Source organism: Nostoc sp. (genome assembly GCF_041747015.1).
GTDB lineage: Bacteria > Cyanobacteriota > Cyanobacteriia > Cyanobacteriales > Nostocaceae > Nostoc.
In genome coordinates, this window is record NZ_JBGTFY010000427.1 from 1 (window position 1) to 46,227 (window position 46,227).

The window sequence follows — 46,227 nt, forward strand, 5'->3', positions numbered from 1 at the left end:
TAAATCTTACACCTGAGAAGGACTCTGACAGTAAAAACCGCCTTGACAATTGTACAAGTTTTATTAGACACAAATCGTTATCAGCAATGCCAAAATTGAGCAATACTTGCCTTCATTTACTGATAAAGTTTATATTACAAAAAAGTATTTAGCTAAACCAAAGCGGGAAAAATTCAGTGAACTTTCCCCGCTATCTGCAAAATACTGCCAAAGCAGTATAAATAATGATCTCACTTTTTCCTATTCCACCCGTTGCAGGTTAGCAACAGTAACCTACGTTTCTTGATTGCTATATTAGTTTCTGTTTAAGAACTAAAGTTGAGCCTAGTACACCTAATAGAGCTAGAAAACCATTAATAGAAGTGGGTTCAGGAACTGGTGCAGCAATAGGAGTTTGACGAATTGTAAAAGAATTGTAGAAATCGTTTCCGCCTAAATCATCAGGGACATCAACAGAAAATGTGAAATCGACAGATTCACCAGGAGTGATAGATCCCCCAGACCAATCCAAATTGAAAGAGCCATCTTGGATAAGTTGCGTAAACTTGGACGAGGTTGGTTGAGGGTCGGAGCTTGAACCGTTGAAGTCAAAATCTGGAATTGCAAAGCCAGAGGGGACAAGAATTAACTCAGGTGGTGCAAAGTTATCATTGACACCAAAACCAATCTTGAAGTTAAAGCCATTCCAGATAGAGTTTGTATTATTCACAACTGTTTCGCTAAATAAATACTCGGTTGTTCCTCCTGAAGGTTGAACGAAAAGTTGGGTATCAATGGGGGCTATAGCTTGAAAAGTTTTAGGAGTACAAGATAAGCCGGGAAAGTTCAGGATTTGATTCGGGCTGGAGGCGATGCTGTTATCATTATTAGGAAATGGTGTTGTAACAGGAGTTTGAACCTGTGGACAAAATACATCACCTAAACCTGATCCTGTAGGTGGACTTATATCAGTAATGGTGCGAGCTTGTGAGGCTCCACTTAAGTATAAAGAAATTGTTAAAGTAGTGGCGAGGGTTTTACTTATTCCTGTGATTCTGTGATACATTTTTAAGTTGTTGGAAATAATGACAACCACATTTTACCAGAATCTACGCATCAGACAGACTTTTAATAGTCTCCAATGAACAATACTTCCACGCCAGTTAATAAGCCGACAACTGAACCAAATAAATACTACTTTTGCAGTAACAAAATCTTTAAAAACTAAGACTATTGAAAGAATATATAGGACTTCGGTTTAATTAATGAAAACTTTTTAATTAATGAAACCTTTTTAAGATAAAAACCTTGCTGGATGAAGATTTTAGTCTCAGTATATTTTCAAAATTAAAATCGGATTTTTATATAGCAATCCTAGATGAGTTATGAACAAAAAGATCCCCAATTTATTCGAGAAGTCGGGGATCTAAGCCTTTCGATGTTTACAAATCAAATAGGATTGCTATAGTAGGTTGGTGATATCTTAAAAACATAAATAGGCATCCCAAACCGTATTGGATAATAGGGCGGCTTAGTTTAACTCAAGGTGTTGTATAATGGCAAAGATTTAGATTCAGGCAAGAATATCGAAAATCCTTCTGATGTTAGCTAATCTACTAAATCTTGCGCTAAGATTTGCTTTTCATGTAAACTGTTATAAAAGTCAATGATAGAAACTTTCCTATTAAATTATTTATTGTTACTTTCTCAAGTACCTACCCCTGAACGACAATTCTCAAATTTAAAAAATCAATTAGAAAAATTTGGGTTTCAGGTAATAATTGATTTACCACCAAAGCGAGGTGCTTATGGGTTATTAGAAGAGTCCAGCAAAAAAATTTGGATTAATCCAGTAGTTTTTGAGCTACACATTGGTACTCAGACTCTAATTCACGAAGCTGTTCATGCCGCGCAAGTATGTGCGGGAAAAGGGAAATTAAAAACTTTAGGTTTAAATGTTCAGCCAATCAATTATGCTCGACCGTTTTTTATGCGGTATACCAATGTCCACAGGCAAGATTTAGAAAGAGAAGCTTATGCAGTACAAACTCAACCTAATAGTTTTGAACTGGCTATATCTCTTCTTCAAAAACACTGTAAATAATGTATAAGTATAGATATTTTAGCAGCTTAGGTATAGTTTAATTTGTACAAGTACTTATTTAACGAATTATAACAATATTATCTTTGGCAACTTGGGATCAGCGATAGACTAAGAAAAATTCCTTAAGGAAGCATTGATGCCACGAGCAAACGGGATTAAAAGTGAAATATCTGCACAGGAATTGCCTACAGTTTCAGATGAAGATACGGAAACAATCGAAGAAGAGCTTGAACCAACAGTTTCAGATGAAGATACCGAAACAATTAAAGAAGAGCTTGAACCAGTAGAAGATACCCAGAATATTGACGACATCTTAAACTCATTAAAAACCTTACTGAGTTCCGTAGAAAAGCTCCAAAAAGTCCGCCAAGAAGTGGGCGAAATCAAACCTTTGATTGGGCGGATGCTCGATGGGGAACTGGTTGCTGGTGAAGAACTTGAGCAACTCAAAACAGGTGTGAGCGGTCTTTCTCGACTTGTTCGTGCTTATAGTGACCATCAAGCAGCGCTGGCTAAAGCACAACCTGCGAGAAACTTACTAGATCAAGTGTTGAAAGAGCGTAAAACTAATTAAAATAAGATGCGATCGCCTCTTTTAAAAAAATGCGATCGCACCCTAATTATCCAAATGCGATTATCTTGAAAAAATGCTCGTAAACTGAAGGTGTAACTTAAACTTCAGTCCATCCAATGAAGTCTTTACAAGATTATACCTAGAGTAAAAAAACTAATTTGTGCCTTGTCTATCAACAGATTTTTCAGGAGGTTTACCTGCATTACGAACGTTGACAATCTTGCCAAGCAATTCAAACCAGAAGGGCGCACCCATCATGATCGCAAAACCACTGATAATCCAACCCAAAAAACTCCTAAGTGGCGGACAGAACCATCCTTTACTCTCTTCTACCTGCTGCTTCAGATTAGTCTCGTCCCGACCGAGGGGTAATGAAATAGACGAATTGACCTTTTGACGAACACATTCCAAATACTGAGTGTTCGCACCTGTATTATCTTTAATAGACAAACAATCTTTTGTCACCAATTCTGCATTCGCATTAAGCGCTTCCCGTAGGGCTGAGTCTGTCGTTAGCCGACTTATGATATGAAAGCTGTCTGCGTTCACAGCAATGGCAAGTAAGAAACCAATCAGAAAGGCAATTCCTTTAGCATTACGTTTGTAAACTCCTGATGCTCGGTCCATTGAGCTATCAAACCATACTTGAACTTCAGTTTTGAATTGATAGATTTCATCCTCCACAGATTTCACTTGAGTTTTAGCATATCTGAGATTAATCTCAGCACGTTTTGCTAAAACAGCCAAGCTTTTTCGAGTTGAATCAGGCAGGCGGTTTCCTATTTCTTCAATCTCTTTCTTAATATCTTCGTAAGCTTTATAAATCTCATCATTCTTATCAAGATTCCCAAACTCATCTTGAAAAGCCTTGTAAGTCTTACTCAACTCCACTATTTCCTGCCCTTTAACTTTTACTTCTCCAATTACCAGATCCAAAATATGAGCAGGACTGGGTTGTAGTCGGCGTATTAATTCATCAGTGTTGTTGTAGTTTGCATTGTTATACTTAGAATCACCTTGGTAGAAAATCCCATTTTTTAAAGACTTTAACTGAGCAATGAATTTTGTAACCTCAGTGTCTCCGTTTGGTTCATTTAGAGTCTGATTTTGTGAACCTAACGGATTATTTTCTTGCTCTTCTGAATCCTGCTTTTGAGAAGATGGGGAAATACTAGGAGTAAATAGCTTGGATGTTTCAATCAAGGAATCAATTTCATCCCTGATCCGATTTATGCTAGTTAAGAGAGTTGTTCTTCCATTATATAAATCAACACTAATAGCTTTAAGTTTACTTTGGAAACTCTTAAATTCGCTTTCTAAACTTTGACGAGTTTCATCCATAATATTTAAATTTTTATCCTTAACGTAACCCTCAACTTTCACAAGAATTTCATCTTTAATCATCCTTTGCAGGTTAAATACTGTGATCTTTTGAGAAATATCAGAGAGATTAAGCTTCTCCATTAATGTCGATGCAAAGGTTTCTGAAGGCATATACGAAGGCTCATTGCCGTTCAGCGTAATATTAATATTATCTTTTCTTCCCAATGTGACAACAAATCGAGATGCCTGACGTAGCCATGCTTCGATACCTTCTTTAGATTCTTGACTAATATTTTTAATGAGAGGGTTATCATATAACTGTTCAACGATCTTTTTCACCTTTTCATCATTTGCTGTTCCCTCACCACCCGTCAAAAGAATTTCAATTGATTTTTTTAGGTGGGCAGCACGCCACTGCAAAAGTGTGGTTAATATCTCCTGAATTTCTGAGGCAATTAAACTTAATATTAGGTAAATGAAAATTAAACCGATTACCAGATTTAAGAGAAATGGCAAGCTCATTTATTATGTTCACTTGATTTTAAGTGCTTTTAACATAAAGGCAATTTATCCAAAAAGCAATAATATTAATAAAAAATTTTATAAAAATTAATATAGTGTCTCATTTGTAATATATTTACTCGGCACTGATACCTGTACCTTATCTATTGGCTTAATAGTAGCCAGTCATGGAAAAACTTTTAAACAATAAGCTTTTATGCGTCTACGCCATCTTTAGCGCTATATTTATTAGAGGAACATCTTATAAATGATTCTTATGATTCCACAAACGCTAGATAAAATTACCACAGTTCAAGAACAACGGTTTCTCTTACCTGGACATTACACTTGGGAAGAATTTGAGAAAATTGAAGCCTTAACCGCAGATGCGCCAGGTTTGCGAATAACTTATCTTGATGGGTGTGTGGAATTTATGACTCTTGGTGAACAACACGAAGCTATTAAAAGTGTGATTGCTATATTTCTAGCGCTTTACTTCTTTGAAAAAGGCATTAACTTTTTTCCTGTAGGTAGCGCTACACGTCGAGCCAAAGAAAAAGGTGCTTCCTTTGAACCTGATGAATCTTATTATATAGAGGAAAAGAAAGAAAATCCTGACTTAGCAATTGAAATAAATATTACTAGCGGTAGCATAGATAAATTAGAAAAGTACAAGCGGTTTAAAATTACTGAAGTCTGGTTTTGGGAAAATAATCAGTTATCTATATATCACCTCACTAATGATAACTATGAGCAAATTACTCAAAGTCAGTTACTACCAGAATTAGATATAGATTTGTTAGCACGTTGCGTTTTAATGCCCTTAATACTTGAAGCTAGAACAGAGTTTATCAAAGGAATTCGGCAGTAATATTTTAAGGTAATGAAAAATGACTGCACAAGCAAAAACCCAACGCATTCAAATAAATTTAGATTTATCGCCAGAACTTTATGAGACACTAAATAATCTGGCACAACAGATTAATGGAGATAATGCCAAGGTTCTTATAAAAGCGATTACACTCCTAGAAGTAGCAGTAGATGCCAAGCAAAAAGGCAAATATATCTGGATTACAGATGATAACCAAAATCTTGAAACTGAAATTGTTGGTATCTAAACAGTATGACAGACATAACAGATTTATCAAAAATAATTGCCAGTAAAGGCGATAATCCACTAATTCTGTCAACTGTAAACTTGCAGTCACAAGAAGACGCAGAACTTGAGCGAAAGCTACGAGAACTCAAATTTAAACAAGAACTTAGGAAAGATTGGATTTTATTTATTGTCAGGGATGTAGTAATTTTTCCTACCGCCATCCTTTTCATTTTTGCTGTCAGCGGTTATTCCTTATTCACCCAAATTCATAGGTAGCTTATTTGGTAATATATAACAATTATGCACTATACTTTTTAATCAACCATAGAGGCGCAGAGTATGCAGAGAAAAGAGAGAGGATAGAGTTAACAAATAATTTGGAATTGTTATAAATTATTTCTAGTGTCTCTGTTACAAGTATCTAAATATTAAGGACACTGTAAGTTCTCTCCTGTTTTTGAATCAGAATCAGTTTTTTGCTTCTGGGTAGTAGAATAAGCTGTATTTGTCTGTCTTGAAAAATCAGGTAAGTCGCTTGTAGATGTATTACTATTAGAATTAGTTGTATTAGAAGGGTTTGAAACAGAAGAATTGTTTTTTGGATATCGTTCAAATAACGTGATCACGACGGCATAGCCTGCGAAAACCGTCCCTAAAAGTTAATTAGCGAATAAAATAGAATAGGTGGACAATGCTCACCTTACTACAAATTAGTATCGGTACAATCTACCAAAAAAATACGCTTCTCGTTTTAACTAACGACAAAAACCTGATCTTTAACAATAAAATCAAAGGTATTTTCACAAAAATAGGATTCACCTTTCTTATTTTTTAACAATAGTATAGGCAGTGTTATCTTTGAACACTAAATTGTCAAACAGACTACTAGTACTAGTTATGAGATGCTCTCTTATTATTTATCGTGGCTGCAAGCAGCAGTTTGTAATAAAGTATCATATTGTATAATAAATTCTTTCGTTCCCTAGAAGTAATTAATTTGCTTGAAAAAGTTTGGACAAAATGCCAGCATTCTAGAAATTTGATTGCTATATTATATTAAATAACTATTCTGGCAAGGATTTGAAAGCTGTGCGGTATGATTTACAGGGCTTGGAAATTAATCAGAATGAATTGCAATATCTGACTAATTTACCTGTTAATGATGAACTTTTAATTATTATAAAGCCTCTGCTTAAACTAGGGAAATTATATATAAATAAAATCAAAGGTTCTGAAGGAGCAACTGTAGTTTTTATTGGATTTTCTACATTTGTTTTTAGCTATCTTTTATTTGATATAATTATTAAGGTATTTGTCACCTGGATAACAATTCCATCCTGGTTATTGTTAATTATCTTAGGTTTTGGGGTTAGTGGTCTTACGCAAACTGTTTTATATTTAATCTGGAGAAGCCGAAGTAAACTTGTTAAGCTAAAAATGACAAATTCCCTACAAATCCTGTTAACTGATGTTGATAGATATAATACTGTTATTAGAGCAATAGATATTAATGATCAAATAGAAGAAGCTGGTAATCCAGAAGTGATTATCAAGGAAAGAGAGCGGGTTATCGAAGCGCTTAAACTCACAAAAGCTGATTTAGTTCGGGCTTTGAAAACAGAAAGGATTTTGAGGGAGAATAAGAGCTTTATCCTTAGTAACACAGAACTATTCGTTAACAATTTAGCAACTTTAACAGCCATGCAAGTAACTGAACAAGCTACTGAGCATGGAAGATTACTCAACGAAGCATTACAAATTGCATTAGATGTACAACACGAAATGAAAAAATTACAGAATCAGCGTTAAACTAATTCATAACCCGTAATTCAGTTTTGCAATGTGGATTTAAAAAGCACTCCGTAATTCACTCGGTACTTAGCATTTTTTGAGTGAGTTAGAGAAAGCGTGGATGTTCCCGATAAGCCTATAAACGCTGCTGAATCGGTTAGTTTCCAACCTAGTCGCTAGATATTATCAATGGCTTTTTCCCATAATCCTTCTCACAGTTGCGATCGCCGGTCTAACATAAAGAATATTCGTAAAACGATCGCTTATCCGCATGGACTGGAAAGAAGTTAGAGGCAACTGGGTAATCATTCCCCGAAATCCCATAGGTATCGTTCATTTTTTAGGAGGTGCATTTGTCGCCACTGCACCGCACATTACTTATCGCTGGTTACTCGAACAACTGGCAAGTAAAGGATATGTTGTAATTGCCACGCCTTTCGTCAATACATTGGATCATACTGCGATCGCCAAATCCGTGCTGTTAAACTTTGACCGCACCCTCGAACGCTTACACGACTCTGGGGCATTACGCAAGCTTTACTTCCCCATCTACGGCATTGGACACAGTATGGGCTGTAAGCTTCACCTGCTAATTGGTAGCCTCTTTAAAGTAGAGCGCGCAGGCAATATTTTAATCTCATTCAACAACTACGCCGCTAAAGAAGCTATCCCCCTAGTAGAACAGTTTAATTCTACTTTTGCCATCGAGTTTACCCCCTCACCCTTGGAAACCAACCAGCTTGTCCAAGAGCGCTACAATATTCGGCGCAATTTATTAATAAAATTTAGCAATGACACCATTGACCAATCGGCAGCTTTAACCAAAATCTTACAAGAACGCTTTGATGCGATGGTCACAGCACAAACATTACCAGGAACTCACACAACACCTCTAGGTCAAGACATCAAATGGCAAACTGGAACATCTTTCACCGCCTTTGACGCCTTAGGGCAATGGTTTAAGCAAGAAGCATACCGCGACTTGAACCAGCTAAAAAGCACCATCTCCTTGTGGCTAAATCCTCTGGAAGCGCCATAATATTTTATGACTGTTAAAAGCCATGAATTCGACGAAAAAAGGAAGATGAGTTAGTAGTATCATATAGACATACTACTAACTTATCAACCCATACTGTATTTTTATTTTCCATTTTTGCAGCAAATTATTAATTAGTGGTTCCTGCAATTTTTTATGTTTCAAATACTAATAATTGATGACGACTATTCAATAAAAACACTCCTGAAAAGGATGTTGGAAAAACAGGGTTATGAAGTAGTTGCTGTTAGTAGCGGCGAGGAAGGAATAGAAAAGGCATTAGCTTATCGTCCAGCACTAATTATTTGTGATTGGATCATGCCGGGATTGAGTGGTCTGGAAGTCTGCCACCGCATTAAAACTGACCCTAATTTTTCCACCACATTCTTTATTTTATTAACATCCTTAGATTCAGTCGCCGATTGCGTCAAAGGGCTAGATGCTGGTGCTGATGATTTTATCTCCAAACCCATTGAACACAATGAATTACAAGCACGGGTAAGAGCGGGATTACGTCAGCATCAGTTAAGTAGAGATTTGCAAACCCAAAAGTTGCTTTTAGAAACAGAAATGTCAGAAGCCGCAGAATATGTGCGATCGCTTCTACCTCTTCCCATGACCGAACCCTTCAATATAAATTTTCGATTCATTCCCTCGCGGCAACTCGGCGGTGACTGTTTCGATTACTACTGGCTCGATCCCAATTATTTGGCAATTTACTTGCTTGATACTGCCGGACATGGACTAAAAGCTACTCTTCCCTCTGTTTCAGTGCTGAATCTGCTTCGTTCTCGTGCGCTCAAAGGTTTAAATTACTATCAACCTAGTGATGTATTAAAGGCTTTGAATGATGCCTTCCAGATGAATTATCAAAATGACAAATACTTTACAATCTGGTACGGAGTTTACAACCGAATTGAACGCCAATTAATTTATGCTAGTGGAGGTCATCCACCAGCAATTCTAGTAACCGGCATAGAGCCAAGAAAGTCTGAAGTGAAACTCTTGAAAACCACTGGTATGCCGGTTGGGATGTTTCCAGAAGCAAAATATGTTGATGGATTTTGCAATATTGACAAATTCACCACACTTTATATTTTTAGTGATGGCGCTTATGAAATCACTAAATCAGATGGCACACTTTGGAGTTTAGATGCTTTTATTCAGCTACTAGTTAGCTTACAACATCCTCTTGATTGCCAACTTGATCAGGTACTGAGTTATTTAATCGCCCTAAATTCCAAAGATGCTTTTGATGATGATTTATCTATCTTGCAAATTAAGTTTGATGAATTAAATTTTGGAGACTAAAACCTGATTAAACTCTTCTTGGCTGGGAAATATTTCAAATACCTTATCCATATTAGTCAGTTCAAATAATATTCTGACTTGCTCATTAATCGAGCAGAGAACAAGCTGAGTATCAGCTGCCCGCAATGTTTTGAAAGCTAACACCAAAGCTCCTAAACCCGAACTATCCATAAAGGTTACATCTTGAAAATCAATCAATACAATTTTTGCACCCCTTTCTAGAATATCAGTAATATTTTGCCGAAATTCTTGTGAAGTTGTAGCGGTCAAATTACCACTGAGCTTAATAACTTTTACTTGTTCTCTCATAATTATTTCAGACTGATTTGTGTAAATGATGTTCTGATTTTGCTATTATATATCATTTAAAAAATGCTTACAAGATAAAAATTAGAATTCGCTGTTGAGTAATTATTGATAAATAATCACTAAAAATTAAATATAAATTATCAATATTCTAATCTGATTTTTTCCTTAAAAAGCAAAACTTGCTTTTTAAATATTGCTTAATTACTAGCAATTTACCAATGTAAAAATAGTTTATATACATTTGGTTTTGGTAGTTCAACATTCAATGCGGTTCGGTTAAGGTGCATAGTCCTTAAAGATCCCCCTTATCCTTCAAGTCGGGAAACTGCAAGGGCGGACAGGCTCCCCTTAAAAAGGGGGAAATAGATCTATTCTTAGCCCCCATTTTTTAAGGGGGGTTGGGGGGATCAAGTCTTATCCAAACCGTATTGGTTCAACATTATCTACAATGCGAATTAACTACTTTTCGGATTAATTACCAAATATTTTTGCAAATCAGTAAATTATTAAAATAGTCGTCATTGCAGGATGAAAATTTTTCATCTCAAGCATTTACAAAGAGGCATAGACTAGGCATAGGCGTCTCTGGGAGACGCTACGCGAACAGCGACGAGAATTCCTCAAACATTAGAAAGTTTCTCATCATAATCACTAATGAATTCAATTGACTACTTGTGATGGTAGCCAGCATATAAATTTATTTATGTCCGATTACTTACATAATTGCAATAATTTCCATCTGGATTTAGAAACTCGACCAAAAAAGTTTGGTTTCAGCAGAGCCAAGCTCAAATCTACAGATTCAGCAGGAAACATTAAGGTAGTAATTTATTCTTGGCTAAGGGGAATAATAATCACAAACTCAGATTCACTTCCTGACTGAGAAAGTTGCATTTGAGTCCGTTGAAGTTCCTGGAGGGCTGTTTCTAAATCTTCTGTCTGCTGCTTGATTTTGGTAGTGGTTTTGCTTCCGATAGCTGGAGGTTACATACACCACCACTTTCTGAGGTTCTCTCAGCTTATTGTCTTTGCTGCTTTAGTATTCGCAATATCTGTACGACTAACTCCCTCAAACAGGACTTACTTTAGCTCGATAAAGCAGTTTGTCACCTTGAAGATAACCAGTGTAGCGTACTTTGACTGTTTCACCTGGTTGTACATGTCCCTCCATCAATTGGTGTAACTGGGGATCATAGGGTATTTCGACTCCCACGGGTGCGATCGCTTCCACTCCCCACGCCTGTAAAAGTTTTTCTAGGGGTTTCTGCACCAACGGCACTATTTTGACTGCTGCTAGCTGGGGATTTTCCTGCGCTTTCTGTGCTGCTGTTGGCCATTGCAATAATAAAGATTCCAGCAGTTGTAAAGTTGACTGCTGGAGTTCTTGTAGTAATATATCTCGCTGCTGTTCTAGTTGAAGTTGTGATCGCTCGTACTCTTTTCTTAAATCTGCTATTTCTTGTAATAATTCCTGAGTAGGCGTTGCTTTCTCTTGGATCAACTCTCCGGTTGAAAAAGTTGCGATTAACTCACTCAAGGGTATCTGTAGCACTAGCGACAGCTTGAGCAGCACATCTACCCGCATCTGCTCTAGCTGCGATCGCCGTAACCGCAAAATTTGGCGATCTGAGACGCCAGCAGCGCGACTCAGCGCTTTAAAACTAGAAATACCCACCGATTGCATTAAATCTTGCAAGTTTTGGGTGAAATCAATATTGGGCATAGGGCATAGGACATGGGGCATGGGGCATGGGGCATTAAGCTTCTTCCCTATGCCCCATGTCCTATTCTTCCAGCAAACTTCTCAACATCCAAGCTGTCTTTTCGTGTACTTGCATCCGCTGAGTCAATAAATCGCCTGTAGGTTCGTCGTGAACTTCCTCTACCACGGGGAAAATAGAGCGTGCGGTTCTGACTACAGCTTCTTGTCCTTCCACAAGTTCGCTGATCATTTCCACAGCTTTCGGAACTCCCGGAGTTTCTGGAATCGAACTCAATTTTGCATATTCGCTGTAGGTTCCGGGTGCGGGATAGCCAAGCGCTCTAATTCTTTCGGCAATTAGATCAACTGCTAAAGCTAATTCTGTATACTGTGTCTCAAACATCAGATGTAACGTTTGGAACATCGGACCTGTTACATTCCAGTGGAAGTTATGAGTTTTCAGATACAGTGTATAAGTGTCAGCCAACAGGCGAGATAAACCCTCGGCAATTTTAGCCCTACTTGCCTCGTCAATGCCGATATTTACATTTTTGACTGTTACTTGCGATGACATAATTTTCTCCTAATTAGGTTATATGTAATTGAGTATTGGGCATTGGGCATTGGGTATTGGGCATTGGGCATGGGTTATTCTCCTTGTCTCCCTCATCTCCTTTATCCCCCCACTCTCCATTCTCTATGCCAAGTGCATCTGCAAAACGCTGCGGTTAGCTTTACGGACTCTAGCTAAAATGGTTTCTTTGCCTAAACGCTGGCAAGCTTCATACCGATGGCAACCAGAAAAGCCATAATATTGTCCATCTACTTCTAGGACATCAATGGGTTCTTGCTGCCCAATCTCCGCAATCGATTCTATTAAAGCTTGCACTTTATTTGGATCGTTTGCACGGGGCAATGGCCGTTTAATTTGGTTTAATGGAATTTCTTGGACTCTGACCATAAAAAGTTTATCCAACTATTTCTGTTTTGTGTCTCTAAATAAATCATAGTCATTATGACTTCATTTTGCAACTGAATGTTTAAGGCAAAATTGGTAATGGTATCATTGGAGCATTCATGCGACAAAAACACCGAGCTACAAAGCAATTAGAAAATCAGCTCCAACGCCGCATTAAGGGGCAGAATCAGATAGCCATGAAATTTTCTTTTTGGCGTTTTTCCTACACTGTGCTGACAACATTTTGCCTATTGGGACTGACTGCTGCATCAGGGCCTAAGAGCAACATCCAGGATGTAGAACTGAAAATTGGGATTGTGCAGCGATTTGGCGAACAACCTACAGCCAAGTTGCAACTGGAACCCACAAAAGGCGATCGCTTAAAGCTAAAATTTAAAACGGGTAACAAGCTGCAAATCCTGGTAACAAAAAATCCTGTAAAGCTGGAAACTATCATGCAAGCTTTACCCGATGCAGCAGTTGAGGAAGTGGTAGTTTTAGGCACATACCGCACCTTTGAAACTGCGGAAGACAGTGCTAACAAATGGCGTTCTCAAGGAATGAAGGTAGAAATAGCCCAGCCAGAACGCTGGCAGGTTTGGGCAAAACGGGATGTTTATAGCACTCCTTTATTGCGACGCTTGTTATTGCAGAACATCCAAGCTGCTACTAAAGAAAAAGTATATCTTGATACTAAGATTTTAAAACAAGTGCCGCGCGTGAGTTGGGTAGTGGATGGTAAGCGCTACAGCCCAAATGATTTGGAAATCAGCACCGATAAAAACTTGATTCGGGTGAATAAAAGTAATAAACCGGAGAATGCTCGTCTTTATGCAGGGCGACTGAATTTGCAGCCAAATGCCTACAGCACATACACTCTAGTTAACCAAGTACCCTTAGAAACTTATTTGCGTGGAGTTGTACCTTACGAAATTGGTACGAATGCACCAACAGCAGCGCTAGAAGCCCAAGCAATTCTCGCTCGCACTTATGCCTTGAGAAATTTACGTAGATTTGCCGCAGATAACTATCAGTTGTGTGCTGACACTCACTGTCAAGTTTATTATGGACTGAACGGAGCCGCAGCCAAAACAGATCAAGCGATCGCCTCAACTAAAGGTAAGGTACTAACTTATCAAAACCAGTTAGTGGATGCCCTGTATTCTTCTACTACTGGTGGCGTTACCGCCTCCTTCAGCGATGTCTGGAATGGTGAAGATCGTCCCTATCTACGCCCTGTACTGGATGCTGAGACTAATTTTTGGAACTTGTCTAAGCAGAGTTTAGCTGATGAAAAGAACTTCCAGAAGTTTATTAATACAAAACAAGGATTTAATGAAAGCAAGTGGGATATGTTTCGTTGGCACAAGGAAACCCCTTTAGAGGATATTACCAAGGACTTGCAGAAATTTTTGCAGGTGAAAAATAGTCCATATGCCAAATTTAAAACAATTCAGGCTATGGCAGTAGTTAAGCGAAGCCAAAGCGGACGTATCCTCGAACTTGCGGTTAAAACAGATAACAGCACCTTTATTCTCCACAAAGATGAAGTTCGCAGTGCCTTTGCCGCTCCTACAAGTACGCTTTTTTACATAGAACCACTGAATAAAGGCAAATCAGAACTCTGGGGATACGCCTTTATTGGTGGTGGATTAGGGCACGGAGTCGGCTTAAGTCAAACTGGCGCTCAAAATTTAGCTAAACTAGGTTGGTCGAGTCCGAAAATTCTGCAATTCTACTATCCTGGTACTCAGATTCAAGTTCTCAGTCAGGAGATTAAGCTTTAAGCTACTCACTGTATCTTTAGTTATGAATCGGAGTCATAAGACTTTTATTTGTGGCTTCCGACTCATCTAGTTGGGTCGGAAGCCTGTGCTAGGACTTCTCTTTGGGTCTTACGCCTAGATGCGCTGCTTCTATTTTTTCAACATCAGTAACTCTTGCAAGAGGTTTATTGTTAAGGCGCCTAACTCTTAGTAGAGTTCTTCTTCTTTGTGAGTTTCGATTGTTACATCAGAGGTTGGGTAGGCGACACAGGTCAGCACATATCCAGCTTCTATTTGATCGTCATCTAAGAAAGACTGGTCACTCTGATCAACAGTACCTGATACGAGTTTCCCGGCACAGGTCGAGCAAGCGCCAGCACGACAAGAGTAGGGTAGATCAAGACCAGCTTCTTCAGCGGCGTCTAAAATATAAGTATCGTCATCAACTTCAATGGTTTGGTTTGTGCCTTCAGCTTCGTTCTTCAATGTAACTTTAAAAGTTGGCATTAAGTAATCCTCTCTTTTTCAAATGGCAGTATAAGTTATCCTCAAGCAAAGGTTACGGCTGCCCTATGTGATTAGCAGCTGATTGAAATTTGCTTCAATTCTGATACTACGAGAAAAATTAAACAATATAACTGGAAATTGAACGCGATTAGTAATGAAATTTAGTTACTTAATCCAGATAAGTTTTATTTATATATTTACCGCCCTAATGAGACTGTGATTAGAAAATACTATGGAATTGATACTACCTGAGTTCAAATCAAGTCTCATGCCTCCTTGAGAGGTAGGACGAAGTTGTAGAGTCTAGACTGGTAAAGTAGTTTGATTCTCTATGAAGAAAAATCCCCATAGAAGCGTGGGAGGATCAAAAGCAAAAGTAGTGAGGATCATGTATAATCTAGGATCAGCTTTGGAAAAAGCAAAAGTGCATATAGGTTTGGTAGGTACTGGGTATGCGGCGAAGTTTCGGGCTGAGGCATTACAGCATGATGAGCGATCGCATCTAGTAGCAGTTGTTGGTCATACTCCAGAAAAAACAGAAACTTTTGCCAAAGAGTACCAGATTGAAGCATTGAGTTCTTGGCAGGAGCTAGTAGAGCGCGAAGATGTAGATTTGGTGATGATCTGTACTGTTAATCGAGATCATGGTGCGATCGCTCGTGCAGCCCTTACTAACGGCAAACACGTAATAGTAGAGTATCCCCTTTCTTTAGATGTGGTCGAAGCTGAGGAACTGATTGCCTTAGCCAAAGCCCAACAAAAACTCCTGCACGTTGAACACCTGGAACTTTTGGGTGGTTTACATCAAGCCTTGAAGCAAAACTTAGCCAAAATTGGTGAAGTGTTTTATGTTCGCTACAGCACCATCAATCCCCAGAATCCTGCACCCCGCAAATGGACTTATAACCATGAACTTTTCGGTTTTCCCTTAATTGGTGCACTCTCCCGCCTACATCGTCTCACCGATTTATTTGGTAAAGTATTTACTGTTAATTGTCACCAGCGATATTGGGAAATAGAACCCGAATACTATCAAACCTGTTTCTGCACTAGTCAACTGTGCTTTACTAGCGGACTTTTAGCCCAAGTAGTTTATGGCAAAGGCGAAACTATTTGGCAATCAGAACGCAAGTTTGAAGTTCACGGTGAAAAAGGTGGTTTAATTTTTGATGGTGACAGAGGATTGCTGATCCAGCCTGGGGAAACAACACCTATAGAGGTTGGTTCTCGCCGGGGTTTGTTCGCCAAAGACACGAGTATGGTGTTAGACCATCTTTTTGATGGCACTCCTTTGTACGTTACCCCAGAGGAGAGCTTGTATACTCTCAAGGTTGCTGATGCTGCACAAAGAGCTGCACAGACAGGGTTAACTATGTTTATGAAAAATACTCTAGATAAAAGTTAATGAAAACTGAACTAATTGTTATTTTATCCCAACGAGAATTAGACAAAATGCGTCAAGCTGGACGTTTAGCAGCCAAACTTCTCCAGCATATTGAACCGTTGGTAAAGCCAGGGGTTAGCACTCTCGAAATCAATGATGAAGCCGAACGTTGGACGCAAGCACATGGAGCAAAAAGCGCCCCCCTTGGCTATAGAGGCTATCCTAAGTCGATCTGCACTAGTGTAAATGAGGTAATCTGTCACGGCATTCCCAATGCCAAGCAAATTCTCAAAGAAGGTGACATCATTAATATTGATGTTACTCCGATTGTTGAAGGTTATCACGGCGATACTTCTAAGACATTCTTTGTCGGCACACCTTCCCCAAAAACGAGAAAGCTGGTAGAGGTGACAGAAGAGTGTTTGCGCTTGGGTATTGCTGAAGTTAAACCAGGGGCACGCATTGGCGACATTGGTGCAGCCATTCAAGAGTATGCTGAAGCACAGGGCTTTTCTGTAGTGCGAGATTTTGTTGGACACGGCATTAGTAACATTTTCCATACTGCGCCGGATGTTCCCCACTATGGGACTCGCGGTAAGGGGAAGCGCCTCAGACCAGGGATGGTTTTTACGATTGAGCCAATGATTAACGAAGGCACTTACGAAGTCGAGGTTCTGGGCGATAAATGGACTGCTGTCACGCGCGATCGCAAACTTTCTGCTCAATGTGAGCATACCTTAGCTGTGACAGAAGATGGCGTTGAAATTCTTACCCTACCTGAAGGCAAGAATTACTAGACTGGTAGATTTTTTTACTACTCGATTAACTTATGACTCAAACTCTTGCTGCGGAAAACGTCACACTTGAGCAACTAATATTGCTCTATGGATTAGAGTTAGTTGATTCGGAAGAATTCTTTCGAGAGTGGCAAGATGACTTACCAGAAGTAACAAACTTAAGAATTGCATCTGTTGGATCAAATCAAGGCAGGTAGTCTTAGCTTTGAGGCATTTGTTGCTGGCTATCTGGATGATGTCCACTACGAGTTAATCGATGGAGAACGAATTGACTTGGAACCCACTGGACTTCATGAACAGGTAGCTGGGTTAATTAATTGTAAGCTTAACGTAGCAATTGATCTGCTCAACTTGCCTTGGTTTATTCCGATGAAATGCCTGATTAAACCATTGGTTCAAAATTCAGCCTTTAGACCCGATGTTGTGATTCTTGATCAGACAGGTTTGGCGAATGAGCCATTATGGAAAACTGAGCCAGTTATTACATTAGGCAAGTCTGTAAAATTGGTAGTGGAGGTTGTCAGTACTAATTGGCAGAATGACTATGCTCGAAAAGTAGAAGATTACGAAACTTTAGGCATTGGGGAATATTGGATCGCAGATTATCTAGGGCTAGGAGGCAAACGCTATATCGGCTTATCCAAAGAACCTGTAATTACGATTTATCAGTTAGTCAATGGAACTTATCAAGGACAACAGTTTAGGGGAACAGAACGCCTGATCTCCCAAACATTTCCAGACATAAATTTAACCGCAGAACAGATATTTGTCGCAGGTCACTATAGTTAAATAAAATTAATTAAATTTGCTCGTAGTGAGGGCTTCAACCTTTACTAAAAACCTTTAATTATTGGGCAAAATTCTGACTATCTAGAACTCAAATATAACTCAATACAGTTCAGTTAATCCTAAAAACTATACTGACGTAGGTTGAGTTTCGTTCCTCAACCGAACATTATGGAGACTTCGTTGGGTTTCGCTGTCGCTCAACCCAACCTACTATTCTCTTAACCGAACCGTATTGAACTATAACTACTATAACTATAGGACTCATATTTGATTTTTGAAATATATGTAGGGTGCGTTATCGCGTAGCGTAACACACCCTACATATATTTAGATTTTTTCATAAATCAAATCGTATTCCTATATCGTCCCAAGTTATTAGGAATACCTTCACAACCACCGGGAATAGTGCCTCTGGTTGTTTCGCCACCCCAAGCGCAACAGTAGTAACGTGTAGACTCAGACAACCGTTGCACATTGGTGAAATCGGCATTTTCCACCACAGCGCCAGTGTGTTCGCCGGTTTCATAATCTGGTGGTTGAGTGCGGCTGCGGGGTGATGCTTTGTCTACTACACCGTAAAATAGGCGAACTCCGTTGAGGTCAGCAGCATTGAGATTGGCATGATATAAAATTGCGCGGGAAAGGTTGGCTTTTACTAAATCACAACCGCTCAGATTAGCGCGGACAAGATTAGCCTCGCTCAGATCAGTCCAACGCAAATCGGTGCCAGAAAGGTCTGCTGCGGCTAGCATTACGCCTAAATCAATAACGCGCACACCTTCTAGTCGGTCTTCCGCATAACCGCCACTTCCGTTGAAAATGGCTCGACCTAATCGGCCATCGCGTTTTAAGGGTGACAGCAACTTGGAACGTGAGAGAAAGCGGAGAATTTTCGCTTTCCCACTGCCATCGACACTACTCAAAATTGCCGCAGTGCGTCCTTCAGCGATCGCTCTTTCTTGAGGCCAATCTTCTAATAATCCTTCTTCATCTAATACTAAGTCTGAAACGCCTTGAAAATAGGAATCAATTGTCTGCTGCTGAGTAATAATGTTTTGCTGAACTGTCAGTAGATTTTGCTGAATTGTCAAGTCTTTGGAAATAACATATTGTCGCCACGCCACGTAAACGGCGATGATGGCAATGAGAATTTGTCCTAAAGCGCCAAACCATTCTGCTAGAGTCCCGGCAATGTCCCAGTTAATCTGGCGTCCCCAAAGCAGCAAGCGATCGCCCACGCCTGTGAACCTGATCAAGCCGACGATCGCCACTATTAGTCCCAAAAAGGCCACAAACAGCGTGCGTTCTTGGGGTGAAAACCACTCGTTTACAACTTCTTGCAACCAAGGCAATAGTATCGCTAGAGATAACACCAGAGTCATCAGCGTTCCGACAATGCCGATGATCCAGTTATTGAGGATAACTCCAATAAAGGTGATGGCGATCGCTATTAAAGTAATCAGCAATGCTCTGGGCTTAACTGTGAATTGCTTGGTAGTGGGTTGCTTGAAGTCAGAACGAGCAAGTTTTAGAGCATCTGTATGTTGCGGAGATTGCAAAGACGAAATAGCCGCTAAGGCTTGTTGTGTCGCTAGCGCTTCTGAACTTAGGTTATTCTCAGTAGCACCACCGTCAAAGTCATCTGGCTGCAAGTCGTGTTCTGGGATAGGTTCTGGGGTTGGTAGATTTGAGGAATTGGATTCAATCGTCATGTTTTCTATTTTGCCCCAGCAGACTCAGTTCAATATCTGTTTTATCAAAAATTGCCCGAATTGCTAGTTGGCGGTGTCAAGTTTCCATTTGATTGCTGCCGCTTATCCGAAAGCAATAGATTAAATGAAAGCCTCTGAAGAGTTGTTACTGAGAGTGGAGTTACGGCAAAACAAGTATCTTAATAACCTTTACAGGGGTTTTCTGCCCTCAATAATTTTTTGTAACACAACCCATTCACTTATGAGCCAGTATATTCTCAGTAGTCTCGCAGATGATGAAGAACTCAATTTTTCTGAAGAAGCAGAGGTTTTCGTTTTTCCTACATCTTTCGCCCAGCAGCGATTGTGGTTTCTCGACCAGTTAGCACCGGGCAATCCATTTTACAACGTGTCAACAGCACTTCGCCTGACAGGTTCCCTGAACTTCACCGCCTTAAAGCAGACGTTCAACGAAATTGTCCGTCGCCACGAAACCTTACGTACTACGTTTATTATGGTAGAGCAGCAATTAGTGCAGGCGATCGCTGCGGAAAGCTGCGCTAACGCACCCAGCTTAACCATACCTTTTCCCCTAATAGATATACGCAATTTCGAGAGTCAAGAACGTGAGACACAAGTGCGGCAAATCGCAACCGCAGAGGCTCAATGTCCTTTCAATCTGACCACTGGGCCATTGCTGCGAGTGAAACTGATACAACTAGATGAAGCAGAATATGTGCTGCTGCTAAATCTACATCACATTGTTGCAGATGGCTGGTCAATTGGAGTGCTAGTTAGAGAACTGGGGGTATTATACAAAGCCTTTGCAGAGGATAAGCCATATTTGATGTCTACGCTTCTACCACAACTACCCATTCAATATGCAGATTTCGCCCAATGGCAACGGGAGTGGCTGCAAGGAGTGGGAGCAAACGGCACATCGCCCCTACAAACCCAGTTAGCTTATTGGCAAAAACAATTAGACGGAATTTCGCTGCTAAATTTCCCCACAGACCGACTCAGACCAGCAGTTCCTAGCTACAGGGGGGCAAAACAATTTCTAGAGTTACCACACTCCTTAACTCAAGCGCTAGAGGCACTTGGTTATCAAGAAGGTGTTACGTTATTCATGACAATGCTGGCAGCGTTTCAGACTTTGCTCTATCGCTACACGCAGCAAGAGGATATTGCAATCGGTTCACCGATTGCTAATCGCAGCCGTAGCGAACTAGAGGGGTTGATTGGTTTTTTTGTCAATAGTTTGGTGCTACGTACAGATTTCTCAGGAAACCCGACCTTTCGAGAATTATTAAATCGAGTCCGAGAGGTAACTTTAGGAGCATACAGCCATCAAGACTTGCCCTTTGAAAAGCTGGTGGAGGAACTTCATCCAGAGCGAGATTTGAGCTACCATCCTTTTTTTCAGGTTGTATTTAGCCTCCAAAACACTCCTATTGAAACGTTAGAGTTACCTGGGTTAACGCTTTCGCTATTTGAGTTCGACAGTAAAACCGCAAAGCTTGATTTAGAGTTCCATTTGTGGCAGGACTTGGATAGTTTGAAAGGACAAATGGTATATAGCACCGATTTATTTGATGACACTACAATTACCCGGATGCTGGGACATTTTCCAACGCTGCTAGAAAGCATTGTTGCCAATCCAAAACAGCGTCTTTCAGATTTGTCTTTGCTGACTGAAGGAGAACGACAAGAGTTATTAATTGATTGGAATGACACTAAAATAGACTATCCAGAGAACAAGTGTTTTCATCAGTTATTTGAAGCGCAGGTGGTAGAAACTCCCGATGCGATCGCGTTAAACGCACGCTCCGCCTACGCGCTAGTATTTGGCGATGAACAACTCAGCTACAAAGAGTTAAATATACGCAGCAACCAACTTGCACATTATCTTCAGAAAATCGGTGTAGAAACCGAATCTTTAGTAGGCATTTGTGTAGAGCGATCGCTAGAGATGATAATCGCAATATTAGGCATTCTCAAAGCAGGTGGAGCATACCTGTCTTTAGATCCGAGTCTACCTCAAGAGCGTCTTAACTTCATGCTAGAAGATGCACAAGTTTTAGTATTACTGACACAAGAAAAGTTGCTCAAGCATTTTCAGGACTTCTCTAATCCAATTATTTGCATAGATGAAGATTGGGCAACTATTACACAACACAGCCAAGAAAACCCAACTAATTGCGTAACATCTGACAACCTAGCTTATGTTATCTATACCTCTGGTTCCACAGGAAAACCTAAAGGCGTTTTAATCGAGCATCGAGGATTGTGCAACTTAGCAAAAGCTCAGATTGAGGTTTTCAACTTGCAACCGAGCAACCGCATTCTGCAATTCGCATCATTAAGTTTTGATGCCTCAATTTTTGAGATTGTCATGGCACTGCAAACAGGAGCAACTCTTTATTTAGCAAACAAAGAATCCCTTCTAGCCGGACAACCTTTGCTACAATTATTGCGCGAAAAAGCTATTACTCATGTCACCCTTCCGCCAGCAGTGTTATCAGTTCTACCTACAGAATCACTTCCGGCATTGCAAACTATTATTTGTGCAGGCGAATCTTGCACCGATGAGATTGTAAAACTTTGGTGGAACTCTCAGCGTCGGTTTTTTAACGCTTACGGGACTACTGAAGCAACGGTTTGGTCAACCGTTGCAGAGATTAGTTCTATGAGTGAAAAAACGCCCATTGGTCGCCCTATTGCTAACACTCAAATTTATATATTAGATAAGCATTTACAACCTTTACCAATTGGAATTACTGGCGAATTATACATTGGTGGCGATGGACTGGCACGAGGCTATCTCAACCGTCCAGAATTAACTACTGAAAAGTTTATTTCAAATCCTTTTAATGATAAAAATGGAGTGCGACTTTACAAGACGGGTGATTTAGCTCGGTATCAAACAGACGGTAATATTGAATTTATCGGTCGCATTGATAATCAAGTAAAAATTCGAGGATTCCGCATTGAGTTGTCAGAAATTGAAACAGTGCTGAGTCAGCATCAAAGTGTCCAAAAAGCAATAGTAATTGTTAAAGAAAATGTATCTGGCGATAAGTACTTGGTGGCTTATATTGTTCTCAATAGAGAGACACAAAATGTTGCGTCTCTACTACGCAAATTCTTAAAAGAAAAATTACCAGAATACATGATGCCAAAAGCTTTTGTAGTCCTGGATTTTCTGCCGCTAACAGCTAGTGGCAAAGTGGATTGTTGGGCGCTAATAGAACTTGACAGTCCGGCTAGCCGCTTAATAGATAAAGCATTTGTCGCTCCCCGGACTCCAACTGAGTTAACCTTGGCAAAAATTTGGGCTGAAGTCCTTAATGTTGAGCGTGTGGGTATCTATGATAACTTCTTCGACTTGGGCGGAGATTCATTTTTAAGTGTACGTCTGTTGAAGCGGATACACAAGCAGTTTGAGCGTGAATTGTCGCTATCTAGTTTATTTTTAAATCCCACAATTGAAAGTTTAGCAACTTCTCTATCCTCAGAAATAGATTCTCTGCCGTGGTCGCCCTTAGTTCCGATTCAACCTGCTGGTTCAAATCCCGCTTTCTTCTGCATCCATCCAATTTTTGGTGTTGTCTTTCCTTATTACGAATTAGCTAATCAATTGGGGAAAAATCAACCATTTTATGGGCTACAACCCATTGGACTTGACGGAAAAACTTCTCCACTAACTCGCATTGAGGATATGGCTACCCACTACATTGAAGCATTACGGAGAGTGCAGCCCAAAGGGCCTTATTTTTTGGGAGGTTGGTCTTTTGGAGGTTGGGTTGCTTTTGAAATGGCTCAACAACTCCAAAGGTCTGGGGAAGAGGTGGCTCTACTTGCTGTACTTGACACTTTAGCACCCATTCCGGGGAATATACCATCTCTGGGTAATGGTTTGAAGTTTATGCTGACTACAGTGGCGCGATATATATGGCCCTTTTTTCTTGATTATTTTTATTTAATTATTGCGATCGCCAAGAATCGAATTAACAGTATCCTAAAAAAGGATGCCACAGTCAACCTTATATCTGAAGAATCCAAGTTAAGGCTTTTAAGCGAGTTAGCGATTCGTCCTATGCTTCGTGTTTTCTATGCCAATAGCCAAGCAGTTCTCAACTACGTTCCCCAAGCCTACCCTAAAAAAATTAATCTTTTTAGAACAAAGACTCAATCAAGCATTGCCAAGGAAGATCCGAGTATGGGTTGGGATCAGCTAGCTGTTGGAGGAACGGAAATTCATCATATTCCTGGCAATCACCTAACTATGCTGAGAAAACCCCATATTCAAGTTCTTGCCACACAGCTAAGAGGCTGTATTGAGAAAGCACAAAGTTTATGGCGTTGCTGAGTGTAAATATGAATTTATATCACGCAGAGGCGCAGAGGGTAAGAGTTGAGAATATTTGATTTTTGACTTTCATATTCAAATTCAGCAACACCCAATTCAGTAACGCTAAATTTAAATAAGGAGCAATATGTCTTCTGAAGAAGTCTTTGTGTTTCCAGCATCTTTTGCTCAACAGCGGCTATGGTTCTTTGACCAGTTGATCCCTGGTAATGCTATTTATAATGTGCCGACAGTAATTCGGTTGACAGGTTCGCTGAAGTTAGCTGCACTAGAACAGACTTTTAACGAAATTGTGCGTCGCCACGAAACCTTACGCACTACTTTTATTGTGTTGGATGGGCAACCCTTACAGGCGATTCCTGCGGAAAGCTGCGCTAACGCACCCAGCTTAACAATACCTCTTTCTGTATTAAACCTCCAGCAATTGCCAGCTGATGAACAAGAGGTTAAAGCAAAGTGCATTATTACCGCAGAGATAGAATATCCCTTCAATTTATCCTCTGGGCCATTGCTGCGAGTAATACTACTCGTCCTTTCCGAGACGGAACATATTCTATTACTGAATATGCATCACATTATCTGTGATGATTGGTCTATGGGGGTACTGATTCGGGAACTGGGAACGCTGTACGCAGCTTTTGCACAAAACCAGCCTTCGCCTCTATTAGAACTGCCTCTTCAGTACGCCGATTTTGCTCACTGGCAACGCGAGTGGCTGCAAGGAGAAGTACTTCAAACCCAGTTAGCATACTGGCGGGAGCAATTAAATGGTATTTCTATATTGCATCTGCCTATTGACAAACCAAGACCAGCTATACAAAGCTATCAAGGAGCAACACAATTTCTAGAGTTACCGCTCAAGCTCATTGATGCACTAGAAAAGCTGTCACAGCAAGAAGGTGTCACCTTATTTATGACGCTGCTGGCAGCATTTAAAACGTTACTTTACCGCTACACACACCAAGAAGATATCGCGCTCGGTTCGCCAATTGCTAACCGTAACCGCAGCGAAATTGAAGGAATAATTGGTTTTTTTGTCAATAGTTTGGTGCTACGTAGCAACTTATCTGGGAACCCTACTTTTCGGGAACTACTAGGCAGAGTTAGGGAGGTAACGTTAGGAGCATATAGCCACCAAGATTTACCATTTGAAAAGTTAGTTGAAGAACTCCATCCAGAGCGGAACTTGAGCCACCATCCGCTATTTCAAGTGGTGTTTGGTTTCCAGAATGCGCCAATGTCAGCGCTTGAACTGCCTGGATTAGTACCTAGCTTTATGAGTATTGACTTAAAAAAAACGCGCTTTGATTTGGAACTACATCTTTGGAAATGTTCTGAGGATTTTAGGAGCTTATGGGGTGGAAACTGGGAGTATTCTGAAGGTCTTCGAGGCGTAATGGTTTACAATACAGATTTGTTTGATCAAGCCACCATTAGCCGGATGCTGGAACATTTTAAAACTCTGTTATCAGGCATTGTTGCAAATCCCGAACAACAAATTGCAAATTTACCGTTATTAAGTGAAGTGGAGCGACATCAGGTATTGGTGCAATGGAATAACACCCAAGCAGATTATCCTAAAGATAAGTGTATCCATCAATTGTTTGAAGAAAAGGTACAGCAGTATCCTGATTCGATAGCAATAAATTTTGCTAACGAGCAACTCACTTATCAAGAGTTGAATACTCGCAGCAATAAACTAGCACAACACTTACAAAAAATCGGAGTAGGTTCAGAAGTTTTAGTCGGCATTTGTATTTCACAGTCTATAGAAATGATCATCGGGTTGTTGGGTATTCTGAAAGCAGGCGGAACGTATGTTCCATTAGACTCCAGTTATCCTCAAGAGCGCCTAAATTTTATGCTTGAGGATGCACAAGTTTCAGTATTGTTGACAGAAGAAAACTTGCTCAAGCATTTTGAAGGTTTCTCAAATCCAATTGTTTCTATAGATAAAGACTGGGAAGTGATTACTCAAGAAAAGGAAGACAATCTCAAAAGCGATTTAAATAGTGAGAATTTAGCTTATGTTATTTACACCTCTGGTTCTACAGGCAAACCCAAGGGAGTTGCTGTACCTCACAAAGCTGTAAATAGGTTAGTGTGCAATACTAACTATATAAAATTGTCACCATTCGATAAAATCGCCCAAGCCTCAAACGTTTCTTTTGATGCTGCTACATTCGAGATTTGGGGAGCGCTACTTAACGGCACTCAACTTGTGGGAATTAGTAAAGATGTAACTCTTTCGCCTCACGAGTTTGCATTACAACTACGAAAAGAAGGTATCAACGTTCTGTTTTTGACTACCGCCTTGTTTCAACAGATTGCTAGAGATGTTCCGCAAGCTTTTGCTACCTTGAAATATTTACTGTTTGGTGGCGAGACTGTTAATACAAGATGGATTAAAAAGATTCTTAGAGATGGTGCGCCAAAACATTTAATTCATGTTTACGGTCCTACAGAAAATACAACCTTTTCTTCTTATTATTACGTACAAAAGTTTTCAGAGTCAAGCACATCTTTTCCTATTGGTCGTCCCATTACAAATACGCAAATCTATATATTAGATACCCATTTACAACCCTTGCCTATTGGCGTTACTGGCGAATTATATATTGGTGGTGAGGGACTGGCGCGAGAATATCTTAATCGCACTGAATTAACTGCTGAATACTTTATTACTCATTCTTTTAATAATAAACCAAAAACACGTCTTTATAAAACGGGTGATTTAGCTCGCTATTTACCAGATGGCAATATTGAATTTCTAGGTCGTGTTGATAATCAAGTAAAGATTCGGGGTTTTCGCATTGAGTTGTCAGAAATTGAAGCGGTGTTGAGTCAACATTCAGCAGTGAGAGAAACTGTTGTTATTGCTGCTGAGGATGTACCTGATGATAAGTACTTGGTGGCTTATATTGTTCCCAACCTGGAACAGATGCCGACGCAAGACGTGCTTCGTCAATTTCTTAAAGAAAAGTTACCACAATACATGATGCCAAGAGCTTATGTAGTGCTAAAATCTCTACCTTTAACACCTAATGGCAAAGTGGATCACCGTGCTTTACCCGCACCTGATACAATTACTTTCAATAATCAAGATTATGTGGCACCGCGATCGCAAGTCGAAGAGTTACTTGCCCAAATTTGGGCTAAAGTCTTGGGAAAAGAGCAAGTAGGCATTCACGACAATTTTTTTGAATTGGGCGGTCATTCTCTACTAGCGACTCAGCTAACTTCCCGCATCCGGGATACCTTCCAAATAGATTTACTTGTACGCAATTTGTTTGAAGCACCGACTGTAGAACAACTTGCTAGGTACATTGACACAATCTGTTGGGCAGCAAAAGGTTTAGATAAAGTTGCAACTACGGGTCAGGAACGAGAAGACGTGGAATTTTGAGGAGAAACGCTTGAGTTAAAGATGAGCGTGTCAAAACGGCAAAATTTTATCTCACAACTCTTGGAAATAATCTGCTAATTCTCATTATAAATTGACATTGGCTATACAGAAAATGGGTATATAGTGAGGAATCCTACATATCTGTAATCACATCTACAACCACTTTTACAGCCTCCATTAAATATAGTGCAAAACCAGCATATCCATTCGGACAGCAAGTTTTGATAATAGCTAAATCAATCTCAGATGCTAAGTTCCATCGAATTTGAAGCGGACGTTGATTGCTACTTTCTCCAGAGAGATAAGTTGATTCTGCGATCGCTTTCTCTAAAATATCTTTTGTATTGTCTAAATCTTCTAAATCTTCAAATTGTTCAAGCTCTACACCTAAAATCTTTGAAATAGTTTGAGTGTCAGCCAGCAACCACGTCTGAAAATTTCTAATCGCTAAACCTCCTGCACTACGATTATTGATTGGTTGCTCGTTGACATCTAAGTGATAGTCACGAATCTTATTCAAAGCACGCTCTAAATCCCGCTGCCTTTGAGATAGGTTATCATCCGCATCAACCACAATGAGGATCATGTCTACCTCCTCCGGTTTCCAAGAGATAACTATCTGTGCTAAATATTTTGGATCTAAAACTGAATGTCCGACTCTTCGTTTAAAACACTTACTTTCACTGATTGATGGGTGTCTCTGTACAAAATTGCAATCAGGTAATCCAGCAGTTTTAAGCTCTCGCCTAATTAAGGTATGAAGTCCCCCTTCATTATTTCTTTCAATAACCTTTCCACCGTCTTCTGGTTTGATATACGGAATACTTGCTCCCAGTTCTGCCTCCCCTTCAGCAATTAGCCCAATACGAATCGGACGATTCATACCGGATTGCCTCCAAATGTATTCGTAAACCAAAGCTCACCTAACTCTCCATCATAAGCTTCCAATGCTTTCTGGAAACGCATAGAATCTGTGGGTAAAGTATGGACTTGGGTTTTACCTTCGTTATCTAGCTCAACAGCACGTACTTGATGAGGTTCAATATAATTTAGTAGTACAGGAGAATGAGTTGTGATTAAAACTTGAACAGGCTTGCCAGTAATTCCTTCTGTCGAGACAATTTTCAACAACTCTATCATTTTGTGCAGCAGCCAAGGATGAACTCCATTCTCTATTTCTTCAAAGCAAATGATACTTGGAGTGTTCTCTTGATACAGCGCGGTTAGGAAAGCTAGGATTCTAAGTGTTCCATCTGAGATGTCATAAGCGGGAATATGGTGTTCTGAATATCTATCAATCAATTCTAGTAAAAAGGTTTGATTGTCTCCACGAGGCAAGACAATTCTTTGTATGTTAGGAACGAGCCGCGTCAAACGTTCCTCTAATTCATCAAAACCTTTACGATTAGCGTGCAAAATATCAACTAGAGCATAAGTAATTCCTTGTCCAGTCCTGTCCATACTACCAGTTGATACGGCTTTACTAGAGAGATCAACTGGGGCAAAATCATAAATACTAACCTTTCTCAAGGCATTGGCAAGTGGAGAATCTGGATATTTAATAGCAACTAAATATTCTCTTGGTTCCTTTGTATATTCAGAATTGATAATATTTTCTATCCTCAATGTTCGCTGAGGATAATCAAGATGAAGTAATAGATTTAAAACTTCTTTAGATTCTTGCTCAGGAGTGCTTTCTGTTGTAGTAAGGGTACTGACCTCAAACAAAAAATAATCTGCCTTTCCATGCCAGAATTTAGATTCAATGCTCGGCTGGTTCTTGCTTATAGTATTTAAAGACTGTGCAAAAAGACTTATTACATAATTATTATCTCTAGTAGCTATCAGATTTTGGAGAAAATCAGATAGTACAGCAAGAGCTTCACAAATGTTCGACTTTCCAGAACCATTAGGCCCAATGAATACGGTTAATGGCTCTAAAGCTACTTCGGTATCGAAGAGGCTCTTATAGTGCTGAACTCTTAGTTTAGATAACATCTGTTCGATAGTAAGCAGATTTAGATATTGTATAGTAGTCCTATCCCAAGGATTTTAACCGGTTCATCCGATTTTCCACTTTTGGCATAGTGACCCCACTTATAAGCAGCTAGCAGAAAACGTGCTGACTGCTTCGGCAAACTGCTGATTTTGTTCCATTAATGCCATGTGTCCACCTGGTTTTAGAGTGACTCTTTGAGAGTAAGGCAATTCAGCTTTCATGCGATCGCTGGCAACAGGTTTAGTTGCTATATCTGAATTGCCGCAAACAACCAACACAGGTACGTTAATAGTTGCAAGTGTTTCTGTTTCATCAAAGTTGAACATTCCCAGTGTGCCACGCGCCAGAACCCCAGGCGAACCCAATGCTGATAATAAACCTGCAAAACTTAGTTGACCCCGTGTTTCAGTACCCGTAAATCCAGATAGTTCGACGGTGATGTACAGCGAACCATTCAAATAGGAGAGCCAAGTCATCAACCAAAAAATTGGCCACAGCACAGTAGTCAGGTACAAGACAGGTTCGAGTAGCGGTTTCTGTAATTTTTGTACCAAATTGCTAAAGATACAAGTTTTTACCGGATTAGTGTAAGTAGTATCTACAAGAATTAAGCCAGCCACCCGACTCCCTAATTGCTCTGGAAACAGGCGACAGAATGTCAAGTTAATCATTCCACCCATGCTGTGTCCTACCAGAATAACTGGTTTATCCCCTGCGATACTCCCTTTGGGAGTGGCTGTCACCAACGCAACCACAGCTTCCAAGTCACGGGCATATTTTTCAATAGAGTGATCATTGTTTTTCGGTTTAGTGGATTTTCCTAGCCCTGGTAGATCCCAAACAATTATTCGGAAGCGATCGCTCAGTTGTCGCTTGGCATAATACCATATACTACTGTTCGGCCCCCAACCGTGTGAAAGGATAATCGGTTGACCATCTTCGGGGCCAAAAAACTCTACTTGCAGTACACTACCATCCGGTCGTGGCAAACGCTGCACGGTTTCGCTACGCATAAACTTAGGTTCATCGGCTCCAGGACGGCGCAGCAGTGGCAAACTAATAAAACGACCGGCAACAGACCACAGAACCATTACTAGCCCAGCCACTAAGTAAAATGTTCCTACAAGTTCTCGTTCATACCACTCATAGAGAATGTAGCCCCCCCCGCAAATTACCCCAATCGACAGCAGTTGAATCAGCCATATAAACAGAAAATTATGAGGCATGAATATCATGAGCCTAAACCTTGCGATACCTTATTAACTGCGTTGTCTTTTAGCTTCATATCATAGTTATAATCATCTAAGTTTCATTCCCAAGAATGATTTATACAGTCTTATAAGTGTGATAAAAATGCTGGGTTAGGTAATAAGCAGTGCAAGTTGGCGCAAATAACTATCCAGTTACAAAACGTTAAAGAGCTTATTAAACAATCTAAAATCCTTGCATTCAGTGCCTTCTGTCTTAAATTAAGTAACAATACGCCGTGTACAACTTTCTCTCAAACCTAACCCCCAACCCCTTCCCTACTAGCGTTGGGGAGCAAGTATCAAAGGCTCTCCCCGCTTGTCTGACGACAGGCTGACGCCAACGGGAAGAGGAATGGAAGCGGGGTTCTAAAAATAAGTCGCACATCGCGTTAATAACAGTTGCGAAGGGGTATAATTTTGAATACGGTTGAGTTTTTATCTTATCTTCGCAGCTTAGATATTCAAGTTTTTGTCGATGGTGAAAAGTTTCGCTGTAACGCGCCGGAAGGAACTCTTACAGCAGAATTGCGTGCAGAAATTCAAGAGCGTAAAGCAGAAATTATTGAATTTTTAGAAGTAACTAATCGTACTAATAACCACAGCTTTAAACCTCTCGTATCTATTTCGCGGTTAGGAAATCTTCCCCTCTCCTTTGCTCAACAACGGCTGTGGTTTCTTGACCAATTAATTCCTAATAATCCTTTCTATAACATTCCACTAGCACTACATTTAATAGGTTCGCTAAATAAAGCCGCGCTAGAGCAAACTTTTAACGAAATTGTGCGACGACATGAAGCTTTACGCACCACTGTTGTCATGCAATCAGGGCAACCAGTTCAGGTAATTAATCCAACGCTAACTATTACTTTACCAGTAATAGATTTACGGCAACTGTCACAAGCCGAACGAGAAATACAAGCACGACGACTCACTACCCAAGAAGCTCAACGTCCTTTCAATTTATCAACTGATTCGTTGCTGCAAGTAAAACTGCTGTGGTTGGATGAGACAGAATACATTCTGCTGCTGACTATGCACCATATTGTCTCTGATGGTTGGTCTATTGGGGTGTTGATTCAAGAGATAGCAGCACTTTACACAGCTTTTTTCAATAATCAGCCTTCTCCTCTACCGGAACTTACAATCCAATATGCAGACTTTGCATACTGGCAACGTCAATGGTTGCAAGGGGAAGTATTAGAAAAGCAACTCGGTTACTGGCAGAAGCAATTAGACGGCATTTCTATGCTAAATCTGCCAACCGACAGACCAAGACTAGCTGCTCAAAGTTATCAGGGCGCAAGGCAATCTCTGCAATTATCAAAAAGTTTGAGCGAAGCACTTTTAGCTCTTGGGCAGCAAGAAGGGGTAACTTTATTTATCACCCTACTAGCAGCATTCCAAATTTTACTTTACCGCTATACACAACAAGAAGATATTACTATTGGTTCACCTATTGCCAATCGTAATCGGAGTGAAATTGAGGGATTAATTGGTTTTTTTGTCAATAGCTTAGTATTGCGTACCCAATTAAGTGGAAACCCAACTTTTCGGGAATTATTGAGTCGAGTCAAAGAGGTAGCTTTCGGGGCGTATGCTCACCAAGATTTACCTTTTGAAAAGCTGGTAGAAGAACTACATCCAGAGCGGAATTTAAATCAAAATCCGCTATTTCAAGTTGTTTTTGCGCTCCAAAATGCGCCGATGTCAGCCTTAGAGTTACCTAATTTAACTTTAAGTCCGCTACCATTTGAAACGGAAACAACGCGCTTTGATTTGGAGTTGCACTTGTGGGAGCCAAAGGTTCAAAATGGGTTATGGGCAGATAGCTCAGAAGGAATTAGTGGTTTTGTAATTTACAGCACTGATTTATTTGATGATGCTACCATCACGCGGATGCTAGAACACTTTCAAATATTACTAGAAAGTATAGTTGCAAATCCAGAACAGCGAATTGCACAATTACCACTTTTAAGCGAATCTGAGTTATATAATTTATTAGTTGAATACAACAATACTCAGTTAGATTATCCTCAAGATAAATGTATTCATCAGTTATTTGAGAGCGTTGTAGAGCATAATCCTGATGCAACTGCGTTAGTATTTGGCGATGAGGAACTCAGCTATAAAGAGTTAAATATACGCAGCAATAAACTTGCAGATTATCTAAAAAAATTAGGAGTTAAAGCTGAAGTTTTAGTAGGGCTTTGTGTAGAACGATCTTTTGATATGGTAATCGGGATGTTGGGCATTCTGAAAGCAGGTGGAGCTTATGTACCTTTAGATCCGAGCTATCCATCTGAACGTTTAAACTTTATGCTTGAAGATGCTCAAGTCTCAGTTTTATTAACTCACGAGCGATGGCTTGAACCTCTGATAAACTATAGTTCACAGATAATCTGTTTAGATAAAGATTGGGAAATTATTAATCAAGAAGTTGAAGATAATCTGACCAGCCAAGTTAAAGTAGATACCCTCGCTTATGTCATTTATACCTCTGGCTCAACTGGAAAACCTAAAGGGGTTAAAATTGAACATAGAGGATTATTAAATCTAGTTTTTTGGCATCAAAAAGCGTTTACAGTTTCACCCCTTGACCGAGCAACGCAGATTTGCGGAGTTGGCTTTGACGCTTGCGGTTGGGAAATTTGGCCTTATCTTAGTGCTGGGGCAAGCATTTATTTTGTAGATGATGAAACCAGGCAAATACCTGAGCATCTACGAGATTGGCTAATATCAAAAGCGATAACAATTACCTTGTTACCAACTCCTTTAGCAGAGAAAATTCTCTTATTAGATTTTCCTAATAACGCAGCTTTACGAATATTACTTACAGGTGGCGACAGATTAAATCAATATCCTTTAGCTGCTCATCCTTTCCAGTTAGTTAACAATTATGGTCCAACTGAGAACACGGTGGTGACAACTTCGGGTCATATTTCTGTTAATAATAAAGAGAGTTTAGCACCTGCGATTGGTGGTGCGATCGCTAACACCCAAGTTTACATACTAGATAAACATTTACAACCAGTACCTATCGGTGTATCAGGAGAGTTGTATATAAGTGGTGATGGATTGGCACGAGGTTATTTAAACCGTCCTGCCTTAACTGCTGAATGCTTCATTGAACATTCTTTTACTAATAACTTAAAAGTACGACTTTATAAAACAGGTGATTTAGTTCGCTATCGACTAGATGCCAACATTGAATTTTTAGGTCGCCTCGACGAGCAGGTAAAAATTCGTGGCTACCGCATTGAGTTGGGAGAAATTGAAGCCGTACTGAGTCAGCATCCAGCAGTGCAGCAAACTGTAGTGATAATTCATGAGGATAATGGGGAAAAGCGCCTAGTAGCTTATGTAGTACCAAAAAGCGAATACAGCAGCGTACAGGATAATATACAATTGCAGAATGAGCAAGTTTTGCAATGGCAGATGCTCTATAACGAAACTTATAATCAACCTGTTGATTCCGAGCCAAAATTGAATATTGTCGGCTGGAATAGTAGTTACACAAATCAGCCTATTCCAGCAGAGCAAATGCGTGAGTGGGTGAATAACCAAGTCGAGCAGATTTTAACTTTGCAACCCAAACGAGTATTAGAAATTGGTTGTGGAACAGGTTTGATTCTGTTTAGGATTGCACCTCACTGCACTAAATATTGGGGAACAGATTTTTCCCCAGTTTCACTTAACTACATTCAGCAGCATTTGCAAAAGCAAGAAATGCCGCAGGTAACACTGTATCAGCAAATGGCTACTGACTTCGAGAAAGTAGAAACAGCAGCTTTTGATGCAGTAATTCTGAACTCGGTTGTACAATATTTTCCGACTATTGATTATCTGATTCGCGTATTAGAAGGTGCTGTGAAGACAATTGCCCCAGGTGGCTTTATCTTCATAGGAGATGTGCGTAGTTTGCCACTCCTGGAAGCTTTCCATGCGTCAGTGCAACTGTATCAAGCTGAACCTTCCCTTACCCGCTTAGAGTTGCAGCAACGGGTAGAAATGCAGATATTTCAAGAGACAGAGTTAGTCATTGACCCAGCTTTTTTTAGCGCAATAAAGCAACGTTTGCCGCAAATTAATCATGTAGAAATTCAACTGATGCGCGGTAAACATCATAATGAGTTAACTGATTTTCGTTACAATGTGATTCTTCAGATTGATGGCAAAACTGTTAATAATCCTGAAAACTATTCAGTGCTGAACTGGTCAGAACATAATCTCACAGTCTCAGCAGTGCGTCAGTTATTAATTGAGAATCAACCAGAAATATTAAGCATTATTAATGTACCTAATGCGCGGGTGATATCAGCAGTTAAAACAGCAGAATGGCTATCAGACGTAGAAAGTTTTAAAACTGTAGGTCAAATACGTAAAGCTTTAGAAGAACTTGAGCATTTTGGAGTAGAACCAGAAGATTTTTATGCCCTGAATGTACCTTATAAGGTTGATATTACTTGGTCACATTCAAGTATTGAAGGACATTATGATGTGGTATTTGTCCGCCAAGATGGAGTAGGTAAAAAAACTATTTTCCCACATAGTACGACTCACTCTCGCCCCTGGCAATCTTACGCCAATAATCCCTTACAAGCCAAAGCAGCGCGTAAGTTAGTGCCGCAGTTGCAGACTTACATAACACAAAAACTGCCTGAGTACATGATGCCATCAGCTTTTGTAGTATTGGAGTCTTTACCTCTAACAGCTAATGGTAAAGTCAATCGCCGCGTTTTAAAAACATTTCATGATGCAGTTAAGCCTCAATTGCCTGAAAATTACATCGCACCTCGAACTCCTGTTGAACAAGTGCTAGTGAAAATCTTTGCTGAGGTTTTGGGACTTAAGCGCGTAGGAATTTATGATAATTTCTTTGAATTAGGCGGTCATTCATTACTGGCAACTCAGCTTGTCTCTAGAGTGCGCGATACATTATGTGTGGAGTTACCTTTGCGTAGCGTATTTGAAGCATTGACAATTGCACAACTATCTAAAGTGGTAGAAAGCCTTAAAGAAAACAATGCTCAAAATCAAGCCCCAGTTTTAGTGCCACTATCGCGTGAAAGTCGGCGGATTAAGTTATCTTCCTTAAACGAAGATAGCAAGGGGCGTTAATAGTAAAGTTACGCGCAGTACCGACCACAGGAGAAGACATAGCGCTCCATTATGTTAGATTCAAGATATAACTCCTTTGTATGAAACATTAGGATTCTAATGGCTACTTATGTGGAACATGGCTTAAATAATAGCGCTTTTATCCCTCCTTTAGAAAGTGGCGATCGCTTAACCCGTCACGAATTTGAGCGTCGTTATACAGCAATGCCCCATAAAAAAGCAGAATTAATCGAAGGAGTCGTTTACGTGGCATCACCACTGCGTTTTAGAAGTCATGCCCAACCTCATGGAAACTTAATTGTCTGGCTAGGAAATTACAAAGTTTCTACTCCAGGTGTGGAGCTAGGCGACAATGCTACCGTGCGCTTAGATTTAGACAATGAACCACAGCCTGATGTTTTGCTGTTGATAGATAAACCAACTAGGGGACAGGCACAAATCAGTAAAGATGATTACGTAGAAGGCTCACCGGAATTAGTTGCAGAAGTAGCAGCCAGTAGTGCATCTATTGATTTGTACGACAAGAAACGTGCCTATCGTCGCAACGGAGTGCAGGAATATATTGTCTGGCAGACTTTAGAGAATAAATTCGACTGGTTCTATTTGCAAAATGGTGAATATTTGTTACTCGTAGCAGATGCAGATGGTGTGATTAAGAGTCGAGTATTTCCAGGTTTGTGGTTAGCTGTCACCTCACTAATTACAGGAGATATGACAAAAGTTTTAGCCGTGCTACAACAAGGGTTAAATTCACAAGAACACACAGAGTTTGTTGAGCGTTTAGTTTAGTAGAACTTAATACAAATGTGTTTAAAAATAAAAATTGCGGTAGAGGGATGCTATGTTATTGGTCTAACAGATTTTAGTTTTAGTGATGACAATATATCTAGATTCCCCTGAAGTTACTCTTTATCAAGGAGATTGCTTAAATTTGTTGCGTAGGCGTAGCCCATCGTAGATATCGCTTTCCTTTTATTACCGGGTGACTTTATATCCAGCGTTTGTGTAATAAAATCAAAATAAGATACCAAGCTAACCCTCTTTATGAATACCTTCCTATCTAACCAAAATCTGCCTATTGATTCCAGCATTATTATAGAAGCCGAAGCTGAAGCCATTAAGCAACTTGAACATATACTCAATCAGGAAAATAGTCAACTGAAATTAGTTGCAGCAAACGGCGAAGAAATGACTATTCCTGATTCTGTATATCATGTATTACGCCAAGTAGTGCAGGTAATGGCATTAGGTCAAAATGTATCTATAGTTACACATAATCCAGAACTAACAACGCAACAAGCGGCTGATTTGTTGAATGTATCACGTCCCTATCTAATTAAATTATTAGAGCAGGGTGAGCTTCCTTACATTCTACTAGGAACTCATAGACGGGTTAAATTTGAGGATTTAATCAAATATAAACAGCAAAGAGATACTAAACGTAGACAATTGTTAGATGAATTAATAGCCGAAAGCCAAGAGTTAGGATTTTATGAGTAGGATGTTCTGATTATTTACTGAGTATTATGTATCTTGCTGTGCTAGATTCTTGTGTACTGTTCCCTATGTACTTACGAGATACCCTATTATGTATGTCTGAGGCTAGGTTATATGTACCACATTGGTCACAAGAAATACTTGATGGCGCAACTCGTAATCTAGTAAATACAGGTAGACTCACAACTACTCAAGCTATGAGACTGGAAGGGAGAATTAAAGAAGCTTTTCCCACAGCAATAATCGCAGTTCCTGATAATATCGTTCAATTAATGACAAATCACCCTAACGATCGCCATGTTCTGGCTGCTGCTGTGGTAGCTAAGGCTGATATAATTGTCACTTCAAACCTGAAGCATTTTCAAGATCAAGATTTAGCACTTTGGCAAGTCAAAGCCAAATCTCCAGATGACTTTTTAACTGTATTATATAATCTCTATCCGCAACAAGTGATTGGGGTATTACAGCAACAGTCTCAAAAAGCCACCCATGAGTTTTTTTGAGCTTCTAGAATTACTCAGTAGAGAAGTACCAAGATTTACAAGCAACATTAAATCCCAAACTTCATAACCTAACCTGAACCACTAAATGTTACATATAGTATCGTTGAGTGGGGAAAAAGCAACGTGAAAGCACAGGTATTTCGAGGCGTTAATCAACTATCTTACGAAGATATCCCAGTTCCAACCCTGGAACCAGATGAAGTGCTGGTACAGGTGCGGGTTGTAGGGTTGTGTCAGTCAGATATTAAAAAAATTCGTTATCCGCTATATGAACCGCCGCGCATTTTTGGACATGAAACCGCCGGCACGATCGCAGCAATAGGCGATGATGTCAAAGGTTGGCAAGTTGGACAACGGGTAGCAGTAATGCACCATATCCCTTGTATGCGTTGTGCCTACTGCCTAAATGATAATTTCTCTATGTGCGATGTTTACAAAAACATCTCGACAACCGCAGGTTTTAACGCCAGTGGCGGCGGCTTTGCCGATTATGTCAAAGTACCTGGCCATATTGTCCAAAACGGTGGGCTAATTCCCATCCCGGATAATATCAGTTTTGAAGAAGCGAGTTTTGTCGAACCAACTAACTGCTGTTTGAAGGCAGTGAAAAAAGCCCAAATTGCTCCAGGACAAACCGTGTTAGTTACTGGTGCTGGGCCAATTGGGTTAATGTTTATCATGTTGGTGAAGTATTTTGGAGCAAATGCGATCGCTACTGATTTACTACCTTCTAGAATTGAAAAAGCCTTGAGTGTCGGTGCAGATGCGGCTTTTGATGCCCGTGATGCCGATTTATCCGCCAAAATTTCTGCTTTGACTGGTGGATTGGGTGTTGATGTTACTTTGCTGGCTGTTCCTAGCGAGAAAGCTTTCTTTCAAGCACTTGATAATACCCGCAAAGGTGGCAAAATCTTGTTTTTTGCGGAATTCCCTGATGAGGTGGAAATTCCCATCAACCCTAATATCCTCTATCGTCGGGAAATTGACTTGATCGGCAGTTATAGCTCATCTTATCGGCTTCAGAATTTGTCAGCTGATATTGTATTTAATCAGCGAATTGATGTAAAAGCGTTGATTAGCGATCGCTATCCATTAAAAAATTTATCAGCAGCTGTCGAACAGGCGATCGCACCCACACCGGATACTTATAAAATCTTGATTTATCCAGAATAAAGAAGATGAGGGAGTGTTAAAACTAGAAGTCTGAAGTTCAAAGGTGCAACTTCCGAGTTCAAAGGTGCAACTTCCGAGTTCAGAGGTGCAACTTCCGAGTTCAGAGGCTCAACTTCCGAGTTCAAAGGTGCAACTTCCGAGTTCAAAGGTGCAACTTCCGAGTTCAGAGGCTCAACTTCCGAGTTCAGAGGCTCAACTTCATCTTTCCCATGCCCCTTAACTGCCCATATATGCCCTATACTCTACTTTTCGTCGCTTTATTAGCTTTCTACGTCGCCTGGAATCTCGGAGCAAACGATGTTGCTAATGCGATGGGAACCTCTGTAGGTTCCAAAGCTGTTACTCTCAAACAAGCACTAATTATTGCTGGGGTATTAGAGTTTACGGGTGCTGTATTGTTTGGACATGAGGTAACGGAAACTCTAGCAACGAAAATTGCTAATCCCGCCTTATTCGCAGCTACACCGCAAATATTCGTTGTTGGGATGGTAACGGTACTAATTTCTTGTGGTGTGTGGTTGCAAATTGCCACATCACGCGGTTTACCTGTATCCTCTTCTCATGCGGTTGTTGGTGCGATCGCTGGATTTAGTTGGGTAGCTTTGGGAGTAGATGCAATTGATTGGTCATCAATTAGATTAATCACCGTAGGCTGGATTTTAACGCCTGTAATCAGTGGTGCGATCGCGGCTTTATTCTACAGTCAAATCAAACACTGGATTTTGGATCAACCCAATCAAGTAGTGCAGTTACAAGAGTGGATTCCTTGGTTGAGTACTCTGCTGCTAAGTGTATTCGGCGTGATTGTATTACCATCGCTGACTGAACCGCTAACCAATTTTGTGATTGAGCAAGTTGGTTTCAAAATCCCTGCTTACGACATCCCACTATTAACGGGTGCAATAGCAGCAGTTGGACTCACAATCATTAGTTGGCAACAATTGGGAGACAACGGGACAACAAGGCAAAAAGAAGAATCTACTCAATGCCCAATGCCCAATCCCGTAGAAAGATTATTCGCCCGATTCCAACTGCTGAGTGCTTGCTTTGTAGCTTTTGCTCATGGTTCCAATGATATGGGAAATGCGATCGCTCCTTTAGCTGCGATCGTTTACATCAATCGCACTGGTAGCGTACCTACAGATGGAATCACTATCCCCATTTGGATTTTAATCCTTGGCGGTGCTGGTATAGTAGGTGGTTTAGCCGTCTGGGGTAAAAAAGTCATCGCCACCATTGGCGAAAACATCATTGCCTTGCAACCTAGTAGTGGATTTTGTGCCGAACTTGCTACTGCTACCACCATCCTCATCGCCTCCCGGCTAGGTTTACCAGTCTCCACCTCCCACGCTCTCGTCGGCGGTGTCGTTGGTATTGGACTTGTACAGAATGTCAAGTCGATTAAGTTCCAAACATTACAAGGCATTGCCGCCGCATGGCTAATTACAATCCCCATAAGTGCTATCCTTAGCGCTGCCATCTTTAGCATCGCCCGGATTTTATTCTTGTAAGAATTATTAATATTTTTCTAAGTTTGAACATAAACAGGACTTATGCAGACAATAGCCGAAACCCTTATTTTCAGGTAGGGGCAATTCATCAATCATACGTGTCAACTTAAGCTCAAACACTCAATTTATCGTGGTTTTAGATCCCCCAACCCCCTTAAAAAGGGGGCAAAAGACTCTAGTTCCCCCTTTTTTAAGGGGGGTTAGGGGGGATCAAAATCTAGGTGGTACATCGAAAAATTTTGAAATGCTTATCAGACTAGGCTTTCACGTTAAGTTGACACCAATGTTCATGAATTGCCCCTGAGCGCGTGTACTTTTGCGTAAGTTCTACTAAACTGCAACAACGCTAAAAAAGCGTATTTTTGCACAATTGCAGCTCATTCATTAGAATGATGTGCAGGGGATAGCGTAACTTTAAATTTCCACAGAAAGATGCTTTAATCTCAATTTAGAGATGTAAATTGTCACACAAGTTACATTCCACACAAATTTACAGCTAGTTTCGCAAGTCAAACAATTTTGTGGCAATGTCTAGCAACGAGTCGGTTTCCGTCTACGCGCACGCATCTGCAAGTGTTTGACAATCACTATTGGCAGCAAAACAATCAATATTTATTTGGAGTGAGATTTTTTTAAAAGCAAAAATCTCATTGGCGAATATTATTGATGGAAATTAAACTGACCAGATACTTGTTAATGCTGAAGAGAACATGGTCTGTAAGCACTGGAGCAAATTTGATGCTTTGCCAACCTGTGTTCAGTATGACAGAATTACGTTGAAATGCGGAAGTACTGTTAAAATTTTTAATTTATCTGACAAAATACAGGAAATTAGTATGAGCGCTAATAAAGTGCACGGGAAGCAGCTTTATCGTCAAGGTGTTAGAGGTTAAAAGCTAATGGGGCGATTCGAGAAGCAACCAGAAAACCCGCGAGTCAGAGGCGAGCTATCCAGAGCAGCAGAAAATGCTCTCTGGGCTGTAGTTGAGGATTTAGAAAATCTCCAGCAGAATGTCCTCAGAGCGTTGCAGGAAGATGTCAAGCGGCTTCAGTCAGAAAAAAACCGATTATCTGATGACATTCAAAGCTTGCTAGAAGAAAAAGAGCATTTACAACAAGTGCGGCAAATCACTGAGCAGCAAGTGTTAATTCGTCAACTGGCAGAAGTTCTAGCAAAACATATATCTTCACAACTACAATCCTCTCTGGCAACTTTAGCGAACCAAACTATAGAGGGCAAGTCTTACGAACAAGCGGCGCTAAAGTCCGCTGATGTGAATAGCAATGTAGTAGGTGAAATTAACGAAAAAGTCGAACATATGTTTGGCAGCCTGGATGATACTGTTACTATCACTTTTAATTCACTGCAACAAGAGCTGAAGAACTATCAAAGTAATCTTTCCCAACAGTTGTCACGGATGTACAGCCAGCAGCAGCAAGGGGAAACGATTTTGACAGAGTTTGTCAATCGTCTGCACGGAGAACTAGAAAAAACTATAGAAGAAACTTCACGCAAACCAACAACAGCAGCGACACCTACTGTTTTGCAGTTTACAGAGCCAGAGAAAAACAGTTCTTTTGAGACATCCCCGCCGCAGTTTGGCGAAGTAGTAAAAAATTCCCCTGAGCCAATTTCCCTAATCCCTAATAAGTTTTCAGAAGGGGAAACGACATTACAGCCACCGATTGTTAGAGAAAACGCTGCAAACCCAATTTCTGTTCCTAGCAAAGACTTGTCGCCAAGGGAAACGACATCACAGCCGCCGATTGTTAGAGAAAACGGCGCAAACCTAATTTCTGTCCCCAGCAAAGACTTGTCGCCAAGAGAAACGACATCAGAGGCTCCTGCTGCTGTCGTTCCGCCACTAAAGGACAATGCCACCGAACCCATGTCTGTCCCCAGCAAGGACTTGTGGCCAAGAGAAACGACATCAGAGCCTCCGACTGCATCAGAGCCACAGCCGGGAGCAATACCACCTTCACGCAGGAGAAACGCTACCGAACCAATTTCTGTTCTTCGCCGGAACGTGTCACAGAGTAAAGCTAAAACTCCAACTCATACTGTACTAGAGCCGCAGCCGGGAGAAAACCCCCCGCTACAACGATCGCGTAATTCTTCAGGTTTATCGCCGAGCCAAATCGGTTTGTTGCTGATTGTCTTATCAGCAGTGGTGTCGTCGCTTTACAACGTAGCCATTAAGATAATTTTCCACGAAGGTTCCCAGATTTTTGGAGTATTAGAGGTAGAGCGCTTGCTGCCGCCGACTTTGGGCAATACTTTGTTAATTTTGACGCTACGGTTTATGGTAGTGGTACCACTGATGGTACTGTTGTCTCCTATACTGCATCCCAGATTATGGCAAGACTTGGGAAACTTGGCTGATTCAGTTCGAGGAAATCCCACATCTACTAATGCAGCGACAAAGCAGATTTTGCTGTTGTCGATTGTGAGTGGGGGCTTTTTGTTTTTGTCTCAGGTGCTAATCTACATTGCGATCGCTCAAGTTACAACGGGAATGGCGATCGCGCTGTTCTTTATCTATCCGATGGTTACTGGTATATTATCGTGGTTTCTGTTCCGCGATCGCCCTAGCTTATTTCGCATCGGTGCGATCGCTGCGGTTTGCTGCGGTGAATTGTTGGTTTTAGGAGGTTCTCCTAGCACAGGTATCGGTAATACTTCACTAGGAAGCAACGCCGCCATTCTTTCTGGCGTGGCTTTTGCTGCCTACATAATTCTGACGCGGGTTTGTGCTAGTAAACTCCATCCCGTGACTTTTACTTTAATTAACTTCACTACCATGCTGCTGTTGAGTTTTATCTGCTTGATGCTACCTTTACCAAGCAGTTGGAACTTGGTAGTTGATCCCTCTAAAATGCTGGAACTGGTTTTAAGCGCATTTATTTTGGGTGTGCTGACTCTTGCCGGCTATTTGCTCAACAATATTGGTATTAGTAAATTAGGTGCCTCGCGATCGGCGATTATTGGTGGCAGCATTCCAGTCTTAACCGTGATTTTCGCTGGGTTAATAATTCAAGAAAATTTAGATATTGTGCAAATTCTGGGAGTGTTGTTAGTAACCTTTGGAGCGGCTGCTTTCAGCTTGGAAACAATGCGAAATCAGGTAAAACCCTCTAATCCCACGAATTAAATTAGCTTAGGTGTGATGGAAGCTACTTTACCTTCCATCACTCTCAGCATGAATCCTGACAACGCCTATTTGTAACTTTTCTAAATCATCTCAAGTTTATATATACGACTTACTTACGCCTATATTTTATATCTAGGACTTACGCACTATACAAATTAACCGTGATGTGAATTAACGAAAATAGATCGTTTCAGGCTTTTATTAATTATCCTTATGATGCCTACGGCGGTAAACTACGTAAATAGACCACGATGTAGGGGTTTAGCACCCTCATCCCATAATAAATCTGCCAGTTTTCTCGCATTAAAGCTATGTCCACTATTCCAGAGCGCGATCGCTACGTCAATATCATTAAGACCAGTTCCATCAGTGTTGGTAATACCTCGTTTAACGCTATCGGCAATGGTTTCTAAACTCAGCCCTAAATATTTCATCGCCTGACCAATTTGTTTTTGGTCTGCGCTCTGATCCCAGAGCAAATCTGCCAGTTTTCTCGCATCAATACTATAACCACTGTTCCAGAGAGCGATCGCTACATCAGTATAATTAAGATTAGTTCCATCGCTTTTGGTAATTCCCGATTTAACGCTATTAGCAATAGTTGGTAAATCGAAACCTCGATTTTTGAGATTTATGTTTAACGACAAGCCGCTACGTGTCTACCACTCACTAGTCGAGCAATTATTAGAACGGGGATGCTTAACAAAAGTTGAAGAAATTGTGTTTAGTCAATCTTGAGCGGGACAGACGTATGTAGATATGGCTGTAGAGTCGGATTACAATCTTAGTTACATCAAATTATTTGCAAGCTTGAGATAGTGAAAGGAGTGAAGAGTTTATTTTACCGTGCAAAATTTTGATTGCCTCAATATCATTTATGGGCAGGTTGGTAAATCCAGATAAATTAGCGTACTACTTAACATCTTTAATACTCAAATTAACTCTACTCATCTACAATTGGGCAAAATAATCTGTAGTTTTAACTACAAAATTAGATGTGCTTATCCTGCTGTATGGGTGCAGATAACACTTAAATGCTTATATAGATGAGCGGGCAGTAATCAGAATAACTTGACTTGTAATATATTTTTATAAATTTAGCCTGATACAGGTAGGGAAAACACGTATATGTGAGCAGTACGAGTAGTACTGACTCAAGTAATTGAGCATGAGTACTTGCTCAGAGGGAAGATTGGCAAGGAGTTAAGACCATTGCAGCACATTTTGGAACTAGGAGATCAAGAAGTGGCAGAAATGTTTAGAGTAATCCGTTTTTTCAGCGTGGGAGACTATTGTGTTTCGTAAGATGGTATGTTTATTTCTGTTGTTCTCTACTAATCAATTTGGTCTGCGATCGCCCACACGCACAAAGAAAAAAGCTGATATTGTATACTGCTGCGGATTTTCCTGCTTTTCTAGCAACAAACTATTTACGTAATTTAAATCTCTGAAGTACATAAAACGGTGAGGTAAAAACATACTTTAAAGTAGTCAATGAATTAGTTAATTAATGAAACTTCCAAGGATTTTGAACCCGATTTTGCATAAATTCAAAGGTAGAAACCCAATATATTTTATGTATGGCTAGTAACTAATCTTGAAGTTATTAGCATTGTCAACAAAGCCTTATAGCTAGGCGATTGAGTCTAAATCAATCGCGGCTTTCTGTGTCAAATCATCAACATAAAATTAGATCCAAGTCGGATTTAATAGTAAATCTAAAAATATCATCAAACCATGATTCAACCAAGATATGACTTATTAGAATACGGATTATTTGTAAAATTTAGAATACATAAAATTATTCTAAATCCAAAAAAAAATGATATGATAAAAAGCAATATTTGAAAAAACAACAGGTATTTTGAAATTGGAATTATTTACTCTACTTGATGTCTACTATCTTTCCTCAAACCAACGGTTGATACTGCCGAGACATCACTGGAGTTTAGGAACGGGATGATAGTGCACAACGAGCCGTATGGCTCCATATCTAAATGTAACTACGCCTGTAAGCAATTTATTCTTAGACGACTCCTAATTATTTCTAGTCACCTGTTACTACAAATAATTTGCCAAAGCTATAAAAAACCATCTTTTTCAAGTAACAAATGCCCAGATGAACCGCGCAAACTAGTTTTTACCCAGAGCCAGATAATGGCATAATTGGTGTAAGCAGCTTGACGTTGTTACTCTTGAAAGATGAGAAAAACCCCAGAAAACTGAAAGGCTTTGTAGATTACTTGCAGTACAGTTAACTTTTGGGACAAAAACCGCCGTCAAACTAAACTTTGTGATGTCTGTAATTTTCTGGTTAGATGCAGAGACAGTTCTGGTAACAACACTTAATCTGCCTGTATACCAGAAGATATTTGAAAACGGTAGTTTGTGCTACCACCAATCTCATAGCGATCGCATACTAATAAAGTGAAGACATCGCTTCAGCCAGGTGTATACTACCTATTTTCATTCAACTTAAAATTGTGTAAACGTGCTATTCAATTGTCTGTAATATGAGTAACGACATAGATCTGATCAAACGTCTTGACCCCAGTGCGATGGATCAGATCATGCTTTATCTGGCTTTTAGTGCCATGCGGACGAGTGGGCACAGGCATGGGGCAT

At 40.1% G+C, this 46,227-nt stretch carries 35 protein-coding genes and 1 pseudogene; 23 read left to right on the forward strand and 13 right to left on the reverse strand.

The window, feature by feature from the left end; translation table 11 throughout:
- Positions 1–289: 289 nt before the first annotated feature.
- Positions 290–1,045, reverse strand: a complete 756-nt coding sequence (locus ACEW80_RS33660) for a PEP-CTERM sorting domain-containing protein (protein WP_373530772.1) — start codon at positions 1,043–1,045, stop codon at positions 290–292.
- 600 nt (positions 1,046–1,645) lie between these two features.
- Between ACEW80_RS33660 and ACEW80_RS33665 the strand changes: the two genes are divergently transcribed.
- Both ACEW80_RS33665 and ACEW80_RS33670 read left to right on the forward strand, forming a co-directional pair.
- The gene (locus ACEW80_RS33665) at positions 1,646–2,083 is read left to right on the forward strand and encodes a hypothetical protein (RefSeq protein ID WP_373530773.1); all 438 of its coding nucleotides are present in this window, start codon (positions 1,646–1,648) and stop codon (positions 2,081–2,083) included.
- Between the two features lie 136 nt (positions 2,084–2,219).
- Complete coding sequence (locus tag ACEW80_RS33670) at positions 2,220–2,657, forward strand: hypothetical protein (protein ID WP_373530774.1); 438 nt, start codon at positions 2,220–2,222, stop codon at positions 2,655–2,657.
- Between the two features lie 153 nt (positions 2,658–2,810).
- Here ACEW80_RS33670 and ACEW80_RS33675 read toward each other — a convergent pair whose 3' ends face one another.
- Positions 2,811–4,502 carry a hypothetical protein gene (locus ACEW80_RS33675; RefSeq protein WP_373530775.1) on the reverse strand — a complete coding sequence of 564 codons (1,692 nt, stop codon included), beginning with the start codon at positions 4,500–4,502 and terminating at the stop codon, positions 2,811–2,813.
- Positions 4,503–4,758: 256 nt separating this feature from the next.
- On the opposite strand from ACEW80_RS33675, the gene ACEW80_RS33680 reads away from it, so the two are divergent.
- From ACEW80_RS33680 to ACEW80_RS33705, 6 genes are all read left to right on the forward strand, one after another.
- Positions 4,759–5,352: a Uma2 family endonuclease gene (locus ACEW80_RS33680; RefSeq protein ID WP_373530805.1), complete on the forward strand. Its 594-nt coding sequence runs from the start codon at positions 4,759–4,761 to the stop codon at positions 5,350–5,352.
- Between the two features lie 19 nt (positions 5,353–5,371).
- A complete protein-coding gene (locus tag ACEW80_RS33685; protein ID WP_373530776.1) occupies positions 5,372–5,599 on the forward strand; it encodes a DNA-binding protein in 228 nt (75 codons plus the stop codon).
- A 5-nt stretch (positions 5,600–5,604) separates the two neighbouring features.
- A complete protein-coding gene (locus ACEW80_RS33690; protein ID WP_373530777.1) occupies positions 5,605–5,856 on the forward strand; it encodes a hypothetical protein in 252 nt (83 codons plus the stop codon).
- 813 nt (positions 5,857–6,669) lie between these two features.
- Positions 6,670–7,389 (forward strand): hypothetical protein, encoded by a 720-nt coding sequence (locus ACEW80_RS33695; protein WP_373530806.1) that lies wholly within the window; start codon positions 6,670–6,672, stop codon positions 7,387–7,389.
- Positions 7,390–7,642: 253 nt separating this feature from the next.
- The gene (locus ACEW80_RS33700; protein WP_373530778.1) at positions 7,643–8,410 is read left to right on the forward strand and encodes a DUF1350 family protein; all 768 of its coding nucleotides are present in this window, start codon (positions 7,643–7,645) and stop codon (positions 8,408–8,410) included.
- A gap of 153 nt (positions 8,411–8,563) precedes the next feature.
- Positions 8,564–9,718, forward strand: a complete 1,155-nt coding sequence (locus ACEW80_RS33705) for a PP2C family protein-serine/threonine phosphatase (protein ID WP_373530779.1) — start codon at positions 8,564–8,566, stop codon at positions 9,716–9,718.
- Here ACEW80_RS33705 and ACEW80_RS33710 read toward each other — a convergent pair.
- The 4 genes from ACEW80_RS33710 to ACEW80_RS33725 all read right to left on the reverse strand — a co-directional run bounded on the left by ACEW80_RS33710 (position 9,701) and on the right by ACEW80_RS33725 (position 12,690).
- Positions 9,701–10,027: an STAS domain-containing protein gene (locus tag ACEW80_RS33710; RefSeq protein ID WP_373530780.1), complete on the reverse strand. Its 327-nt coding sequence runs from the start codon at positions 10,025–10,027 to the stop codon at positions 9,701–9,703. The two genes, ACEW80_RS33705 and ACEW80_RS33710, sit on opposite strands and share 18 nt — an antisense overlap.
- A gap of 1,069 nt (positions 10,028–11,096) precedes the next feature.
- Positions 11,097–11,750: a nucleotide exchange factor GrpE gene (grpE, locus tag ACEW80_RS33715; protein WP_373530781.1), complete on the reverse strand. Its 654-nt coding sequence runs from the start codon at positions 11,748–11,750 to the stop codon at positions 11,097–11,099.
- A gap of 61 nt (positions 11,751–11,811) precedes the next feature.
- Complete coding sequence (locus ACEW80_RS33720; protein ID WP_373530782.1) at positions 11,812–12,303, reverse strand: Dps family protein; 492 nt, start codon at positions 12,301–12,303, stop codon at positions 11,812–11,814.
- A 123-nt stretch (positions 12,304–12,426) separates the two neighbouring features.
- The gene (locus ACEW80_RS33725; protein WP_373530783.1) at positions 12,427–12,690 is read right to left on the reverse strand and encodes a ParB N-terminal domain-containing protein; all 264 of its coding nucleotides are present in this window, start codon (positions 12,688–12,690) and stop codon (positions 12,427–12,429) included.
- A gap of 116 nt (positions 12,691–12,806) precedes the next feature.
- Here ACEW80_RS33725 and ACEW80_RS33730 point away from each other — a divergent pair, with 116 nt between their 5' ends.
- Entirely contained in the window at positions 12,807–14,474 is a 1,668-nt protein-coding gene (locus ACEW80_RS33730) for a SpoIID/LytB domain-containing protein (RefSeq protein ID WP_373530784.1), read from the forward strand.
- Positions 14,475–14,660: 186 nt separating this feature from the next.
- On the opposite strand, the gene ACEW80_RS33735 is transcribed toward ACEW80_RS33730, so the two are convergent.
- Positions 14,661–14,960 (reverse strand): ferredoxin, encoded by a 300-nt coding sequence (locus ACEW80_RS33735; RefSeq protein WP_373530785.1) that lies wholly within the window; start codon positions 14,958–14,960, stop codon positions 14,661–14,663.
- Positions 14,961–15,348: 388 nt separating this feature from the next.
- On the opposite strand from ACEW80_RS33735, the gene ACEW80_RS33740 reads away from it, so the two are divergent.
- Genes ACEW80_RS33740 through ACEW80_RS33755 form a run of 4 tightly spaced genes read left to right on the forward strand, consistent with a single transcriptional unit; the run spans position 15,349 to position 17,930 of the window.
- A complete protein-coding gene (locus ACEW80_RS33740; protein WP_373530786.1) occupies positions 15,349–16,365 on the forward strand; it encodes a Gfo/Idh/MocA family protein in 1,017 nt (338 codons plus the stop codon).
- On the forward strand, positions 16,365–17,141 hold the full coding sequence (map, locus tag ACEW80_RS33745) for a type I methionyl aminopeptidase (protein ID WP_373530787.1): 777 nt from the start codon (positions 16,365–16,367) through the stop codon (positions 17,139–17,141). Before ACEW80_RS33740 ends, map begins: the two co-directional genes overlap by 1 nt.
- 32 nt (positions 17,142–17,173) lie before the next feature.
- Complete coding sequence (locus ACEW80_RS33750) at positions 17,174–17,338, forward strand: hypothetical protein (protein ID WP_373530788.1); 165 nt, start codon at positions 17,174–17,176, stop codon at positions 17,336–17,338.
- Entirely contained in the window at positions 17,316–17,930 is a 615-nt protein-coding gene (locus ACEW80_RS33755; RefSeq protein WP_373530789.1) for a Uma2 family endonuclease, read from the forward strand. Before ACEW80_RS33750 ends, ACEW80_RS33755 begins: the two co-directional genes overlap by 23 nt.
- Before the next feature lie 344 nt (positions 17,931–18,274).
- Here ACEW80_RS33755 and ACEW80_RS33760 read toward each other — a convergent pair whose 3' ends face one another.
- Positions 18,275–19,642 carry a pentapeptide repeat-containing protein gene (locus tag ACEW80_RS33760; RefSeq protein ID WP_373530790.1) on the reverse strand — a complete coding sequence of 456 codons (1,368 nt, stop codon included), beginning with the start codon at positions 19,640–19,642 and terminating at the stop codon, positions 18,275–18,277.
- Between the two features lie 241 nt (positions 19,643–19,883).
- On the opposite strand from ACEW80_RS33760, the gene ACEW80_RS33765 reads away from it, so the two are divergent.
- Positions 19,884–23,993 carry an amino acid adenylation domain-containing protein gene (locus ACEW80_RS33765; RefSeq protein ID WP_373530791.1) on the forward strand — a complete coding sequence of 1,370 codons (4,110 nt, stop codon included), beginning with the start codon at positions 19,884–19,886 and terminating at the stop codon, positions 23,991–23,993.
- Between the two features lie 127 nt (positions 23,994–24,120).
- A complete protein-coding gene (locus ACEW80_RS33770) occupies positions 24,121–27,399 on the forward strand; it encodes an amino acid adenylation domain-containing protein (RefSeq protein ID WP_373530792.1) in 3,279 nt (1,092 codons plus the stop codon).
- A 133-nt stretch (positions 27,400–27,532) separates the two neighbouring features.
- Here ACEW80_RS33770 and ACEW80_RS33775 read toward each other — a convergent pair whose 3' ends face one another.
- From ACEW80_RS33775 to ACEW80_RS33785, 3 genes are all read right to left on the reverse strand, one after another.
- Positions 27,533–28,282, reverse strand: coding sequence for a hypothetical protein (locus tag ACEW80_RS33775; RefSeq protein WP_373530793.1), 750 nt, complete (start codon positions 28,280–28,282; stop codon positions 27,533–27,535).
- Entirely contained in the window at positions 28,279–29,397 is a 1,119-nt protein-coding gene (locus ACEW80_RS33780) for an AAA family ATPase (RefSeq protein WP_373530794.1), read from the reverse strand. Before ACEW80_RS33780 ends, ACEW80_RS33775 begins: the two co-directional genes overlap by 4 nt.
- A gap of 99 nt (positions 29,398–29,496) precedes the next feature.
- Entirely contained in the window at positions 29,497–30,624 is a 1,128-nt protein-coding gene (locus ACEW80_RS33785) for an alpha/beta fold hydrolase (protein WP_373530795.1), read from the reverse strand.
- Positions 30,625–31,065: 441 nt separating this feature from the next.
- Here ACEW80_RS33785 and ACEW80_RS33790 point away from each other — a divergent pair, with 441 nt between their 5' ends.
- The 5 genes from ACEW80_RS33790 to ACEW80_RS33810 all read left to right on the forward strand — a co-directional run bounded on the left by ACEW80_RS33790 (position 31,066) and on the right by ACEW80_RS33810 (position 38,939).
- The gene (locus tag ACEW80_RS33790; RefSeq protein WP_373530796.1) at positions 31,066–35,766 is read left to right on the forward strand and encodes an amino acid adenylation domain-containing protein; all 4,701 of its coding nucleotides are present in this window, start codon (positions 31,066–31,068) and stop codon (positions 35,764–35,766) included.
- A 99-nt stretch (positions 35,767–35,865) separates the two neighbouring features.
- The gene (locus ACEW80_RS33795; protein ID WP_373530797.1) at positions 35,866–36,555 is read left to right on the forward strand and encodes a Uma2 family endonuclease; all 690 of its coding nucleotides are present in this window, start codon (positions 35,866–35,868) and stop codon (positions 36,553–36,555) included.
- Positions 36,556–36,810: 255 nt separating this feature from the next.
- Complete coding sequence (locus tag ACEW80_RS33800; RefSeq protein ID WP_373530798.1) at positions 36,811–37,266, forward strand: helix-turn-helix domain-containing protein; 456 nt, start codon at positions 36,811–36,813, stop codon at positions 37,264–37,266.
- Between the two features lie 92 nt (positions 37,267–37,358).
- Complete coding sequence (locus ACEW80_RS33805; protein WP_373530799.1) at positions 37,359–37,766, forward strand: PIN domain-containing protein; 408 nt, start codon at positions 37,359–37,361, stop codon at positions 37,764–37,766.
- 123 nt (positions 37,767–37,889) lie between these two features.
- Positions 37,890–38,939, forward strand: a complete 1,050-nt coding sequence (locus ACEW80_RS33810; protein WP_373530800.1) for a zinc-dependent dehydrogenase — start codon at positions 37,890–37,892, stop codon at positions 38,937–38,939.
- Here ACEW80_RS33810 and ACEW80_RS33815 read toward each other — a convergent pair.
- The gene (locus ACEW80_RS33815) at positions 38,927–39,085 is read right to left on the reverse strand and encodes a hypothetical protein (RefSeq protein ID WP_373530801.1); all 159 of its coding nucleotides are present in this window, start codon (positions 39,083–39,085) and stop codon (positions 38,927–38,929) included. The two genes, ACEW80_RS33810 and ACEW80_RS33815, sit on opposite strands and share 13 nt — an antisense overlap.
- 84 nt (positions 39,086–39,169) lie before the next feature.
- On the opposite strand from ACEW80_RS33815, the gene ACEW80_RS33820 reads away from it, so the two are divergent.
- On the forward strand, positions 39,170–40,450 hold the full coding sequence (locus ACEW80_RS33820; protein ID WP_373530802.1) for an inorganic phosphate transporter: 1,281 nt from the start codon (positions 39,170–39,172) through the stop codon (positions 40,448–40,450).
- 899 nt (positions 40,451–41,349) lie between these two features.
- A complete protein-coding gene (locus ACEW80_RS33825) occupies positions 41,350–43,602 on the forward strand; it encodes an EamA family transporter (RefSeq protein ID WP_373530803.1) in 2,253 nt (750 codons plus the stop codon).
- Positions 43,603–43,835: 233 nt separating this feature from the next.
- Here ACEW80_RS33825 and ACEW80_RS33830 read toward each other — a convergent pair whose 3' ends face one another.
- Positions 43,836–44,249 (reverse strand): hypothetical protein, encoded by a 414-nt coding sequence (locus tag ACEW80_RS33830; protein ID WP_373530804.1) that lies wholly within the window; start codon positions 44,247–44,249, stop codon positions 43,836–43,838.
- Positions 44,250–46,115: 1,866 nt separating this feature from the next.
- Here ACEW80_RS33830 and hetR point away from each other — a divergent pair.
- A pseudogene (gene hetR, locus ACEW80_RS33835) lies at positions 46,116–46,227 on the forward strand (heterocyst differentiation control protein); the annotation flags it as partial.

What these genes read in the sequence shown, in the direction of transcription:
- grpE (WP_373530781.1), bottom strand. Translation starts at nt 11,750, where the DNA reads ATGCCCAATATTGATTTCACCCAAAACTTGCAAGATTTAATGCAATCG.
- ACEW80_RS33775 (WP_373530793.1), bottom strand. Translation starts at nt 28,282, where the DNA reads ATGAATCGTCCGATTCGTATTGGGCTAATTGCTGAAGGGGAGGCAGAA.
- ACEW80_RS33760 (WP_373530790.1), bottom strand. Translation starts at nt 19,642, where the DNA reads ATGACGATTGAATCCAATTCCTCAAATCTACCAACCCCAGAACCTATC.
- ACEW80_RS33770 (WP_373530792.1), top strand. Translation starts at nt 24,121, where the DNA reads ATGTCTTCTGAAGAAGTCTTTGTGTTTCCAGCATCTTTTGCTCAACAG.
- ACEW80_RS33720 (WP_373530782.1), bottom strand. Translation starts at nt 12,303, where the DNA reads ATGTCATCGCAAGTAACAGTCAAAAATGTAAATATCGGCATTGACGAG.
- ACEW80_RS33710 (WP_373530780.1), bottom strand. Translation starts at nt 10,027, where the DNA reads ATGAGAGAACAAGTAAAAGTTATTAAGCTCAGTGGTAATTTGACCGCT.
- ACEW80_RS33795 (WP_373530797.1), top strand. Translation starts at nt 35,866, where the DNA reads ATGGCTACTTATGTGGAACATGGCTTAAATAATAGCGCTTTTATCCCT.
- ACEW80_RS33680 (WP_373530805.1), top strand. Translation starts at nt 4,759, where the DNA reads ATGATTCCACAAACGCTAGATAAAATTACCACAGTTCAAGAACAACGG.
- ACEW80_RS33740 (WP_373530786.1), top strand. Translation starts at nt 15,349, where the DNA reads ATGTATAATCTAGGATCAGCTTTGGAAAAAGCAAAAGTGCATATAGGT.
- ACEW80_RS33785 (WP_373530795.1), bottom strand. Translation starts at nt 30,624, where the DNA reads ATGCCTCATAATTTTCTGTTTATATGGCTGATTCAACTGCTGTCGATT.
- ACEW80_RS33730 (WP_373530784.1), top strand. Translation starts at nt 12,807, where the DNA reads ATGCGACAAAAACACCGAGCTACAAAGCAATTAGAAAATCAGCTCCAA.
- ACEW80_RS33780 (WP_373530794.1), bottom strand. Translation starts at nt 29,397, where the DNA reads ATGTTATCTAAACTAAGAGTTCAGCACTATAAGAGCCTCTTCGATACC.
- ACEW80_RS33820 (WP_373530802.1), top strand. Translation starts at nt 39,170, where the DNA reads ATGCCCTATACTCTACTTTTCGTCGCTTTATTAGCTTTCTACGTCGCC.
- map (WP_373530787.1), top strand. Translation starts at nt 16,365, where the DNA reads ATGAAAACTGAACTAATTGTTATTTTATCCCAACGAGAATTAGACAAA.
- ACEW80_RS33665 (WP_373530773.1), top strand. Translation starts at nt 1,646, where the DNA reads ATGATAGAAACTTTCCTATTAAATTATTTATTGTTACTTTCTCAAGTA.
- ACEW80_RS33660 (WP_373530772.1), bottom strand. Translation starts at nt 1,045, where the DNA reads ATGTATCACAGAATCACAGGAATAAGTAAAACCCTCGCCACTACTTTA.
- ACEW80_RS33685 (WP_373530776.1), top strand. Translation starts at nt 5,372, where the DNA reads ATGACTGCACAAGCAAAAACCCAACGCATTCAAATAAATTTAGATTTA.
- ACEW80_RS33750 (WP_373530788.1), top strand. Translation starts at nt 17,174, where the DNA reads ATGACTCAAACTCTTGCTGCGGAAAACGTCACACTTGAGCAACTAATA.
- ACEW80_RS33700 (WP_373530778.1), top strand. Translation starts at nt 7,643, where the DNA reads ATGGACTGGAAAGAAGTTAGAGGCAACTGGGTAATCATTCCCCGAAAT.
- ACEW80_RS33690 (WP_373530777.1), top strand. Translation starts at nt 5,605, where the DNA reads ATGACAGACATAACAGATTTATCAAAAATAATTGCCAGTAAAGGCGAT.
- ACEW80_RS33765 (WP_373530791.1), top strand. Translation starts at nt 19,884, where the DNA reads ATGAGCCAGTATATTCTCAGTAGTCTCGCAGATGATGAAGAACTCAAT.
- ACEW80_RS33805 (WP_373530799.1), top strand. Translation starts at nt 37,359, where the DNA reads ATGTCTGAGGCTAGGTTATATGTACCACATTGGTCACAAGAAATACTT.
- ACEW80_RS33725 (WP_373530783.1), bottom strand. Translation starts at nt 12,690, where the DNA reads ATGGTCAGAGTCCAAGAAATTCCATTAAACCAAATTAAACGGCCATTG.
- ACEW80_RS33825 (WP_373530803.1), top strand. Translation starts at nt 41,350, where the DNA reads ATGGGGCGATTCGAGAAGCAACCAGAAAACCCGCGAGTCAGAGGCGAG.
- ACEW80_RS33800 (WP_373530798.1), top strand. Translation starts at nt 36,811, where the DNA reads ATGAATACCTTCCTATCTAACCAAAATCTGCCTATTGATTCCAGCATT.
- ACEW80_RS33705 (WP_373530779.1), top strand. Translation starts at nt 8,564, where the DNA reads ATGTTTCAAATACTAATAATTGATGACGACTATTCAATAAAAACACTC.
- ACEW80_RS33735 (WP_373530785.1), bottom strand. Translation starts at nt 14,960, where the DNA reads ATGCCAACTTTTAAAGTTACATTGAAGAACGAAGCTGAAGGCACAAAC.
- ACEW80_RS33670 (WP_373530774.1), top strand. Translation starts at nt 2,220, where the DNA reads ATGCCACGAGCAAACGGGATTAAAAGTGAAATATCTGCACAGGAATTG.
- ACEW80_RS33675 (WP_373530775.1), bottom strand. Translation starts at nt 4,502, where the DNA reads ATGAGCTTGCCATTTCTCTTAAATCTGGTAATCGGTTTAATTTTCATT.